This is a genomic window from Streptomyces sp. 142MFCol3.1 (assembly GCF_000424945.1).
Lineage (GTDB): Bacteria > Actinomycetota > Actinomycetes > Streptomycetales > Streptomycetaceae > Streptomyces > Streptomyces siamensis.
On record NZ_AUKV01000011.1, the window covers coordinates 111716 to 168573 of the forward strand.

Below are 56858 nucleotides of genomic sequence, written 5' to 3' on the forward strand. Positions count from 1 at the left end.
GCGTGGTGACGGCACGGCCGTCCGCGAACCCGGAGACGGCGTAGACCACGACGGGGGCGTCGGTCAGCACCGACACCGTCCAGGAGGCGCGCTGGGCGTTGCCGAAGTGGTCGGCGACGGTTCCCTCGCCGGCGTACGGGCGGGGCATCAGGTCGGTGCGGCGCTCCAGACCCTCCTTCTCGAAGCGGGCCTTGAGGGAGGTCATCGCCGCCGCGTCCGCCTTGGTGAACAGCAGGCCGACGGTGGTGACATGGCTGCGGGTGGCGTCCGTGTACGTGGCGCGCAGCAGCCGCAGGCAGCCGACCGGGGCGAGGGCCTTGCGCAGGAGCGGGTCGAAGGCGTCCTTGCAGCCGGTGTCCGGCGCGACGGCGATCCGGGTCCAGACGCGGTCGGCGCCTCCGGGGCCGGCTCCGTCCCCCCGCACGGTGGGCGGGAAGAGCCGGTCCACGGGCACGCTGTGCCACAGGTCGCCGGCCGACGCGAACGCGTCGCCCGAGCCCTCGCCGTCGGTGCCGCCGGTGAGCCAGCTGCCCGTCACCGCGCCGCCGATGAGCCCGAGTCCGAGGACGACGCAGGCCGCGGCGGCCACGATGCGGGGGCGGGTCCTGCCGCCGCGGGAGCTGTGCGGGCGCTCGCCGGTCCCGTCGTGGGTGTCCGGCTCGGCGAACGAGACGAAGGGGCGCTCCGCTCCCGGGGCGCGCGACGGGGGTACGGGGGCGCGGGGCGGGGCCTGCGGGGGCGCGACCGGCTCCTGGGCCGGGACGGGCCGCAGCCGCCTGGTCGTCTCCGTGCCGTTCTCCTCGGGCGGACCGGTGCGCGGCGGCACGCCGGGCCGGGCGGACCCGGGTGTGACCGGCGGAGCGTCCGGGAAGCGGGCGGAGGCCGGGGGCGGAGGCGGGGTGACGGTGCCCGGCCGGCGCGCGGCGGGCAGGCCGGACACCGTGCCGGTGGAGTCCTCCGCGTCCCGCCCGGGTGCGCCGGCGGGACGGGCGGGCCCGTCTCCCGGGCCGGAGGCCGGCGTCCCGGGACGGTTCGCCGACCGGTCACCGGCGGTGCCGGTCCGGTGCGCCGCCACGTCGGTGGGCGGGGCGAAGAAGTCGTACGAGCTCGGCGGCGACGGCACCCGCGAAGCGCTTCCGGCCCGCTTCGACGCACCGGCGCCCGTGGCAGGGGGTTCCACCGGACGGGGCGGGAACGTGGGTCCGTCGGCGGGGCGGGGCGGGGTGAGCCGCGGCGGGACCGCCGTGTCCGGCTGCGTGCCCGCACGCACGGACGGGAACGTCGGGGCGTCGTCGGGCAAGCGGTCCGCCGCGCGGGACGGCGCGGTGTCCTGTACGAACCGGTCCTGCCGGTGCGGTGCCGACGTGTGCCCGGAGGGGGCGCCGACGGGACGCGGCGGCACCTGGCGCGCCGGGTCGGACGCGGCCGGGTGGCCGGACGGCTCCTCACGGCACTCGGTCGCGGGGTCCGCCTGCCGGGCCTCTTCGCGGACCGGGGGCTGCGGCGGGGCCGTCCCCTCCGCGGTGGCCGGCGGGGTCTGCGCAGCCTGCTCCGGGAAGGCGTCGGTGGACGACTGCGACGCGGCCGGGGACGACTGCGGCGGGGCCGTCGGGCGCGGAGGGTTGGAGGCGCGGCGCGCTTCCGTGCTCATGCACCCCCCGTTTCCTCGTACCCGGGCAATCGGTCCGCCGCGGAGCTCGGCGGGGCCGTTTCGTGTCTGCGGAAGCCCGCCACGGGCACGCATACCCGCACCGGTGGACCGTCACCCCGGGCAGGGCCCGCCGGGGCAGGGTCGTTCCTCCCTGCGTGCGCGTCACTCTACGGGTTGACGCGCGTCCGGAGGGAACCAGTCCGGAGCCCCGGGGCATCTGCCCGGAACGTCCCCCTACCCTGCGGTAATCGAGTCTGGCAGGCTTCGGACATGACTGCCCGCGCCGCAGACCGGGCCCGGTACGACCGGGCCACCGCTCACCTCGACGCGCCTGTCGCGATCGTGGACCTGGAGGCCTTCGACGCGAACGCGGAGGATCTCGTCCGCAGGGCCGGGGGCAAGCCGATCCGTGTCGCGAGCAAGTCCGTCCGCTGCCGCGCCCTGCTGGAACGCGTCCTGGGCCGCGACGGCTTCGCGGGCGTCATGTCCTTCACCCTCGCCGAGTCGCTGTGGCTCGCGCGTTCCGGCTTCGACGACGTGCTCCTGGCCTACCCGTCGGCGGACCGCGTGGCCTTCGCCGAGCTGGCCGGCGACCCGAAGCTCGCCGCGGCGGTGACCGTCATGATCGACGACCCGGCGCAGCTGGCCCTGATCGACGAGGCCCGGCGGGGCGGGACCGAAGTCGTGCGTGTCTGCCTGGAGTTGGACACGTCCCTCAAGCTGCTCGGCGGGCGGGTCCGGGTGGGGGCCCTGCGCTCGCCGCTGCACTCCCCGGCCCAGGTGGCCGATCTGGCCCGCGCCGTCGCCCGGCGGCCCGGGTTCCGGCTCGTCGGGATCATGGCGTACGAGGGGCACATCGCGGGCGTGGGTGACGCCGTCGACGGGCGGCCGCTGCGGTCGCGCGCCATCCGGCTGATGCAGGCCACCGCCCGCAAGGAGCTGGCCCAGCGGCGCGCCGAGGTCGTCCGCGCCGTGCGGGCGGTGGCACCGGACCTCGAATTCGTCAACGGCGGCGGTACGGGCAGCGTCCAGCACACGGCCGCGGAGGACTCGGTCACCGAGATCGCGGCGGGGTCCGGACTGTACGTGCCGCGGCTGTTCGACAACTACACGTCCTTCAGCGGGCGTCCGGCCGCGCTCTTCGCGCAGCCCGTCGTCCGCAGGCCGGGCGTGGGGATCGTGACGGTCCTCGGCGGCGGTTACCCGGCCTCGGGGGCCCCGGGCGCCGACCGGCTTCCGGTCCCCCACCTGCCGGAGGGGCTGAGGTACGACCCGCAGGAGGGTCCCGGCGAGGTGCAGACGCCGCTGATCGGGGCGCCCGCGGACGACCTGCTGATCGGCGACAAGGTGTGGTTCCGGCACGCCAAGGCCGGCGAGCTGTGCGAGCGGTTCGACACACTGCACCTCGTGGAGGGCGACGCGGTGACGGCCGCGGTCCCGACGTACCGGGGCGAAGGGCACACCTTTCTCTAGGCCGGCTCTCCGCGGGGTCTCACGTCGACGGTCCGATGCTGCTGCCCACTCCCCCGCCGGTGCCCGAGTCGCCGACCGGGCGGATGCCCTTGGTGATCCTGTCCATGTCGGCCACGGGCGGTCCGTCGGGGCCCGCGTCGAAGGCGAAGCGGACGATGACGAGGGACTCGGAGCCGACGCTGGACGGAAAGGCCAGCGACTCGACGTACCCTCCCGGTCCCACACCGGTCCTGACGCGCCAGCGCACGAAGTAGCCGGCCCGCCCCGCGACGGCGACCTGACCCGACTTCACCACCTGGTGGGAGGTGATGCCGCGGTAGGGCCTGCTCTCGACCAGGTCGCGGTCGTACGAGGCGTCCGCCGCGTCCTCGATGTCCTGTTCGGCGAGGATCTTCGGGGACTTCTCGTCGTTGGCCGTGACGGTGCGCGACAGGACCCGGCCGTGGCGGCAGAGCCCGGGGTCCCCCGGGCAGTCGTAGGTGCCGGGCGTCGTCATCACCATGTCGTCCTCGGCGACGTATTTGGGCCGGACCCACCCGTCGAGCAACGGCAGGGTGATGCCGTTGAGTTCGTCCACGACCTTGGACGGGTCCTCCGACGGGCTCGCGGAGGCGGAGGCCGACGGCGACGGCGAGCCGGACCCGGTGGCGGGTGCCGGGGCGGTCGGCGTGGTCTTCGTGGCCGCCTCCCCCTTCCCGTCGTCCTTGCCGAGGAGCACGGCGCCGGTGGCGATCGACGCGACGAGGACCGCTCCGGCCGCGGTCAGGGCGACGGCCTTGGCCCGGCCCGAGCCCCCGTTCCCGGACGGTGCCGGGGGTGCCGGGGGCTGCGTGGGAGCCTCGGGCTGGCGCCGGTGGTCGGTCCACGCGGTTCCGTCCCACCAGCGCTCGACGAGCGGGTACGACGGGTCGCGGTACCAGCCGGGCGGAGGTGTCATGCTCATCCCGGCACTCTAGGACGTGGCCCCGAAGATCAGTACACGGTGTCCGTCCGGTCGGGCACGACGGAGCCGTCCGGTCTGCGTACGGGGCCCCGGCCGCCGTCCGGCGCGTTGTAGGCGGTCGTCGCGCACGGGTAGTCGTCCGGCCTGCGGGGCAGCGGCTCGATGAACATCGGGTTGACCACCCAGCGGCCGTCGGCGTCGTCGTACGCCCGGCACATCAGTTCGCTCTTGTTGCGGTTGAGGACTAGGTGGGCTCCGGTGGCGTCGCCGACGAAGGTGACGTCGGTGTCGGCGTCGCCGCCCGCGATGACGGGCCGGTGGCGGGCGTCCTGCCGCTGCCAGGCGGCGGCGCCGCGCACTCCGTAGATCTCCTGGTTGATCCAGCAGCGTTTGCCGTCGATGTACGGGATGGCATCGCCCCTGCTCGCGGGCACGCCGCCGCAACCCTCGTTCCGGGTGGTGATCCGGCCGTGGCGGTCGAGGACGGAGCGGATCGCGAGGGTGTGACGGGCGTCGACCCCGACTCCGCGGGACCAGACCTCGGTGACGGGTTCGGAGCCCGCCGAGACGATGTACACGTCGAATCCGGCCCGTTGCAGGGTGCGGATCAGGTCGCGCTGCTGGTCGTAGTAGCGGACGTACGCGGGAACGGTGCGGGTGCCGACCCGCTGCACCGAGCCCACGGGGGCCGCGAGGGCGCTCTCGCGTGCACGGCGGGCGTAGGAGGAGAGCTCCGCGGGGGTGCGGCCGGCGAAGAGCTGGGGCACCCATGCGTACTGGGGCACCGTGCGCCGGTGGTCCCAGGTGCCGGCGAAGGCCGGGACGCCGCTCACGGTGGTGCCGTTCTCGCGGATCTGGAGGATCTCGTCGGCGCAGCGGGGGTTCGCGGAGGTTCTCAGGGGGGTGCCCGCACCCGACCCGCACGCGGCGGTGAGGGCCTCGTCGGCGTCTGTGGTGAGCCAGGCGCTGGTGTCCTTCCAGCGGGCCGGGCGCAGGAGTCTGTCGTGGGTGAGGGCCCAGTCGAGGGTGGCGTCCGTGACGTCGTTCTTGGTGATCGTGTTGTCCCAGTCGAAGGCGGCGACGGGGCGGTTGTCCCGGGGACGGCCGGCGCAGGTGCCGTGGGCGTCGATCACCTGTTGCAGACGGGCGCGGTTGTCTCCGTACCAAGTGCCGGACAGTCGTGGGCAGTCGGCGCGGCCGGTCGCGGCCGGGGCGGGGACGGCGGCGGGGGCGGTGGGCGCGGCCACCAGGGCGGCGGCCGCTGCCAGGGTCCACACGAGGAGGTGTCGCATACGACGTGGACCGTACACCTTTGTCCGCTAAAGGGGCGTCACGTACGCGCCCGAGATCCCGCCGTCGACCAGGAAGTCGGTGGCGTTGACGAACGAGGAGTCGTCGCTGGCGAGGAACGCGACCGCCGCGGCGATCTCGTCGGCCTCCGCGAACCGTCCGACGGGGATGTGCACCAGCCGCCGCGCGGCCCGTTCCGGGTCTTTGGCGAACAGCTCCTGGAGCAGCGGGGTGTTGACCGGTCCGGGGCACAGGGCGTTGACCCGGATGCCCTCCCTGGCGAACTGCACGCCCAGTTCGCGCGACATGGCCAGCACACCGCCCTTGGAGGCGGTGTAGGAGATCTGCGAGGTCGCCGCGCCCATCCGGGCCACGAAGGACGCCGTGTTGATGATGGAGCCCCTGCCCTGGCGCCGCATGTAGGGGATGGCCGCCTTGCAGCACAGGTACACGGAGGTGAGGTTGACCTCCTGGACGCGCTTCCATGCCTCCAGTCCGGTCTCCAGGATGGAGTCGTCGTCGGGCGGCGAGATGCCGGCGTTGTTGAAGGCGACGTCGACGGAGCCGTACGTGTCGTACGCCGCCTCGAAGAGCGCGTCGACCTGTTCCGGGTCGGTGACGTCGACCTTGACGAAGGTGCCGCCGACCTCCTCGGCGGCGGCCTTGCCGCGCTGTTCGTCGACGTCGCCGCAGACGACGCGCGCGCCCTCGGAGGCCAGCCGGCGCGTGGTGGCGAGGCCGATCCCGCTGCCGGCGCCGGTGATGACGGCGGTACGGCCGACCAGCCGGCGGCAGATGTTTCCCTCGGTGGCTTCGGTCACTGTGCGGGGCCCTCCGTACTGATGAAGACATTCTTGGTTTCGGTGAAGGCGGTGAGCGCGTCCGGGCCCAGCTCGCGGCCGATCCCCGACTGTTTGAAGCCGCCGAAGGGGGTCCAGTAGCGGACGCTGGAGTGGGAGTTGACGGAGAGGTTCCCGGCGCGGACGGCGCCCGAGACCCGCAGCGCCCGGCCGATGTCCCGGCTCCAGACGGACCCGGCGAGACCGTACGGCGTGTCGTTGGCGAGCCGGACGGCGTCCGCCTCGTCCTCGAAGGGGATGACCACGGCGACCGGGCCGAAGACCTCCTCGACGGCGACGCGGGCGTCGGGCGCGACCTCGGTGAGCACGGTGGGCGGGAACCAGAAACCGGGTCCCTCCGGGGCCTTGCCGCGGATGCCGGGCGCGTCGGCGTCGACGTAGGAGCGCACGCTTTCCAGCTGTGCCCGGGAGATCAGCGGCCCCATCTGTGTCTGCTCGTCGGCGGGGTCGCCGACCCGGACGGACTCGATCGCGGGGGCGAGCAGGTCCAGGAAGCGGTCGTACACCGAGCGCTGGACGAGGATGCGGGTGCGGGCGCAGCAGTCCTGGCCCGAGTTGTCGAGGAAGGACATGGGCGCGGCGGCAGCGGCGGCCTCGACGTCCGCGTCGGCGAACACGATGTTGGGGCTCTTGCCCCCGAGCTCGAGGGTGATGCGCTTGAGGAGGGCGGAGCCCTTCGCCAGCACCTGCTTGCCCACGGCCGTCGACCCGGTGAAGACGATCTTGGCGACGTCCGGATGCTCGACGAGGGCGTTCCCCGCGACGGGTCCGGCGCCCGGCAGCACCTGGAAGAGGTGCTCGGGAAGCCCTGCCTCCAGGGCGAGTTCGGCCAGTCGCAGTGCGGTCAGCGGCGTCGTCTCGGCGGGCTTGAGGATCACCGCGTTGCCCGCGGCGAGGGCCGGTGCGGTGCCCCAGGCGGCGATCGGCATGGGGAAGTTCCAGGGCGCGATGACGCCGACGACGCCGAGCGGTTCGAGGAGGGTGATGTCGAGGCCGCCGGGGACCGGGATCTGACGGCCTGTCAGGCGTTCTGCTCCCCCGGCCGCGTAGTCGAGCAGGTCGCGCACGTTGCCCGCCTCCCAGCGGGCGTTGCCGACGGTGTGGCCGGCCTCGCGGACCTCCAGCCGGGCCAGTTCCTCGATGTGCCCGTCGACGGCGGACGCGAAGCGGCGCAGCAGCCGGGCGCGGTCGGCGGGCGCGCATGCCGCCCATGCCGTCTGGGCGTGTGCGGCCCGCTCGACGGCGGCGTCCACGTCGTCCGCGGTGGCGGCCGGGACGGTGGCGACGACCTCCTCGGTGGCCGGGTTGAGGACGCGGAGTTCGTGCTCGTTCGACAAGAGGGGCCTCACATGCGTTCGAAGGAGCGGCGCAGCTCCCAGTCGGTCACCGCGGCGTCGAAGGCGTCCAGCTCGACGCGCGCCATATTGCGGTAGTGCGCGACCACCTCGTCGCCGAAGGCGGCCTTGGCGATGGGGCTGTTCTCCCAGAGCTCGGCGGCCTCGCGCAGGGTGGTGGGCACGTGCTCGTACTCGGCGGCGTACGCGTTGCCCGCGCACGCCTCGGGGAGCTCCAGCCGCTGCTCGATTCCGTACAGGCCGGCCGCGACCAGACCGGCGACCGCCAGGTGCGGGTTGACGTCGCCGCCCGGCAGGCGGTTCTCGAAGCGCGTCGACCGGCCGTGGCCGACGACACGGAGCGCGCAGGTGCGGTTGTCGTGGCCCCAGGCGACGGCGGTCGGCGCGAAGGACCCCGGCTGGAACCGCTTGTAGGAGTTGATGTTGGGGGCGTAGAGGAGCGAGAAGTCGCGCAGGGCGGCGAGCTGCCCGGCGAGGAAGTGCCGCATGACCGGCGACATCCCGTCGGGGTCCCGGTCGGAGCCCGCCATGACGCTCCTGCCGTCGGCGTCCGCGAGCGAGAGGTGGATGTGGCAGGAGTTGCCCTCGCGCTCGTTGTACTTGGCCATGAACGTGAGTGAGACGCCCTCCTGGGCGGCGATCTCCTTGGCGCCGGTCTTGTAGATCGCGTGCTGGTCGCAGGTGACGAGGGCTTCGTCGTACTTGAAGGCGATCTCGTGCTGGCCGGGGTTGCATTCGCCCTTCGCGGACTCGACGGTGAGGCCGGCGCCCTGCATCTCGTTGCGGATGCGGCGGAGCAGGGGCTCGATGCGCCCGGTGCCCAGGACCGAGTAGTCGATGTTGTACTGGTTGGCCGGCGTCAGGCCGCGGTAGTGGGCGTCCCAGGCCTGCTCGTAGGTGTCCCTGAAGACGATGAACTCGAGCTCCGTGCCGACCTGGGCGGTGTAGCCGAGCTCCGCGAGGCGGTCGAGCTGGCGTCGCAGGATCTGGCGGGGCGCGGCGACGACCGGTGAGCCGTCGTTCCAGGCGAGGTCGGCGATGAGCAGGGCGGTGCCCTCGTTCCACGGGACGCGGCGCAGGGTGCCGAGGTCGGGGCGCATCGCGAAGTCGCCGTAGCCCCGGTCCCAGGAGGACATGTCGTATCCGTCGACCGTGTTCATCTCGGTGTCGACGGCGAGGAGGTAGTTGCAGCCCTCCGTGCCGTGCCGCAGGACCTCGTCGAGGAAGAAGCGCGCGGCGAACCGCTTGCCCTGCAGTCGCCCCTGCATGTCGGGGAAGGCCAGGACGACCGTGTCGATCTCGCCGCCCGCGACGAGGGTGTGCAGTTCCTCTACGCCGAGCGGGGGTGTGCGGTCTGCCACCGGAAAAGCCTCCTTGGGTCAGCCGAGAGCCATAAGGTATTGCCGAGAACCATTGCTTGGGAAGGGGGCACGACCGGATGACGCAGGCGAGTCCAGACAGCGGCCCGGGGCGCGGTCCGGGCCGCGCCGCGAGGGGTCCGGGCGACGGGCTGGCGACCGTGCTGCGGCCGGTGCGGGCGGGCAACGGCTTCGAGGAGGCGCTGGAGCAGATCCTCCAGGTCGTCCGGCTGGGCCTGGTGCCCGGCGGCGAACGGCTGCCCGCCGAACGGGACCTGGCGGAACGGCTCGGGATCAGCCGGGTCACCCTGCGCGAGGTCCTCAAGGTGCTCCAGGACCAGGGCCTCGTCGAGGCGCGGCGCGGCCGGTACGGCGGCACGTTCGTGCTGCCGCGCGCACAGGCCCCCGGCGAGCAGGAGCTGCGGCGCCGGGTCGCCGCCGTCGACATCGAGGACGTACTGTGCTTCCGCGAGGTCCTGGAGGTGGGCGCGGCCGGACTGTGCGCCGCGCACGGGCTCGACGGCGAGCGGGCGAAGCGGCTGCGCGAGGCGCTCGCCCGCACGAACGACGCTCCGCTGACCGAGTACCGGCGGCTGGACACGAGGTTCCATCTCACCCTCGCGCAGCTGTGCGGTTCGCCCTCGCTGGCGGCCCAGTACGCGGCCGTGCGCGCCTCCGTCAACGACCTCCTCGACTGCATACCCCTGCTGGTGCGCAACCTGGAGCACTCCCAGCACCAGCACACCGCGCTGGTCGAGGCCGTGCTCGACGGGGACGCGGACGGGGCGCGGGAGATGATGCGGGAGCACTGCGCGGGGACGGCGGCGCTGCTGCGGGGGTTCCTCGCGTGAGCCGGACACGACGGTCACCCGTCCGCGTTGTCGCCACACGCCCCGCAAAGGTATGCATGCGTTCCATTGGTCGGGGATCGATGCGAGGGAGAGCCGCGTGGACAGGCCGCTGATCGGCGTCAGCACGTATCTGGACGGGGCCCGCTGGGGTGTGTGGGAACTGGAGGCCGCGCTGCTGCCCGCCGGGTATCCGCGGCTCGTGCAGCGGGCCGGCGGGCTCGCCGCGATGCTGCCGCCGGACGATCCGGACCGGGCCGCCGCCACCGTGGCCCGCCTCGACGGGGTGGTCGTCGCCGGCGGGCCGGACGTCGACCCGGGGTGCTACGACGCCGAGCGGTCGCCGCGCACGGGGCCGCCGGCGCCCGCCCGCGACGCGTGGGAACTGGCCCTGATCCGGGCCGCGTTGGCGTCCGGCACCCCGCTGCTCGGCATCTGCCGCGGCATGCAGTTGCTGAACGTCGCCCTCGGGGGCACGCTCGTCCAGCACATCGACGGGCACACCCAGGCCGTCGGCGTCTTCGGGCGGCACGAGGTGACGCCCGTGCCGGGGACGTTGTACGCCGCTGTCGTGCCGGAGGCTTCGGCCGTGCCCACCTATCACCACCAGGCGGTGGAACGGCTCGGCGCAGGGCTGCTCGCCTCGGCGCACGCCGCGGACGGGACGGTGGAGGCCGTCGAGCTCCCCGGGCCCGGGTGGGTCCTCGGGGTGCAGTGGCATCCGGAGATGGATGAGGACGTGCGGGTGATGAGGGCACTGGTCCGGGCGGCGAGCCGACGCGCCCCCTGGGGGCTCCGCACCGAGACCCCCGGATCGGCCTGAACGGCCTCGTCCTCGAACCCCGGACGGGCTGAATTTCCAGCACCCGCACCGGGAATTCAGCCCCTCCGCGATTGAGGAGCGGGGTGCCGGGGCGGAGCCCCGGCGGCAGGACGCGTGGACCGGGACCCCAGGCGGCAGGACGCGTGGACCGGCACCGCGGGCGGCAGGACGGGCGGAACCCCGCGGACGGGACGGCAGGGGCGGCGGGGGCCGGTCGTCAGCGGGCGGCGCGGGTCAGGGACAGGAGGTCCCGGGCCGGTCCGGTGGGGCGGTGGCCGGTGGGCCAGACCGCGCGCAGGGCACGGTCGAGCCGGACGTCGGCGAGTTCCACGGTGACCAGCCGACGGGCCGACAGCTCCTCTCCGAGCGCGAGCTCGCTGAGGACGGCGGGCCCGGCCCCGCTGACCGCGGACGCCTTGACCGCGGTGGTGGAGGACAGCTCGATCAACGGCCGGGCGAGCCCTCCGAGCGCCGCGTCGAGCACCTGCCGCGTACCGGATCCCTCCTCCCGCAGGATGAGCGGCGTCGCCGCGAGCTCGCCCGCGGACAGCGGCGCCCGCCGCCGCGCCCACGGGTGCCCGGGCGCCGTGACGACGACCAGCCGGTCCCGCGCGACGACCACCGAGTCGAGGCCCACCGGAACGGACAGCCCTTCGACGAAGCCGAGGTCGGCCTCGCCCGCGAGGAGCCGCTCCGCGACGGCGGCGGAATTGCCGGCGAGGAGCGACACCGCGGTGTCGGGGCGCTGCGCGCGCAGCGCGATCAGCCAGCCGGGGAGCAGGTATTCGGCGATGGTCATGCTCGCGGCCACCCGGAGCCGGGAGTCCCGCCGGTCTCGCAGCGCCTGCGCGCCGGCGTCGAACGCCTCGGCCGCCTCCACCACCCGCCGGGCCCAGTCGGTGACGAGCGCGCCCTCGTCGGTGAGCCGTGAGCCGCTGGGTGAACGGTCGACGAGGGCCACCCCGAGCTGGCGTTCCATGGAGCGGATGCGGCTGCTGGCCGCGGGCTGGGTGATGCCCAGTTCGCGCGCCGCGCGCCCGAGGCTGCCGAGCCGCGCCACGGCGAGCAGCAGTTCCAGCGCGCCGAGTTCCGGCACCCGGTGCGCGATGCCGCTGCCGGACGCCTCTCCGCCTCTGCCCGCGGCCGCTTCGTGCTCGGTGTTCCCGGTCGCCGATCTGGTCCTGCCCATAAACCCAGCTTATGTCCTCATAGAAAGGTGCTCCCTGGTGGGGACGCTTTCGGCGCGGGACGGTGGAGCCATGGTCACCGCTGCCCAGCCCCTCGCCGTCCGCACATCAAGATCACCTCGCACGGCCGGAACCCACCGTGCCGCCACCGTGCGGCACCTGGGGCCGAACTGGTACGCCTCGGTGATGGGCACGGCCATCGTGGCCACGGCGGGCGCCGGACTACCCGGGCACGTGCCGGGTCTTCCAGCCGCGTGCGCCGCCGTGTGGGCGCTGTCTCTGGCGATGCTCGTGACACTGCTCGCCGCCCGCGCCGTGCACTGGACCCGTCACCGCGACCAGGCCCGCGCCCATCTCCTCGACCCGGCCATGGCGCCCTTCTACGGCTGTCTCGCCATGGCCCTGCTGGCCGTCGGCGGCGGGGCGCTGGTCGTCGGCGAGGACTGGATCGGACCGCGGGCCGCGCTCTCGCTGGACGTCGTCCTGTTCACCGTCGGCACGGTGGTGGGGCTGCTGGCCGCGGTGGCCGTCCCGTACCTGATGGTCGTGCGGCACCGCATCGAGCCCGGACAGGCCACACCGGTGTGGCTGCTGCCGCTCGTCGCCCCGATGGTCTCCGCCGCCCTCGGCCCGCTGCTCGTGCCGCATCTGCCGGCCGGGCAGGCCCGCCAGACCCTGCTGCTCGGCTGCCTCGCGATGTTCGGGCTGAGCCTGCTGGCCACGTTCCTGGTGCTTCCGCTGATCTTCGCGCGGCTCCTCACGGCGGGTCCGCTGCCCCTCGCGCTCACCCCGACCCTGTTCCTGGTGCTGGGGCCGCTGGGCCAGTCGACCACCGCGACGGGCAAGTTCGCCGACATCGCCCCGGGGGTCATGCCCGCTCCGTACGACGGGGGATTCGGCCTCCTCGCCGTCCTCTACGGGGTTCCCGTGACGGGCTTCGCACTGCTGTGGCTCGGGCTCGCCGGCGCGATGGTGCTGCGGGCCCGCCGCCGGGGCATGGGCTTCGCGATGACCTGGTGGGCGTTCACCTTCCCGGTGGGGACGTGCGTGACCGGCGCCGAGGGGCTGGCCCGGCACACCGGCCTGATCGCCTTCGAGGCCCTCGCGGTCGCCCTGTACGTGCTGCTCGTCGCCGCGTGGGCGGTGACGGCCGGGTGCACGGTCCGCGGGTTGTTCAGCGGCGAACTGCTCGCAGCGCCGCGCTGAGCGCGGCGGGCGCCTCGGCGAGCGAGGGGCCGTACCAGGTCAGCATGCGGCCGTCGACGAGCGCGCAGGGCAGTCCCTCGAAGGCCTCCGGCCCGTCGTCCGCGGTGAAGCGGTACGGCTCGTCGGGCAGGACGACGAGATCCGCCCCCGCGGCCCTGAGGTCGGGGAGCGGCACTCGGGGGTAGCGGTCCGCGTGGCCGGCGTACGCGTTGTCCACACCCAGGCGCGCCAGGACGTCACCGGCGAAGGTGTCCCGGCCGAGGACCATCCAGGGCCGCCGCCAGACCGGCACGATCGCGGACGTGCGGCGGGCCGGTTCCGGCACCTGCGTCCAGGCCGCCTCGGCCTCGTCGAGCCAGCGCGGACGTGTTCCGGGGCGGCAGGCGTCCAACACGCGGGCCAGTTCCCGGAAGGCTCCCGGCACGTCGCGTACCTCGGTGACCAGCACCTCGATGCCGGCCTCGCGCAAGGCGGTCAGATCAGGTTCCCGGTTCTCCTCCTCGTTGGCGACCACGAGGTCGGGGGCGAGCCGCACGATCGTGCCGACGTCCGGGTTCTTCGTGCCGCCGACGCGCACGACGTCGAGGTCCGCGGGACGGCTGCACCAGTCGGTCGCACCGACCAGGGCGCCGGGCACGGAGAGGGCCACGGCCTCGGTGAGCGAGGGCACAAGCGAGACGACACGCGGCGGGGTGCGGACGGGCGACGGAACGGCGGACCGTTCGTCGGCAGGCGTGGAGGCGGACGCGGGCGGGGGCGTGGGCGCCGGTGTGAAGGCGGACGCCGGTGTGGAGGCGCACGTGCGGACGGTGTCACCGGAGGTGCCGGACATGGCGTCAGTATCGCAGCGGGCCGCGGCACGTGCGGCCGCCGCCCGGCGGGGTCAGCGCTTGCCGGAGCTGCGCCGGTCCTCGACCGCGTCGATGTGGTCGGCGACCTCGACCACGACGACCCGGGTGTCCGGCACGGTCGCCCGCCAGCGATGGCGCACGCCGCCCGTCAGGTAGAGCGTGTCACCGCGTCCGAGGCGATGGGCGCGCCCTTCCGCCTCGACCTCCACGGCGCCGTCGGCGACGAACATCAACTTGTCGTTGCGGTGCTGGAGTTCGCGTCCCTCGTCGTGGTCGCCGGTGAACTCCGTGGCGTGCATCTGGTGGTGACCGCGTACCAGGGGGCGCACCTGGGCCTCGGGGGTGAACTCCGCGCCCACGTCGGCGCGCACGACATCGACGCTGCACGCCGGGTCGGCCGCGGCGAGCAACTCCACAGCGGTGGTGCCGAGTGCGTCGGCGACTCGCTCCAGGGAACTCCTGCTGGGCCGGGCCCGTTCGTTCTCGACCTGGCTGAGGAAGGGGACCGACAGACCGCTGCGCTCGGCCACGGCGGCGAGAGTGAGCCGCAGTGCCCGGCGTCGCCGCCGGACGGCCGCGCCCACCCGAAGGGGCTGATCTTTGTGGTCGCCCATCGCTCCGGCTCCCTCCCTTGCGTCGTCGGTCCGATACGGATGCCGCGGTCCGCCGGTTCGACGGGCCACTACTTCTGATGAGTTGTTTGCACCCTACGCATGTTCGGCAAACCGTTTCATGCACCCGTCACATCGCTGTCACATCGATGCAGGGCCAGGGCTACAGTTCGCGCCACCGGCCGGGTCGCCCGGACCCGTCCGGCACGCACCCGTCGCACGGGACGAAACGGCTGGCCGGCGGGGCCGGACGCCGCGGCGGGACGCGTGGCGGGTCTGCCACGGGTCCTGCGGGACCGGACCGGCGCCTCGTGAGCGACGGGGTTCTCCGGCAGGTCCACCCGGTCGCGGGGTCGTAGGCACGGGAGCGAGGGGTTCCGCGACGCTCGCCGCAAGGTTCGGGCCGTCGGGCGACGTCCGGAGCGCCGGGACCCCTCAGGGGCCGTGGGCCGGCCGGGAGGCCGAGCGGACACCCGTGCGTCGGCTCATGCGGTCCCCCTCGCACGCAGGCGAGTTGACGGCCGGTCGAGTGGGCCGGTGCGGCTGGGTCCCAGGTGGCCGCGCGGGCGATGCGGTTGTCCGGATCTTTCTCGTACGCCAGTACGTCGCCGGCGTCGGCGTCGGGCGCGAGTGCGGGCCCGCGTCCGAGCCGGCGTCGGAGGCGGAGCCGGAGCCGGACGTGGAGTCGGCCCGGTCGTCCGCCCCCCGCCTGCGTCCGTCGGCGGCGCGGGGCCGGGAACGAGGACGGGGTGGCCTTCGGCACGGGACCCGTGCGACGAAGACCACCCCTGGGTGGATCACATCCGGTGGACGACCGGTGGAACTACCGCGGCGTCATCCGCCCCACCATGTCCGGGTGCTCCTTGAGCCAGGCGGCGACGGCGTCCTCCTCGTGCCCCTGTCCGCGCCGCTTGATCTCGCCCTCCAGGCTGCCGAGTTCGTCCTCGGTCATCCGGAAGTTCTTGATCCACTCGGTGAGCTGCGGGTACTGGTCCGGGAACTTCTCGCTGGAGATCGTCCGGATCGTGTTGCCCTCTCCGAACAGTTTCTTGTCGTCCGCGAGCTTGGTGAGCCCGTACTCGCTGTAGGCCCAGTGCGGCGACCACAGGACGACGGCGACGGGCTCCTTCTTGGCGTACGCGCGCTTCAGTTCGGCCAGCATCGCGGGCGTGGAGCCGTCGACGACCTCGTACTCCTTGTCGAGGCCGTACCCCGGAAGCACCTTGTTCTTGAGGAGGTTCATCTCGCCGGTGCCCGGCTCGATGCCGATGATCTTCCCGCCGAAGGTGCCGGACTTCCCCTTGAGGTCGGCGAGGGACTTGACGTCCTTCACGTACGACGGCACCGCGATCTCCAGCGAGGTCGGCCGGTACCAGGTGCCGAGATCCTTGAGGTCGTCCTTGTGCTGGTCCCAGTAGTTGGCCTGGGCGTACGGCAGCCACGCGTCGAAGTTGAGATCGATGTCGCCGGAGGCCAGGCCCGTATAGACGGGACCGACGTCCATCTGCTTGAGGTTCAGCGTGTAGCCGCGACGGGCCAGCACGTTCTTCCACAGGTAGGTGACGGCGACGTCCTCGTCCCAGGGGAACCACGCGACGTCCAGCGGGCGCTTCGCCTCGGCCGGGGCGGCCGCGCTCTTGACCGGCGCCAGCTTGTCGACGACACCCGGGTTCTTCTTCAGCCAGGCGCGCACGGCGTCCTGCTGTTTGCCCTTGCCCGCCTCGTTGATCTCCGCCTCCAGACTCGTGAGCTGCTGCTCGGTCATCCTGAAGTTCTTGAGCCACTGGCCGGCGACCAGGTTGTCCTGGGCGAAGCCCTTGCGGGAGAGGGTGTGCACCCCGTCGCCCTTGCCCCAGGCGCCCTTCGGGTCCTTGAGCTTCTTCAGCTTGTAGTCGCTGTAGGCCCAGTGCGGCGACCAGAGGGTGACCACGACGGGCTCCTGCTTGGCGTACGCGCGCTTCAGTTCGGCCAGCATCGCGGGCGTCGAGCTGTCGACGACCTGGTACTCCTTGTCGAGGCCGTACTCCTTGAGCACCTTGCTCTTGAGCAGGCTCATCATCCCGGCGCTGGACTCGATGCCGGTGATCTTGCCGCCGAACCGGCCGGACTTGCCCTTGAGGTCCGCCAGGGAGTCGACGTCCTTCATGTAGGCGGGCACGGTGAGCTCCAGGGAGGTCGGGCCGTACCAGGAGCCCAGGTCGTCGAGCTGCTTGCCGTACTTCTTCCAGTACTGCTCGTGCGTGGTCGGCAGCCAGGAGTCCGTCTCGAAGTCGATGTCACCCTGGGCGAGGGAGGTGTAGAGCGGGCCCGCGTCGAACTGCTTGGCGTCGACCTGGAATCCGCGCTGTTCGAGGATCTCCTTCCACAGGAAGGTGGAGGCGACGCCCTCGTCCCACGGAATGTAGCCGATGGTGACCTTCTTGCCCTGTCCGACGTTCTTGCCGTCGGCCGCGGTGGACTCGCTCGCCCCGCCGCCGAGGACGCCCGTGCCGCCCGCGACGAGCGCGAGCACGACGACGCCGACCACGGCCACCGCGGGCCGGGGACGGTAGGACCAGATCTTCAGGCCCTGCGCGGCACGCAGCTTGGCGGCGGCACGGCGGCCCAGCGGCGAGACCTGGCTGCCGAGCGAGCTGGTCATGCGGTCGAGGTAGATCGCCAGGATCACGATGGCGACGCCGGCCTCGGAGCCGAGGCCGACGTTCAGCTGGCCGATGGCCTCGTTCACGTCGCCGCCGAGGCCGCCCGTGCCGACCATGCCCGCGATGGCGGCCATGGACAGGCCGAGCATGATGACCTGGTTGACGCCCGCCATGACGGTGGGCAGCGCGAGCGGCAGCTGGATGCGCAGCAGCGTGCTGCGCGGCGTGGTGCCGAACGCGTCGGCGGCCTCGACGAGTTCCTTGTCGACCTGGCGGATGCCCAGCTCGGTCATGCGGACGCCGGGGGCCAGCGCGAAGATCAGCGTGGCCACGATGCCGGCGGGGCCGCCGGTGCCGAAGAAGAGGATCGCCGGGATGAGGTAGATCATCGCGGGCAGCGTCTGCATGAAGTCGAGCACCGGCCGGACCAGGCCGCTGACCCGGTCGGAGCGCGCCGCCCAGATGCCCACCGGCACGGAGATCACGAGTGCGATGAGCGTCGACACGAGGACCAGCGACAGGGTCACCATCGCGTCCTCCCACAGGCCGAGGGAGTCGATGAAGGCGAATCCCGCGAAGGCGAGCACACCGGCGAGGGCACCGCGCAGCCAGAAGGCGACGACCGCGAAGATGCCGGCGAGGAGGAGCGGCTGAGGAGCCTGGAGGACGGCGTTGATGCCGTCGTAGGCGCCCTCGAAGACGACCTTGAAGAAGTCGAAGAGCCACGCCATGTGGTGCAGCAGCCAGTCGACCGCGTCGTTGACCCAGTCGCCGAAGGGAATCCTAGGCATCGGCCTGCACCGCCTTGCTCAGCTCGCCGTCTCCGTCGCGCGGGGTGACGCAGGGCCGGGCCGTCCCCTGCTCGTCGCCGAGGAAGCCGACCAGTCGTCGCCGGGGCACGACGCCGACGAGGTCGCGCTTCTCGTCGACCACGGCGACGGGGTGCGACAGCCGGGCGCTGATGGCGCACAGGTCCACGAAGGGGGTGTCGGGCGTGGCGGTCTCGCAGGAGCAGTCCGCCTCGTCGCCGCGTACGTCGGTGTCCATGACGGCTCCCGCGGTCAGGACGCGCGAGCGGTCGACGTCCTGGATGAAGGAGGCGACGTAGTCGTTGGCCGGGCGGACCAGGATGTCCTCTGCGGTGCCGATCTGGACGATGCGGCCGTCACGCATGACGGCGATCCGGTCGCCCAGCCGCATCGCCTCGTTGAGGTCGTGCGTGATGAACACGATGGTCTTCTTGAGCTTGCGCTGGAGCTCGATCAGCTGGTCCTGCATGTCACGGCGGATCAGCGGGTCGAGCGCGCTGAAGGACTCGTCCATCAGCAGCAGGTCGGCGTCGGTGGCGAGCGCGCGGGCGAGGCCCACACGCTGCTGCATGCCGCCGGAAAGTTCGTCGGGCCAGGACTTCTCCCAGCCCGCGAGTCCAGCGAGTTCGAGTGCCTCGGTGGCCCGCTTCCGGCGTTCGGCGGCCGGTACGCCCTGGACCTCCAGGCCGTAGGCGGCGTTCTCCAGGACACTGCGGTGCGGGAAGAGAGCGAAGTGCTGGAAGACCATGCTGATCTTCTTGGAACGGACCTCGCGCAGCTCACGGGCGCTGAGCTCGGTGAGGTCCTGGCCGTCGAAGCGTACGTGTCCCGCGGTGGGCTCCAGCAGTCCGTTCAGCATGCGCAGGAGCGTGGACTTGCCGGATCCGGACAGGCCCATGACGACGAAGATCTGGCCGGGCTCCACCGTGAAGGATGCGTCGATGACCGCGGCGGTGGTGCCGTCGGCCCGCAGCTCCTCGCGGTCGGTCCCCTCGCGGAGCCGCTCCACGGCCTCTTTCGGTCGTCTGCCGAACACCTTGTGCAGATGTTCGGCTTCTAGCCTGGATGACACGTGTACCTCTCGTTCGCACGGTTGGAACGGTCCGCACAGCGGCCTGTGCAGCCTGTGCGGTTGAAAGCGCAACCGACTTCGCTCAGAGGCGGCGCCTGCCCCCGCTTACGCGGAGCAAACACGACAGTGGCCCACGTCACCGTCGGTGCCACGGCACTGTCGGTGGCGTACGGCATGATGCGGAGCGTGACAGAGCAGACGCGACGACTCATGCTTCTCGACAGCGCCTCGCTGTATTTCCGCGCCTATTTCGGTGTCCCGGAATCCGTGAAGGCTCCGGACGGCACACCGGTCAACGCCGTGCGCGGGCTGCTGGAATTCATCGACCGCCTCGTCAAGGACCACCGTCCCGACGCCCTGGTGGCGTGCATGGACGCGGACTGGCGCCCGCAGTGGAGGGTCGACCTCATCCCGTCCTACAAGGCCCACCGGGTGGCCGAGGAGCACGAGGGAGGTCCGGACGAGGAGGAGGTCCCGGACACGCTGTCGCCGCAGGTCCCGGTCATCGAGGCCGTCCTGGACGCGCTCGGCATCGCCCGCGTGGGCGTCGAGGGGTACGAGGCGGACGACGTGATCGGCACGTTCACCGGCCGCGCCACCGGCCCGGTCGACATCGTCACCGGCGACCGCGACCTGTACCAACTCGTGGACGACAAGAGGGGCGTTCGCGTCCTGTATCCCCTGAAGGGCGTCGGCACGCTCCAGCTCACGGACGAGGCGTGGCTGCGCGAGAAGTACGGGGTGGACGGCGCCGGGTATGCGGATCTGGCGCTGCTGCGCGGCGACCCGAGCGACGGTCTGCCGGGCGTGCCGGGCATCGGCGAGAAGACGGCCGCCAAGTTGCTCGCCGAGTTCGGCGACCTCGCCGGGATCATGGCCGCCGTCGACGACCCGACGTCCCGGCTGACGCCGTCGCAGCGCAAGCGCCTCGACGAGTCGCGGCCGTACGTCGCGGTGGCGCCCAAGGTGGTCCGGGTCGCGGGCGACGTGCCCCTGCCGGAGGTGGACACGACGCTGCCCCGCGCGCCGCGGGATCCGGCCGCCCTGGACGCGCTGGCCACGCGCTGGGGTCTGGGCGGCTCGCTCCAGCGACTGCTCTCCACCCTGCACGCATAGCCGAACTCTTCCGGTACAAGTGCTACCGCCGCACGCATAGGTGACGCAGAGAGGAGAATGCTAACTTAGGTAAACCTAAGCATGTGATCCAGGAGGCCGTCATGGCAGAACGCCCCGCACGCAAGCCCCGGAAGCCTCACTCCGCGCAGGTGGTGCGGACGGAGCGGCTGACCCCGCACATGCAGCGCGTCGTGCTGGGGGGCGACGGTCTGGCCGACTTCACCGCGGGTTCCTGCACCGATCACTATGTGAAGCTGCTGTTCGGCCCCGAGGGCGTCACGTATCCCGAACCGTTCGACATGGAGCGCGTCCGGGCGGAGTTCCCGCGCGAGCAGTGGCCCGTGACCCGGACGTACACGGTGCGGGCGTGGGATCCCGAACACCGCGAGCTGGCCCTGGACTTCGTGGTGCACGGCGACGAGGGGCTGGCGGGTCCCTGGGCGCTGCGTGCCCGGCCCGGCGAGGTCGTCCGGTTCATGGGTCCCGGCGGCGCCTACGCTCCCGACGCGGAAGCCGACTGGCATCTTCTGGCCGGTGACGAGAGCGCGCTGCCCGCGATCGCGACCGCCCTGGAGGCGCTGCCCGACGGCGCCGTGGCCCACGCCTTCGTCGAGGTCGCGGGACCGGAGGAGGAACAGAAGATCGACTCCGACGTGGAGGTCGTCTGGCTGCACCGAAAAAACCGGCCGATCGGCGAGGCGCTGGTGGAGGCGGTTCGCGCGCTGGAGTTCCCGGCAGGCCGCATGCAGGCGTTCGTGCACGGCGAGGCGGGCTTCGTGAAGGAGCTGCGCCGTTTGCTGCGCGTCGAGCGGGAGGTCCCGCGCGAGGACCTGTCGATCTCCGGCTACTGGCGCCTCGGCCACAACGAGGACGGCTGGCAGGCGTCGAAGCGCGAGTGGAACGCGCAGGTGGAGGCGGAGCAGGAGGCGTCCGCGTGACCCGCGCGGGGCGGCCACGCACACGTGACCGCCCCGGTGAGTACCGGCGGGCGCCGGCAGGACCGTTTCGGCCTCCGCCCGGCCGGCCCGGTGAACTCTGCTGCACCGCCCGCCGCCGCATACCCCCCGGCCCGTCCTACACCGACCGCTGGTACGAGCGGAACGTGCGGATCGACAGCCACACCGACACCACCGCCAGCGCGAGCAGACCGGCTCCCCTGCCGGACACGTCGCCCCAGTCGGGGTGTTCGGACGTCGCCGAGCGGCCCGCGACCATCGCCCAGTCGAGCGGGTTGAAGTCGGCGATGTGCCGCATCCAGCCGGGCATCTGGGACGGCGCCATGAAGGCGCTGGACAGGAACGTCAGCGGCAGCAGCAGGAAGGTGTTGATGCCGATGATCGACTCCCGCTCCCGGACCAGCATGCCCAGCGCGTTGGACAGTGCCCCGAAGACCGTGCCGAGCAGCACCGAGGCGACGACGAGGACCGCGACGCCACCGAGGCCACCCGGGTAGTCGGCGCCGCCGAGCAGTCCGAGCAACACGATGACGACCGACTGGAGGGCGGTCACCACGCCGTTGTTGACGACATTGCCGTTCATCAGGGCCGCCCGGCTCACGGGCGTCGTGAGGAAACGGTCGAGGGTGCCGCGCTGGATCTCGTCGAGCGTGGTCATGCCCGCCCACATGTTGGAGCCGAGCGCGCTCATCACGACGACCCCGGGCACGAGGTAGTCGAGGTACGAGGTGGTGCCGAAGCCGCCCAGTTCGACGACCTTCTTGAAGAGGCTGCCGAACAGGAACAGCCAGACCACCGGCTGGATCAGGGTGATCAGCAGGTACGCGGGCTGCCGTACGAACACCATGAGCTGACGCTGGGTCATGTACCACGTCTGGGAGACGGCGGTGCTCATCGCACACCTCCGGCGACGGCGAGGTCCTGGGCGGACCCGGCGTCCACCTCGGAGTAGCGGCGGCCCGCGTAGCGCAGGTAGACGTCGTCGAGCGAGGGCCGGGCGACGGTGGCGGAGGCGACACCGGCCCCGGCACGCTCCAGGGCGCCCAGCAGGGCCGGCACCGCGCCGGCCCCGTCGTCGGCGCGGACACTGACACGCCGGCCGTCGAACAGCGCCTCGTGCACGCCCGGCAGCGCGGTGAGGGCGCCGCTCAGCAGCGTACGGCCGGCTTCACCGACGGCTTCCCGCAGCTCCACGTGGACGGCGTCACCGCGCAGTTCGCCCTTCAACCCGTCGGGGGTGCCCTCGACGACGACCCGGCCGCGGTCGACGATCGCGATGCGTTCGGCGAGCCGGTCGGCCTCTTCGAGGTGGTGCGTGGTGAGCAGGACGGTCAGTCCCTCGTCACCGGCGAGCCGGGCGATCTCGTCCCACATCGCGGTGCGCGCCTGCGGGTCGAGGCCGGTGGTCGGCTCGTCGAGGAAGAGCACCTCGGGGCGGTGGACGAGCCCCAGGGCCACGTCCAGACGGCGGCGCATGCCTCCCGAGTAGGTCTTGACCTGGCGGTTCGCCGCGTCGGCGAGGGTGAAGCGGTCGAGCAGTTCGTCCACACGACGGCTCAGCGCCGCCCCCTTGAGGCCGTACAGCCTGCCCTGGAGCCGAAGGTTCTCCCGGCCGGTGGCCACCGGGTCGGCGCCGGAGTACTGGGCGACCACGCCGATCGCACGGCGCACCCGGTCCGGGTGGCGCCGCACGTCGTGGCCCGCGACGGTGGCGGAACCCGAGTCGGGGCGGGCCAGGGTGGTGAGGATCTTGACCGTGGTGGACTTGCCGGCGCCGTTGGGGCCGAGGAGCCCGAGCACGGTGCCGGCCGCGACGGTGACGTCCATGCCGCTGAGCGCGGTGACGTCGCCGGGGTAGGTCTTGGTCAGTCGGCGCGCCTCGATGGCGGGCGCGCGGGTGGTACTCATGTCGACGGCTCTCCTGAGTGAGCGGTGTTCTCGGGCAGGGCCGAGCCGATCCGCGTGAAGAGCGCCGGGCTATCCTGGGTGTGCCGCACCTCGATGGCCCGGTCTGCCCCACGGCGGAGCCGGTTCGGGGTTCGAGACCCTGGCGGGGCTGCTGCAACAGCTCTGCCGGGGTCTGTCTTCTCGGTTACTTTCCTTCGAGGCCGCCGCCCTCCGGATCCTGGAACTCGGGCGGAGCCTCACCCGTTTCGAGGAAGGTCCGCCATTCCTTGACGCCGGGGAACGTGCCGTTCTTGATCTCGGTGAGAAAGCCCCGGACCCAGACGGCCTGCGCCTCGATCATGTGCAGTTGGTACTCGGACTCGACGAGGAAAAGCCGGGGCAGCGTCTCGGACAGCTTCGCCACGCCGCCGCGCAGGCTCGCGGCCTGCACCTCCAGCATGGTGAGCCGCTCCGCGAGCAGCCGCGCCACCTCGTCGGGGTGCAACACGCACATCAGGGAGAGCGCGGCCTCGAAGATCGGATACTCCCGCGCCGGGACGGCGAGCAGGTCCGACAGCCACTCCGTGGCCTCTTCGCGTCCGGCGTCCGTGATGCCGTACAGCGTGCGCTCGGGGCGGTTGCCCTCCCGCTGCACCTCGGCGACCTCGACGAACCCGTGCTTCTCCAGGTTCTGGACGACGGTGTAGAGCGAGCCGTAGTTGATCTTCAGGCTGGCGTCCTTGCCGCGTCGGCGCAGGGTCTGGGCGATCTCGTACGGATGCATCGGCCGCTCGGTGAGCAGCACCATGACCGCGAGAGCCAGCGGGTTGCCGAGCTTCCGGCGCTTGACCGCCACGGCATCCACCCCCTTCGCCGGCGTGATCGCCACCGAGCAGTGGCAACTCGTCACCGAATATCCGTGGCCGAACATATCGCGACCGGCGAGAGTCGTCAATACACACGATGTATCGCGTTCTACGGCTCCCCGCAAGGGCGTGAGGAGTTAGGTGCGCCCCGGACACGGACGCGTGACGCCGGCGAAACAGCCCCTCCCTAATTTCTGTCGCTCGACAGGAATCCTCGCGCCGCTGTGCGAAAGCAGGTTGCCGCCATGACGAGCACCGCCCCCGCCGACGTCCGCCCCGACCCGCCGCGGCCCGACGGGGCCACGGGCCTCGCCGAGTTCGGCTACCCCCAGGAGCTGCACCGCAGCCTCGGCCGATACGCCTCGTTCGCCGCCGGCTTCTCCTTCATCTCGGTCCTCACGACCGTCTTCCAGTTCTTCGCCTTCGGGTACGCGTTCGGCGGCCCGGTCTTCTTCTGGACGTGGCCGGCCGTGCTCGTGGGCCAGTTGGCGGTCGCCGCCTGCTTCGCGGAACTGGCCGCGCGCTACCCCCTCTCGGGCGCGATCTACCAGTGGTCGTCCCGGCTGTCGAACCTGTCCTTCGGCTGGTTCGCCGGCTGGATCATGGTGATCGGGCAGATCGTGGTGGTGGCCGCGGCGGCACTCGCGCTCCAGATGGTGCTGCCCGCGATCTGGCCGGGCTTCCAACTGGTGGGCGACGACCCGGCACCCACCAGCGCCGACGGCGCCGCCAACGCGGCCGTCCTCGGCGTGATCCTGCTGACCCTCACCACCCTGGTCAACATCGCCGACAACCGCGTGATGTCGGCCGTCAACCGGATCGGGGTGACCGCCGAGATCATCGGCGCGGTCCTGATCATCGTGCTGCTGTTCACCCACTCCGAGCGCTCCCCCGGCATCACGTTCCGCACCGGCGAGGGCGGCACCGGCCTCTTCGGCGCCCTGATGGTGGGCTCGTTCATGGCCGCGTACGTGATGATCGGCTTCGACAGCGCGGGCGAGATGAGCGAGGAGACCCACAACCCCCGCCGTACCGCGCCCCGTACGATCCTCACCGCACTCGGCGCGGCCGGCCTGCTCGGCGGTCTCATCGTCCTCGGCGGGCTGCTGGCCGCGCCCAGTCTCACCGACGGCCGCCTCGGCGTGGACGGTCTGAGCTACGTGCTGACCAGCAGCCTCGGCGACGGGGTCGGGCGCGCGCTGCTCGCCGACGTGGCGGTGGCCGTCGCGGTGGCCACCCTGGCCATCCAGACGGCCGCCTGCCGCATGCTCTTCTCCATGGCGCGCGACGGACAGCTGCCCTTCTCCGGCCGGCTCTCCAGGGTCGCCCCGCGCACCGGCATGCCCGGCGCGCCCGCCGTCGTCGTCGGTGTCCTCGCGGCCGCGCTGCTGCTGCTGAACTTCGCCTCCCCGGACGCGTTCCTGGCGATCGGCACCACCTGCATCGTGATGCTGTACCTGGCGTACGCGATGGTGACCGGGCCGCTGCTGGTGCGCCGACTGCGCGGCGGGTTCGGCGCGGGCGGCACCGACGAGACCGGCGCCCCGCTCTTCTCCCTCGGCCGCTGGGGGGTCCCCGTGAACGTCCTCGCCCTGCTCTACGGCCTCTTCATGACCGTCAACCTCGCCTGGCCGCGGGCCGCCGTGTACGACCCGGCGGGCGGACACTGGTACTTCCGGTGGTTCACCCTGCTGTTCCTCGGAGTCACAGGGCTCGCGGGTGCGGTGTACCGCGCGTACCGGGTGCGGACGACGGTCACCGAGGCTCCTGATGTCGTACCGGCCTCGTACGCTTGACCAGGTGAGACGCAAGCCCCGGATTCCGCCCTCCCCCCTCCCGCAGCGCAACGGGGTCGACCCCGTGCGGGTCAGGCTGCCGTGGGACGGGGGCTGGGCCACCGTCCGGGACCATCTGGTCGAGCGGCTCGCGGCGGGGACCGGCGTGATCGACGCGATGATCGGCGCGGGGCTGATCGTCGGGGAGGACGGACGGCCCGTGGCGGCCGACGCCGCGTATGCGCCGGGGATGTTCGTGTGGTTCCACCGGGAGCTGCCCGACGAGGAGCCGGTGCCCTTCGCGCTCGACGTGGTGTATCGCGACGAGCACATCGTGGTGGCGGACAAGCCGCACTTCCTGGCCACCACCCCGCGCGGCAGTCATGTGGCTCAGACCGCGCTCGCCCGGCTGCGGCGCGAGCTGCAGCTGCCCGCGCTCGGTGCCGCGCACCGACTGGACCGGCTCACGGCCGGGCTCGTGCTGTTCACCGTGCGCCCCGGGGAACGCGGCGCGTACCAGACGCTGTTCCGCGACAAGCTGGTCCGCAAGGAGTACGAGGCCGTGGCGCCGTACTCCCCCGGTCTCGCGCTGCCGCGGACGGTCCGCAGCCGGATCGTGAAGGAACGCGGGGTGCTGGCCGCCCGTGAGGTGCCCGGCGAGCCGAACGCCGTCAGCGGGGTCGAACTGCTTGTACGACGCGGCCCGCTGGGGCGCTACCGGCTGACGCCCAGCACGGGGCAGACCCATCAGCTCCGTGTGCACATGAACGCGCTGGGCGTGCCGATCCTCGGCGACCCGCTCTACCCGGTGGTGACCGGCCCCGTGCCGGCCGGCGACTTCCGCCGCCCGCTCCAACTGCTGGCGCGGACACTGGAGTTCACCGACCCGGTCACGGGGCACGAGCACCGGTTCACCAGTGCGCGGGAGCTGGAGGCCTGGACGTCGTACGAGGCGTGGGCCGGGGCGGAGGGGGCCGCTTCGCACCCTTCCTGGCCCTGATCCCGAGCCGGTCCCCCCGGCCGGCGGAGCCGCCCACCACCGCCCGCGCCGGGCCTGGCGCGGGCGACGGCCGGCCACCACCGTCCGGTGCCCTTCTGTCAGTAGCCCCGCCACCAGCGCAGGAAGCGCTGCCAGGCGCCTGGGCGGGCGGCGGGTTCGGGCGTCGGCGGTGCCTGCGGGGCCACCGGCTGCGGCGCGGGCCTCGGCTGCGACGCCTCGGTCGTGACCTGCCAGTTCGGCCGCTGGCGGGGCAGCGCGTTGACGGAGGGGCGCTGCATGACGTCCTGCGGCGGCCGCGGTGCGAACGTCACCGGCAGCTCGACGAGATGACGCGACGACATCGACGCCCGCCAGCGCAACTCGTCCTCCTTGCAGTCCAGTTCGGTGTCCGGCAGCCGCAGCAGCAGCGCGTCGACCCCGACGTCGGCGATGGCACGGCCGATGTCCTGTCCCGGGCACTCGTGGGGACCGCCGCCGAAGGCGAGGTGGGAGCGGTTGCCCTGCATGTTGGCGGTGAGGTCGGGGCGGACCCGCGGGTCGACGTTGCCCGGGGCGATGCCGAAGAGCAGTCCGTCGCCCTTGCGGATGCGCCGGCCGCCCAGCTCCGTCTCCTGCTTGGCGAAGTAGCCGAGGACCGCGCTGAACGGCGGCTCGTCCCACAGGGACTGCTCGACCGCCTCCGGTACCGTCATCTGCCCGCCGTTGAGCTGGGCGCGGAAGCGCGGGTCGGTGAGGACCATGCGCAGCACGTTGGCGATGAGGTTGGCGGTCGCCTCGTAGGCGGCGAGCAGAACGAGGCGCAGGTGCTGGGCGACCTCGTCGTCGGTGAGCCCCGCCGGGTGGTTGATGAGGTGGCTGGTGAAGTCCTCCTCGGGGTTGGCGCGGCGCCGCAGGGTGTGCTGCGTCAGCACGCTCATGACGTACTCGTTGCTGGCGATCGCGGTCTCGGTGCCCTTGAGGAGGTCACGGGCGGCGTGCACCATGCGGTCGTTGTAGTCCTCGGGCATGCCGAGGATCTCGCACAGCACGGACATCGGCAGGTGCTCGGCGAACTGCCCGACCAGGTCGGCCTTCCCGAGCTCGCAGAACTCGTTGACCAGGCGCTGCGTCGCCCGGTTGATGTAGCGCCGCAGACTGCGGAAGTCGATGGTCGACATGGCGCCGGTGACGGCTCCACGCAGCCGCAGGTGCTCGTCACCCTCGGCGTGGGAGCAGATGGGCTGCCAGGCGATGTGCGGCGCGAGCGGATGGTCGGCGCCCGCGGTACCGTCCTGGACGGCGGTCCACAGCCTGCTGTCGCGCGCGTAGTGCTGGGGCGTGCTCACCATGTGCAGGTTCTCGCCGTGGCCGAGCACCACCCAGATCGGTACGTCGTTGTGGAGCAGCACGGGGGCCACCGCGCCGTGTTCCGCGCGGAGTTTCTCGTAGAGGGCTCCCAGGTCCTCCGCTTCGGGTCCGTACAGGCGGTGCAGCCCGCCGGGGCCGTGGGCGGGGCAGCCGGGCGGCGGTCCGGGCGTGGGGTCGTCCGTACCGGTCGGGGAGTGGGATTCAGACGTCACGGTGATCGCTCCGAAACTGAGGGGGATCCGGGTCTTGAGGGGGGTGGCCGAAGGGGTGGGCGGCGCCGTCGTTGACGTCGCGTCAGACGCGTGCCGAGGTCACCGACAGGGAGTGCAGGAAGCGCATCAGCGTCATCAGGGTGTCCCGGCTGGAGGCCCTGCGGCGCGCGTCGCACTTCACGATCGGGATCTCCTCGGGCAGGTCGAGCGCCGTCCGCAGGTCCTCGATCGGGTAGCCGGGGGCGTCGGGGAAGTCGTTTATCGCCACGACGAACGGCACGCCGCGCTCCTCCAGGCGGCCGATCACGTCGAAGCTGACCTCCAGACGGCGGGTGTCGATGAGCACCACGGCGCCGAGGGCTCCTTCGAAGAGGCCGTTCCACAGGAACCAGAACCGCTCCTGTCCGGGCGTGCCGAACAGGTAGAGCACCAGCTGGTCCGTGATGGAGATGCGGCCGAAGTCCATGGCGACGGTGGTGGCCGTCTTGCTCTCGGAGCCGTAGTTGTCGTCGACGCCGATGCCGGCCTGCGTCATGGTCTCCTCGGTGGTCAGCGGTCTGATCTCGCTGACGGAACCCACCATGGTCGTCTTGCCGACCCCGAAGCCGCCCACGATCACGATCTTCACCGCGGCCTGTGCCGTGTGCGGCAGATGGTCCTCGGCGCGAGGGCCCGTGATGGTGTCAGAGCTTTTGAAGTCCATGCATCACCGCTTCGAGGAGGGAACGGTCGGGCAGCGCCGAGCGGACGATCGGGGCGCGCGCGTGTACCAGTTCGGCCGCCAGCATCTCGGTGAGCAGGACGGTCACCACGCTGAACGGCAGGTTGAGATAGGCCGAGAGCTCGGCCACGGACAGAGGGGCCTGGCAGAGGCGCAGCAGCGCGGACTGCTCCGGCTGGGCGACGGGGGGCGACGCGTCGGCGCGCGCCACGACCAGGGTGACCAGGTCGAGTTCGGCCCGGTCACCGCCCTCACCGCCGCCCGTGAGCACGTACAGGCGCTCCGGGTTCTTCGACTTTCCCTCGCCCTCCTCGTCCGCGCCCTCCGCGCCTTCCTGGACATGGAGGGACTGCGGTGTCGGGGGATCCGGGGCTTCTTCCTTGGGATGGCGCCGTCGGCGCTGCGGAGGAGTCATACGGTCTGCCCGTTGCGCCGCGGCGGGCTGGTGAGATGGGCGCCGATCCGGACGACGAGGTCACGCATGCGGTTGCTCATCAGTCCGGGCTCCGCGGTCTGGTTGGCGAGGACCGCCAGGTAGGCGTTGGGTCCGGCGGACATCAGGTAGAAGTAGCCCCCGTTGATCTCGATGATGACCATGCGCATCCGGCCGTCGCTGTTGGGGATCTCGCCCGCGACGGCTCCGGCCAGGCTCTGCAGGCCCGCGCAGGCCGCGGCCACGCGGTCCGCGGCGTCCGGTTCGCCGCCGTAGCGGGCGATGCGCAGTCCGTCGGCCGAGAGCACCACGATCTGCCGGATGCCCGGTACGCCGTCGGCGAGCTCCTTGAGCATCCAGTCGAAGTTGGCTCGCTGCTGGATCACTTGAGGTCCCCCTCGTCGTCGGCCTCGGCAGGGGCCGCCTGGTTGTTCATCGTGAATGCGGTCGGGTCCGGGTCACCCTTGAGGCCGTTCATGAACGCTTCGACCCACAGGCCGGGTTCGGGCTCCTTCTCCTGCGGTTCGGGCTCGTGCACCCAGGCGGGAGCCGCCGCCGCGGCGGCCTCGGCGGCCTCGGCCTCGGCCCGGGCCTCGGCGATCCGCTGGCTGAGCGGGACCTTGACGCGGCTGCGGCGCTGCGGCAGCCCGTTGGGGGTCCACTCGGTGACCACGGGCACGTCGTCGTCGTGGGATCCGCCGTTCGAGGAGGGGATGCGCGGTCCGGTGGTCGGCTTGCGCTTCTTCGGCTTGCGCGCCGGTCCCTCCACACCGCCGGTGTCGAGGCCCGCGGTGGAGTTCACCCCGATGCCGTGGGCGAGACCGGGGGCGAAGTCGTTGGTGAGCATGTCGCGCGGGGCGACGAGGACGGCGCGGACGCCGCCGTACGCGGACTGCCGCAGCGAGACCTGCATGTTGTACATCTGGGCGAGTCGTCCGACGACCGCCATGCCGAGCCGGGGGGCCTGGCCCATCACGTTCGGGTCGACGCCGGCCGCGGCCAGCCGGAGCAGTTCCTCGATCTTGCCGCGGGCCTCGTCGCTGAGGCTGACGCCGCCGTCCTCGATCTCGACGGCGATGCCGGTCTGCACCTCGATGGCGGTGACATGCACCTTGGTGTGCGGGGGCGAGTAGCGCGTGGCGTTGTCGAGCAGCTCGGCGAGCGCGTGGATGATCGGTTCGACGTGTTCGCCCTTGACGGCGATGTCGACGATGTTGTGCAGCTCGATGCGGCGGTATTCGAGGATCCGGGACATCGCGCCGCGCAGCACGCTGAACAGCGGTACGGCGTTGGGCCACTGGCGGCTGGGACGGCCGCCGCCGAGCACGGCGATGGAGTCGGCGAGGCGGCCGATCAGCGCGGTGCCGTGGTCGATGCGCAGCAGGTCGTCGAAGACCTCGGGGTTGCGCCCGTGGTCCTCCTCCATCTCGCGCAGTTCGTTGTTCTGCTGGTGGACGATGGCCTGGACGCGCCGGGCGATGTTGACGAAGGAGCGCTGCGCGGCGTCGCGCATCGACTCCTCGACGTCGATGGCCTTGAGCACCTTCTTCAGGAGCGCGCGCTGCGAGGCGGGGATGTCGGCGTACTCCGGGTTGTCACGGTCCAGGGTGCGGACCACCTCCGCGGGTGAGTCACCGCCGTGCAACCGGTCGAGCGCGGTCGGCAGGACGTCCTCGGAGAGGCGCACGATCTCCTGGTCGTGGGCGGCGATGCGCTGTTCCAGGGAGGCGGAGCGCTGCGCGAACTCGGCGCGCAGGTCACGGGCGACGCGGCCGCGGCGTACGGCCTCGGCGCCGATCGCGATGACCAGCAGTGTGGCGATGCCGCCGCACACACCGACGGCTGGTCGCGCCGACTCCGTCACCAAGGCGACGGCGGCGCCGGTCACCGCGGCCATCAGTATGGCCGGCAGCAACAGGACGCGCGCGTAGGGAAGTTCACGGCCACCGGGAGGCGATTGAACACTCACCATGTATGCCCTCTGAGACAGGTCGACTGGGGGTGGGGAGGTTTGTGGGGGAAATGCACGGATCAAACTGAATCTTCGGAAATTTTGGGAACAAGCGCCCGAATACACCTCAACTCGGTGCGCTGCGGGCGAGCTTAGTCCGACCGGATCATCGCTGTGTCATATTCAGCAAGCACCTGAATTCGCCCTCGCGACAGGAGTACCCTCGGCCCCATTTGCACGCTGTGGCTTCGTTCGCACACGGTGTGTAACGGGGTACGGGCATGCGGAATCCACACCTCGGCCAGGTGAAATCGCCGCCGGAGGCGGAACTCCGGAGAGGATCCGGAAGGTGCGGAAGGTACGGAAGGAAGACAGCGGCGGGCCTGCTCAGGCTCCGGCCGACACCTGGGCGACGGCACACGGCACAGACCCCGCCCGACACCCGGGCGACGGCACAGGCACCGCTCAGACTCCGGCGACCCCGGGCCCGACCTCGGCGACACGCACCGCTCAGGCTCCGGCCGGCACCCCGGCGATGCGCAGCGCCGCGTCCGCGGTCGCCTCCGCGAAGGCCGACACCGGCCGGTCCGGATCGGAGCGGTGGACGAGGATGACCCCCTCGATCAGGCCGAACAGCAGATCCGTCCGCAGATCGAGCTCGGCCTTCGCGAGCACTCCCCCGGCCGCCGTCGCGGCGATCAACTGCCGGTAGGCGTCCTTGAGTTCGGCCCGCACCGCATGGAAGCCGGCGAACCGCTCGGCCCGCACCTCGGGCAGCAGGTAGAGGCCGCCCAGGTTGTACGGGCCGCCGCACAGGAGCGCCACGTCGGTGCGGCAGAGCTCCCACAGCCGTCCCCCGGCGGGCGCGGCGTCGTCCGCGAGGAGTTGCCGGGCGAGGGTCAGCGAGGGCGTGACCGTGGACTCCAGGAGCTCGGCGAGCAGCTCCTCCTTGCCCGACACGTAGTGGTACATGGACGCCTGGCGCATACCGGCGCGCTCGGCCACGGCCCGGGTGGTCGTGGCCGCGTATCCGCGCGTGGTGAACAACTCGGCCGCGGCAGCGAGCAGTTCGTCGCGCGGCGACAGCCCGCTGTCCGGCCGCTGCGCGGCGCGCGGCCTGCCGACCCGCCGCCCTCCCGGTGCGCCTGCTGTTCCCATGCGTTCGATCCTCGCACAGGGCGCCGCCCGGCGATCTCCGGCCGATCCCGGTGAGGGATCGGTAACCGGGCGGCAACAGCCGGGCAATGCCCGCGACCTCGCCCGCGCCTAATTTCTGTCGCGCGACAGAAATGACAACCGGAGCCGGAGGTCCCGCGATGGCGACAGCGACCACTTACGGAGCCCGCGCCCATGCGCGCGCCCAGGAGGGCACGCGCACCGAGGCCATGCCCGTCGTGCCGGCGAGCGCCTGGCCCGCCCCGCCCTGCGAGGCGGGCCACCTGGTGTGGGCCGAGACGGTGGCGGGCGGCAACTACACGCACAAGGTGCTGGCGCGCGGCACCGAGATGCGGCTGACCGACCTGGCCGGCGACGCCTGCGCGCACCTCCTGCTCCATGTCGCCGGCCGTCCCTGGGAACGGCTGAACGTGGCGGACACCGTCAAGGTCCAGTGGAACGCCTACCTCGGCGAGGGGCAGCTGCTGCTGTCCGACCAGGGCCGGGTGCTGGCCTCGGTGGTCACCGACACCTCGGGGCGTCACGACGCCCTGTGCGGCACCTCCACCCTGCTGCGCAACACCGAGCGGTACGGGGACGGGACGCCTCGGTCCGCTTCCCCGGCCGGCCGTGAGCTGTTCAAGCTGGCCGCCGCGAAGAACGGACTCACCCCGCGTGATCTGCCGCCCTCACTGTCGTTCTTCCAGGGGGTGGAGGTGGGCGACGACGGTTCGCTGCACTTCACCGGCTCGTCCGGACCCGGCGGGAGCGTGACGCTGCGCACCGAGCAGGACGTGACCGTACTGATCGCGAACGTTCCGCACCCGGCCGACCCCCGACCGCGCTATGTGAGCGGCCCGCTCGAGGTGCTCGCCTGGCGGGCGGCGCCGACCGAGCCGGGCGACCCGCTGTGGGAGGCCACGCCCGAGGGCCGCCGCGCCTTCCTGAACACCGCCGAATTCCTCGCCGCGAGGGGGCTCGCATGAGCACGACCGTCGTTCCCGCCCGGGCCGCCTGGTCGGCCGTCGTCCGCTCCGGCGAGACGCTCACCATCACCGATCTGCACGGCAACCAGGCCGTCGACTTCCTGCTGTACGACGCCGCGGACACCGCCGTGCGCTACAGCGCGCCCGACACGATCCAAGCGCAGGGCAACATCTTCCTGACCACCGGAAGCGTCCTGATGTCGAACGAGCACACCCCGCTGATGACCGTCGTCGACGACGAAGTGGGGCGGCACGACACGGTCGGCGGCGCCTGCTCCAAGGAGTCGAACACCCTCAGGTACGGGCACCACACCTGGTCCCAGCACGCGTGCGTGGACAACTTCCTGGCGGAGGGTGCCCGTTACGGCCTCGGCAAGCGGGACCTCGTCTCGAACGTCAACTGGTACATGAACGTTCCGGTCGAGCAGGACGGCACGCTCGGCATCGTCGACGGCATCTCGGCCCCCGGACTCAGGGTGACCCTGCTCGCGGAGCGCGACGTGATCGTCCTGGTCTCCAACTGCCCGCAGATCAACAACCCCTGCAACGGCTTCGAGCCGACCGACGTGGAGATGACCGTCGGAGCGGCGCGATGACCTTCGACACGCTGCTCGTCGCCAACCGCGGGGAGATCGCGGTGCGCGTCGTCCGCACGGCGCGCGAACTCGGCCTGCGCACCGTCGCGGTGTACTCCGACCCCGACCGCGGCGCGCCCCACGTCCGGCTCGCCGACGAGGCGGTACGACTGGGGCCCGCGCCCGCCAAGGAGTCGTACCTCGACGCCGACCTCGTCCTGAAGGCGGCCAAGGACACCGGCGCCGGCGCCGTCCACCCCGGGTACGGCTTCCTCTCCGAGGACGCCGCCTTCGCCCGCCGCTGCGAGGACGCCGGGATCGTCTTCGTGGGCCCGACGCCGGAGCAGCTGGAACTGTTCGGGGCGAAGCACACGGCCCGCGCGGCGGCCCGGGCCGCGGGGGTGCCGCTGGCACCCGGCACCGGCCTGCTGGACTCCGTCGGGGAGGCGCTCGACGCGGCCTCCCGGATCGGCTACCCCGTGATGCTCAAGGCCACCGGCGGTGGCGGCGGAATCGGCATGTCGGCATGTCGCTCCGCCGTCGAACTGACCGAGGCCTGGGAGCGGGTGCGGCGCGTCGTCTCGGCGTCCTTCTCCTCCGCCGGTGTCTTCCTGGAACGCCTCGTCGAGGACGCCCGCCACGTCGAGGTGCAGGTCTTCGGCGACGGCGCGGGCCACGTCGTCACCCTCGGCGACCGGGACTGCTCGCTCCAGCGGCGCAACCAGAAGGTCCTGGAGGAGGCGCCGGCCCCGGGACTCCCGCGGCAGGTGCGCGACCGGCTCGCCGCCGGCGCACGTGACCTGTGCGCGAGCGTCGGCTACCGCTCGGCCGGCACGGTCGAGTTCGTGTACGACGCCGCCCGCGAGGAGGCGTACTTCCTGGAGGTGAACACCCGCCTCCAGGTGGAGCACCCGGTGACCGAGGAGATCCTGGGCATCGACCTCGTGGCCTGGATGCTGCGGCTGGCACGCGGCGAGTCGGACGTCGTGCGGGACCCGGGGCCGCCCCGCGGTCACGCCGTCGAGGCGCGGGTGTACGCCGAGGACCCCTCCCGCGGTCACCGGCCGAGCGCGGGCCTGCTGACCCGGGTCGAGTTCCCCGGCGGTGTCCGGGTGGACGGCTGGGTCGAGACGGGCACCGAGGTGACCACGTCGTACGACCCGCTGCTCGCGAAGGTGATCGCCCGCGGTCCGGACCGGGCGCAGGCCCTGCGACGGCTCGACGACGCCCTGGCCCGCACCCGGATCGACGGCATCGAGACGAACCTCGGCCTGGTGCGGGCAGCGCTCGCGGAGCCGTCCTTCCGGGCGGCGGCGCACTCGACGGCGACGCTGGCGGCCGTCACCGACCCGACGCCGCGCATCGAGGTGGTGTCCGGCGGAACACTCACCACCGTGCAGGACTGGCCGGGCCGCACCGGTCACTGGCAGGTGGGCGTACCGCCGTGCGGTCCCATGGACGACCTGTCGTTCCGGCTGGGCAACCGGGCACTCGGCAACCACGAGGGCGCGCCGGGCCTCGAATGCACCCTGCGGGGACCGTCACTGAGGTTCACCCACGCCACCACGGTGTGCGTCACGGGCGCCCCCGCCGCGGTCACCGTGGACGGCACGGCGGTCGCCCAGTGGGATCCGGTGACGGTGCCGGCCGGGGCCGTGCTGGACGTCGGGGCCCCCGACGAGCACGGGCTGCGGACCTATGTGCTGTTCGCGGGCGGCGGTCTGGACGTGCCCCTCTTCCTCGGCAGCGCGGCCACCTTCACGCTCGGCCGGTTCGGCGGCCACGGCGGACGGGCGCTGCGCACCGGCGACGTGCTGCACGGCGGCTCGGTGGTCTGCGGAACACCGGTTCCGGCCGCCGACCGGCCGGTCCTCGGCTCGCGATGGCAGGTCGGCGCGCTCGAAGGTCCGCACGCCGCACCCGAGTTCTTCACCGAGGACGACATCCACGACTTCTACGCCGCCGACTGGAAGGTCCACTTCAACTCGGCGCGGACGGGGGTGCGACTGGTCGGTCCGAAACCCCGCTGGGCGCGCCAGGACGGCGGCGAGGCGGGCCTGCACCCGTCGAACATCCACGACACGCCGTACTCGGTGGGCGCCGTCGACTACACGGGCGACATGCCGGTGCTGCTCGGCCCCGACGGCCCCTCGCTCGGTGGCTTCGTCTGCCCGGCGACCGTCGTCAGCGGCGAACGCTGGAAGCTCGGGCAGCTCCGCCCGGGAGACACGGTGCGCTTCACCCCGCTCGCCGAGGACGGCTCGGTGCGCCCGGCGATCGTGGACGGCGGCGTGCTCGCGCGCGACGGCGACGTGACCTTCCGCCGCAGCGGCGACGACAACCTGCTGGTCGAGTTCGGTCCGGCGCAGCTGGACCTGGCCCTGCGGATGCGGGCGCACGCGCTGATGGAGGCGGTCGCCGCGGCCGGGATCGACGGTGTCACGGATCTGACACCGGGTATCCGCTCGCTGCAGATCCAGGCGGACCCGGGCAGGCTGCCGCAGCGTGAACTCCTCGCCTCGGTGCGGGAGATCGCGCGGACGCTGCCGGCCGGGGACCAGCTGGCCGTGCCGTCCCGGACGGTCCACCTCCCGTTGTCCTGGGACGACCCGGCGACCCGTGAGGCGATCGCCCGCTACATGGCGGGGGTCCGCGACGACGCGCCCTGGTGCCCGTGGAACATCGAGTTCATCCGCCGGGTGAACGGCCTGGACTCGGTCGCCGACGTCTACCGCACGGTCTTCGACGCGGAGTACCTCGTCCTGGGCCTCGGGGACGTGTACCTGGGCGCGCCGGTCGCGACGCCGCTCGACCCGCGCCACCGTCTGGTCACCACCAAGTACAACCCGGCACGTACCTGGACCGCCGAGAACTCGGTCGGCATCGGCGGGGCCTACCTCTGCGTCTACGGCATGGAGGGGCCCGGCGGCTATCAGTTCGTCGGGCGCACCACCCAGGTGTGGTCGGCCTGGCAGCAGCGCGGCGCGTTCGAGCCGGGCTCACCGTGGCTGCTGCGCTTCTTCGACCGCATCAAGTGGTACCCCGTCGAGGCGGACGAACTGCTCGAACTCCGGGCGGACATCGTCTCGGGCCGGTTCGTCCCCCGTGTCGAGGAGGGCGAGTTCTCGCTCGCCGGCCACCGGGCCTTCCTCGCCGAGCACGCCGGGTCCATCGCGGAGTTCCGGGCCCGGCAGGGCGCGGCGTTCGCGGCGGAGCGGGACGCGTGGGAGGCGGCGGGCGAGTTCGCGCGTGCCGAGGCGGCGTCCGCCCCGGCGGCCCCCGCGGCCCGAGTGGCCGTGCCGGAGGGCGGCCGTCTGGTCGAGGCCGAGTTCGCCGCGTCCGTCTGGCAGCTGAACGTCCGCCCGGGCGACACGGTGACCGCCGGTCAGCCGCTGCTGGCCCTGGAGGCCATGAAGATGGAGTCGCGGGTACCCGCGCCGATGGACGGCCTGGTCCATGAGGTACTCGCCAGGCCGGGCGACCAGGTGGAGGCGGGCACCGCGCTGCTGATCCTGGCCCCGCACGAGTCGTAGCACCACCGTCCGCCCCGCCGTACCTCCAGTGCAAGGAGTACCGATGTCCGCCGTGACCAGGGTCCGCATGGCCTACGCCCGCATCGAGGCGACGGACCGCCCCGAGGTGTGGATCGACCTCCGACCCCGCGCGGAGGCCGAGGAGGAGGCCCGGGGGATCGACGAACGCGTGGCCGCGGGCGAGCGGCTGCCGCTCGCGGGCCGCCTGTTCGCGGTCAAGGGGAACATCGACGTCGGGGGCCTGCCGACCACCGCGGGGTGCCCGGCCTACGCGTACACGCCCGAGGTGGACGCCCCGGTCGTCGCCCGGCTGCGCGCTGCCGGTGCGATCGTGCTCGGCACCACGAACCTGGACCAGTTCGCCACCGGACTGGTCGGCACCCGCTCCCCGTACGGTGCCGTCCGGGGTGCGCTGGACCCGGACCGCGTCAGCGGCGGCTCCAGTTCGGGTTCGGCAGTCGCGGTGGCCCTGGGCGTCGTCGACTTCGCCCTCGGCACGGACACCGCCGGCTCGGGCCGCGTCCCCGCCGCGTTCAACGGCATCGTCGGACTCAAGCCGACCCGGGGTCTGGTCCCCACAGCCGGGATCGTCCCGGCCTGCGCCTCGCTGGACTGCGTGACCGTGTTCGCCCGGACCCTGCCGGAGGCCGAGCGGGTGCTCGCCCATATGGCGTCACCGCCGGGCCGCGACCTGCCGCCACTCCCCCAGCGGCTCCCCGGCCCGTGGCGGGTCGGCGTGCCGCCGACGGCGCAGCTGGGCGACCTCGACGAGGGGTGGGCACAGGCGTACGAGGCGGCCGTCGAGCGGCTCGTCGCGGCGGGCGCGGAGGTGTCCACGCTCGATCTCACCGCCTTCACGGAGGCCGCCGAGATGCTCTACGGCGGTGCGTTCGTCGCCGAGCGCTACGCCGCCGTCGGGGGCTTTGTCGACAAGTTGCTGAGCGAGGGCGGCGCGGGGCTCGACCCGACCGTCGCCGGGATCATCACCCGCTCCCGGGACATCCCGGCCCACCAGGTGTACGCGGACCAGGAGCGGCTGGACGGGCTGCGCGCCCGGGCGCTCGCCGAGCTCGGCGACGCGGACGCCCTGCTGCTGCCGACCGCGCCCGGGCACCCCACCCTCGCCGAGGTCGCCGCCGACCCGCTCGGCGCCAACGCCCGGCTGGGCCGCTTCACCAACTCGACGAACCTCTTCGACCTGGCGGCCGTCGCCGTACCGGCCGGTCCCACACCGTCCGGTGCGCCGTTCGGCGTGATGCTGATCGGCCGCGCGTTCACCGACGAGCGCCTCGCGCACATCGCCCGGCTGCTCCAGCCACCGCTGAGGATCGCCGTGGTCGGCGCGCATCTGTCCGGTCAGCCGCTGAACCCGCAGCTGCTGTCCCTGGGCGCCGAACTGGAGCGGACGACGACCACGGCACCCGTCTACCGCCTGTACGCGCTGTCCACGACCCCGCCCAAGCCGGGGCTGGTCCATGTCGGCCCCGCGGAGGGCGGAGCCGTCGAGACCGAGGTGTGGCGGCTCCCCGCGGAGGGGCTCGGCCGGCTGCTCGACGCGCTGCCCCGGCCGATGGCGCTGGGCCGGGTGGAACTGGCCGACGGCAGCGACGTGCCGGGCTTTCTCTGCGAACCGCCCGCGCTCGAAGGCGCCCAGGACATCACGGACCTGGGGGGCTGGCGCGCCCACCTGCGCGCCGAGGACTGATCCCCGGGCCTGCTGCCCGGGGCCGGTCGCCCGGGAGCCTGTGCCCGAGGACGCGTCGCGCCGCCTTGTCCGGGGCAGACCTGCCTCGAGCCGATGCCCGGGAAGTGCGCCGCCTGCCGGTCCGGGAGGCGGCGCGCCCTGCGGGGACGTCACGGCGGGCGGCCGTCGACGTGTCCCGGCGGCCGACTGTCCCCCGGTGCCGCCGGGCGCGCCCCGTCGGGGAGCGCCCGGCCCGGTCTCAGCCCACCGAGGAATAGGCCACGACCCCGCGCAGCAGGGCGTCGACCGCCTTGCGCGCGTTCTTCGTGACCGTCGAGCCTTCGGCTCCGGAGGGTGCCGCGGCGGCGATCTGCCCCAGGACGTCGATGACCTGCTTGCACCAGCGCACGAAGTCGCCCGCGGGCATCTCCGCCTCGCGCAGCACCTCGTCGAGCCCCTTGCCGCAGGCCCATTCGTACGCGGCCCAGGCGAAGCCCAGGTCCGGCTCGCGCTGGCCCACGCCCTCCGTCTGGGTGATCCGGAACTCCTCCTCCAGGGCGTCGAGCCGGCCCCAGATGCGCACCATCTCGCCGAGTGCGGCCTTCGCCTTGCCGGACGGCACCTTGGGCGCCATCGCGTCGTCGCCGACCCGCGACTCGTACACCAACGCCGAGACGCAGGCGGCGAGTTCGGCGGGGCCGAGTCCCTCCCAGACCCCGGCGCGCAGGCATTCGCTGGCGAGCAGGTCCAGTTCGCCGTAGAGCCGGGCGAGCCGCTTGCCGTGTTCGGTGACGTCGTCGCCGCGCAGATAGTCCAGCTCGGTCAGCAGGGCCACGATCCGGTCGAAGGTGCGGGCGATGGTGTTCGTCCGGCCCTCGATACGGCGCTCCAGCTGCGAGGTGTCGCGCAGCAGCCGGTGGTAGCGCTCGGACCAACGCGCGTGGTCCTCACGGTCGTTGCACCCGTGGCAGGGGTGGGCGCGGATCTCCGTGCGCAGCCGGGAGATCTCGCGGTCGTCGGCCGCCTGCGAGCGCTTCTTGCGGTGCCGGTCGGGGACGATGTGCCCCGCCTTCGTGCGCAGTGCCGACGCCAGGTCACGACGGGACTGCGGCGAGCGCGGGTTGAAGGACTTCGGGATGCGCATCCGCTCCAGCGCCTCGACGGGCACCGGGAAGTCCATGGCGGCCAGCCGCTTGACCTGGCGTTCGGACGTGAGGACCAGGGGGCGCGGGCCGTCGTGCTGCTCGAAGCCGCGGTGGCCGTTCGACCGGCCCGCGGGCAGGCCGGGGTCCAGGACCAGCGCCAGGCCCGCGTACTTCCCCGTGGGCACGTGGATCACATCGCCGGGCTTGAGCTTCTCCAGCGCGACGGCCGCCTCGGCGCGACGCTGCACCGCGCCCTGCCGGGCCAGGTCGGTCTCACGGTCCTTGAGCTCGCGGCGCAGCCGCATGTACGAGTCGAAGTCCCCGAGGTGGCAGGTCATGGACTCCTTGTAGCCCTCGAGTCCCTCCTCGTTGCGCTGGACCTGCCGGGAGATCCCGACGACCGACTTGTCGGCCTGGAACTGCGCGAAGGACGTCTCCAGGAGCTCTCGCGAGCGGTGCCGCCCGAACTGCTCGACCAGGTTCACCGCCATGTTGTACGAGGGCTTGAAGCTGGAGCGCAGCGGATAGGTGCGGGTGCCGGCGAGGCCCGCCAGGTGCTCGGGGCTGAAGCCGCGCTGCCACAGCACGACCGCGTGGCCCTCGACGTCGATGCCGCGGCGCCCTGCGCGACCGGTGAGCTGGGTGTACTCGCCGGGAGTGATGTCGGCGTGCTGCTCGCCGTTCCACTTGACGAGCTTTTCCAACACCACCGAGCGGGCGGGCATGTTGATGCCGAGCGCGAGGGTCTCCGTCGCGAAGACGGCCTTGACCAGGCCCTGTACGAAGAGTTCCTCGACGACCTCCTTGAACGTGGGCAGCATGCCCGCGTGGTGGGCCGCGATGCCGCGCTCCAGGCCCTCCAGCCATTCGTAGTAGCCGAGGACGTGCAGGTCTTCCCTCGGGATGGAGGAGGTGCGCTCCTCCACGATGGCGCGGACCTTGGCGCGTGCCTCGTCGTCGTTCAGCCGCAGGCCTGCGTACAGGCACTGCTGGACGGCGGCCTCGCAGGCCGCGCGGCTGAAGATGAAGGTGATGGCGGGCAGCAGGCCCTCGGAGTCGAGCCGCTCGATGACCTCGGGGCGGCCCGGCGTCCAGATGCGGGAGCGCTGTCTGCGCTCCCGCTCCCGGTCGGCCTCGCGCATCGCCCGGCCCCGCCTGCGGTCCTGGTACGACGGCCGGCTGGCCTCCATGCGCGCCATCCGCGTGAGGTCGGGATTGACGGCCTTCTTCTGGCCCTCGCCCTCCTCGAAGAGGTCGTACATCCGGCGCCCGGCCAGCACGTGCTGGAAGAGGGGCACGGGGCGGTGCTCGGAGACGATCACCTGGGTGTCGCCACGGACGGTGTCCAGCCAGTCTCCGAACTCCTCCGCGTTCGACACGGTCGCGGAGAGCGACACCAGCGTCACGGACTCCGGGAGGTGGATGATCACTTCCTCCCAGACGGCGCCGCGGAAGCGGTCGGAGAGGTAGTGCACCTCGTCCATGACGACATAGCCGAGTCCGAGGAGGGTCTGCGAGCCCGCGTACAGCATGTTGCGCAGCACCTCGGTGGTCATGACGACCACCGGCGCCCCGGAATTGACGCTGTTGTCACCGGTGAGCAGGCCGACCTTGTCCGTGCCGTAACGGCGGCACAGGTCGGCGTACTTCTGGTTCGAGAGCGCCTTGATCGGCGTCGTGTAGAAGCACTTCTTGCCCTGCTGGAGGGCGAGATGGACGGCGAACTCGCCGACGATCGTCTTGCCCGAGCCGGTGGGCGCGGCCACGAGCACGCCCTTGCCCGCTTCGAGCCCCTGGCAGGCCTCGATCTGGAAGGGGTCGAGGCCGAAGTCGTACATCTCGCGGAAGGAGGCGAGCGCGGTGGCCTGCTCGGCAGCGCGCCTGCGTGCTGCCGCGTACCGCTCGGCCGGTGAGAGGTCCTCTGTCATCGTGCTTTCGAGACTACCGGGCGGCACTGACAACACGACGATCAATATCCGGATCAGATGCTGTGCGACACGAGGTCCCCGCAGCTCAGGCGAGCACCACCCGCACCGCCGCCGGTATGCACTCCGCGGTCAGCGGCAGCGGCCCGAGCGGCTCCCCGTCCGCGTACCCGGTGATGTCCTCGGCGAGCAGTTCGACCTTCGCGGCCCGGTGCACGCTCACCGCCGGATGATCGAGGTGCGTGCCCTTGTAGACCTTCGGGAACACCTTGAGCAGCGTCGTCCGGCTGCAGTCGCCGACGACGGTGACGTCGAACAGCCCGTCCTCCAGGTCCGCGTCCGCGCAGATCCTCATGCCGCCGCCGTACGACGATCCGTTGCCGACCGCCACGAGCGTCGCCTCGATCTCCCGGGCCTCGCCGTCGTCGAGCGTGATCCGGAACGGGAAGGGCTTGAAGGCGGCGAGCTCGGCGAGGATCGCGAGGTCGTACTTGAAGCGGCCGGCAGGCAGGCGCATGCGGTTGCCGCGGTCGTTGACGCGGGAGTCGAAGCCCGAGGCGAGGACCGTGCCGAACCAGGTGCCGTTCACCCGGCCCAGGTCGATGTCGCGCAGCCGGGACGCCTTCAGGGACTCGGCGATCCGCCGGCCCGCCGCGGCGGGGTCCTGGACGGGCAGGTCCAGGGCGCGGGCGAAGTCGTTGCCGGTGCCGACGGCGATCAGGCCGAGCGGGGTGCGGGTTCCGGCGACCGCCTGGAGGGCGAGGCTCACCATGCCGTCGCCGCCGACCGCTATGAGCGCGTCGGTGCCGCTCTCCACGGCGGCACGCGCCTGCGCGAGGGCGTCGCGCGGATTCTCGCCGAGGACCGTGCGGACGTTGAATCCCGCGGCCCGGAGAGCCGAAGCGGCCGGCTGCGCCGCTCGGGCGCCCCGGCCGCGTCCCGCGGTGGGATTGACGAAGAGGGTGATCTCGCTGGCCACAGGGTGACCCTACGAGGTCGACGGGCTTCGTCAGGTCACGTCGTCATAACCGTTCACCCGGTCCGCACCCGCCTGCTCGGGCAGGGCCCGGTTGGCCGACACGGATTCGACCGCGCCGATGTCCTCGGGCGTCAGGTCGAGGTCGGAGGCCTCGTCGTCGCCCGGCCCCTCGGCCTCGCGCCGCTTCTTGCGCCGGTCGTTGAGGAGCGAGAAGACGACCGCGCCGAAGTACAGGATCCAGATCGGCCCGGCGAGCGCCAGCATCGTCAGCGGGTCGGTGCTGGGGGTGGCGAGCGCCGCGAAGACGGTGATGCCCATGATCATGCCGCGCCACCAGCCGAGCATCCGCTTGCCGGTGAGGACGCCCGTGAGGTTGAGCATGACCAGCAGCAGGGGCAGCTCGAAGGACAGACCGAAGACGACCACCATGCGCGTCACGAGGTCGAGCAGGTCGTCGAGCGGCAGCAGGTTGCTGACGCCGTTCGGCGTGAAGTCGATCAGCACCTTCGCCGTGGTGGGCAGCACCTTGTACGCGAAGAAGGCGCCGCCGAAGAACAGCGGGACGCCGGTCCCGACGAAGGCGTACGCGTACTTCCTCTCGTTCTTGTGCAGACCGGGCGCGACGAACGCCCAGAGCTGGTAGAGCCAGACCGGCGAGGCGAGCACGACACCCGCCATCAGGGAGACCTTCAGCGCCAGGGTGAACGGGGCCAGCAGACCGTTGATGGTGATCTGCGCGCACTGGTCGCCCTTGGGCATCTTCGCCAGCTCGGCGAAAGTCTTCGGACACCCGACCGAGTCCAGGACCGGCTTGGTGAAGAAGTTGATGATGTCGTTGTAGTAGAAGGCAGCGACGACCGTGACCAGGACGATGGCCAGCATCGCCTTCGCGAGCCGGTTCCTCAGCTCACGAAGGTGCTCCGCGAGGGGCATCCGCCCCTCGGGATCCTTCTCCGTGTTGCGGGCAGACTTGAGCAACCCACGTTCCCATCTCGTGCAGCGGGCCGGACGTCACCGGCCCTGCGTCAGCGCTTGGTCGTGTCCGTGGGCTCGCTGACCGGACGGGAGCTGGTCACGTCGCCGGGCGCGGCCTGGATCGTGCGCTGAGCCGGGGGCTGCTCGTCGGTGTTCGGCGGGCCCGCCGGAGCAGGGTTGCTGCCCTCGTCCTTCATCGCCTTGGCCTCGCTCTTGAGGATCCGGGCGGACTTGCCGAGGGAGCGCGCCATGTCCGGAAGCTTCTTCGCGCCGAACAGCAGGATGATGACGACGAGGATGAGAATGATCTCGGGAGCTCCGAGCCTTCCGAACATAAGTCTTTACCTTCTCACCGAGGCTGCATGGTCGGGGTGCTGTCCGATCGGCCGGACATGTGTCCGATCGTCGTGTTGACAGCGATCGTAACGCTCAGGGGTGAACGCGCGGCAATCCCTGTGCGTACTCCCAGTTCGCGACCCGCGCCTCGTTCTTCGGGCCACGACCAGCAGCGTACCTGTCGTTGCCCGGAAGGTGACAGGGCGAAAGCCCCTCGAAACACATCACACCCACGTCTTACAGTGCATCGACCGAGCCTGCGGCGCGCGCGGCGGCGGTCTCCAGTTCCTCCGCAGCCACGCCGATCCGGCGCGCGGACTCGGAAACCTGGCGGCCCAGACGCTCCGCCTCCATGAAGACACGCACGGCGAGGACACCGAGCACGGCGATTCCCAGGAACCCCGCAGCGATCGCACACATCGGCCAGAACATGACGTCGACCCTAGAGGTTCTAGACGGTGGAGTGCAGACGCAGGGTGCGCACCCCGCCCCCGGTGAGCAGCTCGACGATGCGTTCCCCCGCCGGCTTGCGGACGGCCGAGCCGCACTCGGGGCAGGTGAAGGAGTAGAAGGTCGTGCGGCTGCTCGCGCCGATGGCCAGGCGCAGGGCGCTGGCTCCGAGCTCGAAGCCCGCCCGGCAGTCGGGGCAGGCGGCCCTGAACATCACCTCGACCACCCTTCGCATCCCCGCGAAGGCCGTCACGGCCGACATCTCGGGTGCGCCGGCCACGCCCACGCGGACCGGCGCGCCGGTCCGCTGCGCCACGGACGCCTTGTCCTGCCCGCCAGACTTCGACGACGTGCTCAAAGCTCCTGCTCCTGCCTGTCGTACGGCCCGTCCTGAACCCCTCGCGGCGCGCCGAGCCCGTCGTAGGCCGCGAGCGCGTCGCGGGCCGCCTGACGGGCGCTGTCCGCGAGGCCCTGCGGCGACACGATCCGGCCGTCGCGGCCCAGACGCAGTGCCAGCCGCCGCAGCGACGCCGGATCGGGGGTCCGCAGGGTGATACGCAGCCCGCCGTCCGGAAGCTCATCCGCACTGTCGTGGGGGTAGTACTCGGCGACCCAGCGCCCGCCCGGACCGACCTCGACGACCACCTCGGGGTCCTCCGCGGCGGGCTGCACGAGGCCCTCGGAGAGGTCCCTGAGCTCGATCTCGGGCGGCGCCGACGGCTCGTCCAGGATGCGGATCTCGGCGACCCGGTCGAGCCGGAAGGTGCGGCGCGCCTCGGAGCGGCGGCACCAGGCCTCCACGTAGGTGTGACCGACGCTGACCAGCCGGATCGGGTCGATCTCGCGCTCGGAGAGCTCGTCACGCGACGGCGAGTAGTAGCGGATCCACAGCCTGCGCCGCTCGGAGATCGCCCGGTCGACGTCCGCGAAGACCCCGCCCTCGGACTCGAAGGTCACCGACAGGCGGGAGCTCGCGCCCGCCGCCTCGCCCGAGGCGGCCTCCACCTTGGCGGTTGCCCGCAGCAGCGCCTGCCGGTCGCCCTCGCGCAGGCCGGGCAGCGTGGCCACCGCGCGGGCCGCCACGAGCAGCGCGGTCGCCTCGTCGGCGGCGATACGCAGCGGCTCCGCCACGTCGTCCGGGTTGTGCCACCAGATGCGGTCGCCGTCGGTGTCGATGTCCAGCAGGTCGCCGCCGCGGAAGCTGGTCCCGCACAGGGGCAGCACGTCGAGGTCGGAGATCAGCTCGTCCTCGGTGATCCCGAAGGCGCGCGCGACGTCGCCGACGCGCGCGCCGGGGCGCTCGCGCAGATAGGTCACCAGGGAGAGCATCCGCCGGGTCTGGTCGATGGCGTTCGCGGGCCTGGCCGGTTTTCCTGCCACTTTCTTACGTTCCCCCTCAGCCCTTGGCCACGGCGCGCAGCCGGTCCACGACGTCGGCCCGCAGCTCCGCGGGCTCCAGGACCACGACGTCGGGACCGAACTCGACGAGCCAGGCGTCCAGGCCGTGCCCGTACGGAATCTCCAACTCGTCCCAGCCGTCGCCCAGTTCCCGTACGGAGACGGCCTTGGCGCGCAGCGGGTAGCCGGCGCCGGTGCGCAGCCGGATCAGCGCGGAGCGGTCGGCGATCTCCCCCGCCCAGCCCGCGACGGTCTCACGCACGGTGACGACGTCGGGCACCTCGGCCGTGAAGCGTCCGGCGCGGGTGCGGACCCGGCCGGTGATCCGGGAGAGCCGGAAGACGCGCTCGGCGCCGCGGTCGCGGTCCCAGCCGGCCAGGTACCAGTGGCCGCGCCAGCATTCGAGTGCCCACGGCTCGACCTGCCGGGACTCCGGGCGCGCCGCGGTGGCCTTGCGGTAGTCGAAGACGACCGGGCGGCGGTCGCGGCACGCGAGCATCAGTGGCTCGAAGGCCGCCTCGTGGACGGGGATGTGCGGCTCCAGAGCGCCATGGGCCTCGTAGGGGTCCACGTCCTCGGGCAGTCCGGCGGCGCGCAGCTTCTGCAGGGCCCCGCTCGCCGCGCCGGCCAGCCGGGCCTGCTGCCAGACCTTGGCGGCGAGGCCGAGGGCGGCGGCCTCCTCGGCGTCGAGCGTGATGGGCGGCAGCCGGTTGCTGTCCCGGCGGGCGAGGTAGCCGACCTCACCTTCGAGGTTCTCCACCGTCTCGATGACCAGGCCGAGTTCGCGCAGATCGTCCTTGTCGCGCTCGAACATCCTGTTGAAGGAGTCGTCCGAGCTCGCTTCGAGGTAGGCCTCGATGGACTCGCGCAGCTCGCGCTTGCTCAGCGGCCGGCGTGTCCCGAGCAGACACAGCGCCAGGTTCATCAGCCGCTCGGCCTTGGCAATGGCCATCGACGCCCTTCCCTATGGTGCTTCCGATCGTCGACCGTACCGCCCCGGGGTGTCGTGGCAAAAGCCGAGGGCCCATGCCTGTCCAGGCATGGGCCCCAGGTGATCGGGTCCGGTCGCAGGACGATCAGACCGCGACCAGGTCCACGACGAAGATCAGCGTCTCGCCGGGCTTGATCGCCGGCGTCGGGCTCTGGTTGCCGTAGGCGAGGTGGGCCGGAATGGTCAGCTGGCGACGGCCGCCGACCTTCATGCCCTGCACGCCCTGGTCCCAGCCCTTGATGACGCGGCCGCCGCCGAGCGGGAAGCGGAACGGCGTCCCGCGGTTCCAGCTGGCGTCGAACTCCTCGCCGGTGCTGAAGGCGACACCCACGTAGTGAACGGTGACGTTCTGGCCCGCCTGGGCCACCTCTCCGTCACCCTCCCAGATGTCCTTGATCTCGAGGTCCGCCGGGGGCTCGCCGCCCGGGAAGTCGATCTCGGGCTTCTCGATGCTCACGTCTTTGGCTCCTGCTTGTTCGCTTGGTTGCCTTACGGCAACACCGACAGTCTCACATGCCCGGGAGGGTTACATCTTCGCCAGGATGTCGACGGAGAAGACCAGGGTGGAGTCCTTCTTGATGCCGCTGCCGCTCGGCGGGTTGTCGCCGTAGCCCAGGCTCGGCGGGACGACGATGAGGACGCGACTGCCGACCTTCTTGCCCGTCAGGCCCTGGGCCCAGCCCTTGACGACCTGCTGGAGGGAGAACGAGGTCAGCTGACCCCTGCCGTAGGTCGAGTCGAACTCCTTGCCGCCGTCCCACAGCACGCCCTTGTACTGCACGAGCACGCTGCTGTCGGCCTGGACCTGCTCGCCGTCGCCCTCGATGACGTAGTTCGCCACGAGCTTGGTGGGCGCGTCGGCCTTGGGCACCTCGATGGAGGGCGCCTTGCCGTCGGTGTTGGTGCCGACCTTCGGGAGGTTCGCGTCCGTCTGGGGGACGTCCTTGCCCTTGGCGGAGCTCTTCGCGTTGAAGGTCTGCTGGATGTCGACCACGAACACCAGCGTGTCGGTGCCCTTGATGCCCGCCTGGGTGTTGCCCTGCTTGCCGTACCCCCAGGTCGGCGGGACGGCCATCTCGACGCGGCTGCCCGCCTTCTTGCCGACCAGGCCGTACCGCCAGCCGTCGATGATGCCGCCCTGCGCGAGCTGGATGACCAGCGGCGTCTTGCGGTCGTAGGAGTTGTCGAAGACCTTCGCCGTGTCCCAGATCTGGCCGAGGTAATTGGCCTGGATGTAGTCGTTCTCGGCGACGGTCTGGCCGTTGCCCGCGATCACCGTGCGGACAGCGAGGTCCTTCGACGGCTCGCCGGTGCCCTTGGCGACGGTCGGCTTCTCGTCGAACTTCGTGCCGGCGGTGATGCCGGGCAGCGGCCCGTCGACGATCTTCGGCGGCGGCGCTGCGGAGGCGGAGCCCGAAGGAGAGGGGCTGGCACTGGACTTCGCCGTGTCTGACTTGCCGTCGTCACCGCATCCGGCGAGTGTGACCAATCCAGCGGGTACGGCAAGAAGGAGTGAGCGTCGGCGCACGGTGGGGGCCTCGTATCGGTCGATCTTGGTTGATGGCGTGCGCGCAACTCTACGACGTGAGAAGGGCGCCGTACGGAAAACGTACGGCGCCCCGCGTTGCGTTCCGGAATCACTTTCGGAACATGCGGCTCACATTCCCGCGATCAGCTTCTCCACCCGGTCGTCGACGGAGCGGAACGGGTCCTTGCACAACACCGTGCGCTGCGCCTGGTCGTTCAGCTTCAGGTGGACCCAGTCGACCGTGAAATCGCGGCGCTGTTCCTGGGCGCGCCGGATGAAGTCGCCGCGCAGTCGCGCCCGAGTGGTCTGCGGCGGCACGGACTTGCCCTCGAAGATCTTCAAGTCGTTGCAGATCCGGGCGGCTTGACCCTTCTTCTCCAGCAGGTAGTACAGGCCTCGGCGACGGTGGATGTCGTGGTAGGCGAGGTCTATCTGGGCGACCCTCGGGTGAGACATCGTCATGTTGTGCTTGGCGCGGTACCGCTCGATGAGCTTGTACTTCATCACCCAGTCGATCTCGGTGCCGATCCGGTCGAGGTCCTCGGCCTCGATCGCGTCCAGCGTGCGGCCCCACAGCTCCAGGACCTGCTCGACGGTGCCGGTGCGGATGCCGCGGCGCTCGCAGAAGTCCACGGCCTTCTCGTAGTACTCGCGCTGCACTTCGAGGGCGGATGCCTCGCGCCCGCTCGCGAGACGCACCTTGCGGCGGCCGGTGATGTCGTGGCTGACCTCGCGGATCGCCCTGATCGGGTTCTCCAGGGTGAGGTCGCGCATCACGGTGCCCGCCTCGATCATGCGCAGCACGAGGTCCGTGGCCCCCACCTTCAGGAGCATCGTCGTCTCGGACATGTTCGAGTCGCCGACGATGACGTGCAGGCGGCGGTAGCGCTCGGCGTCCGCGTGCGGCTCGTCCCGGGTGTTGATGATGGGACGCGAGCGGGTCGTCGCGGAGCTGACGCCCTCCCAGATGTGCTCGGCCCGCTGGCTGACGCAGTACACCGCGCCGCGCGGCGTCTGGAGCACCTTGCCCGCACCACACAGCAGCTGCCTCGTGACCAGGAACGGGATGAGGATGTCCGCGAGCCGGGAGAACTCCCCGTGCCGGGCCACCAGGTAGTTCTCGTGGCAGCCGTAGGAGTTGCCCGCCGAGTCGGTGTTGTTCTTGAACAGATAGACGTCGCCCGCGATTCCTTCCTCGTGCAGGCGTCGTTCGGCGTCGACCAGGAGTCCTTCGAGAATGCGCTCGCCGGCCTTGTCGTGGGTGACGAGTTCCGTCACGTTGTCACATTCGGGTGTCGCGTATTCCGGATGTGATCCCACGTCGAGATAGAGGCGGGCACCGTTCCGCAGAAAGACATTGCTGCTGCGGCCCCATGACACGACACGGCGGAAGAGGTACCGCGCCACCTCGTCGGGAGACAGGCGGCGCTGTCCCCTGAACGTACACGTGACGCCGTACTCGTTCTCCAGCCCGAAAATGCGGCGGTCCATGACTGAACATTACGCCCGATCCTTCGAGCTGAAACGGGGTTCGACGGCACGGTTTGGATCATTTTCCGATGAGACCGCAGCGACCGCACCTCGTCCGGCAGCCGCGAGGACCCGCCCCGTGGCCAGCAGAACCACCAGTGCGGCGGCCCCGGCGGCACTCGGCACGGCGAAGCCCCACACGGCCCCGCCCCGCTCGACCACGGGGCCCGTCAGGCCCGTTCCGACCGACGCGCCCACGGTGAACGTGGTCACGAGCCAGGAGAACGCCTCGGTGACCGTCCCCTTCGGCGCGTGCCGGTCGACCAGGACGAAGGCGCAGGCGATGCAGGGTGCCAGGAACACACCGGCGAGGGTGGTGAGCGCGGTCATGGCCACGGGGCCGGGCACCAGCGTGAGGGGCAGGTAACACACCGCCAGAAGGGCCACGAGCCCGCGCAGTCGCCGCTCCGGCGCGCCGCCCCACTGCCGCATGCCGTACACGGTGCCGCCGACGAGCGCGCCGAGGCCGATGCCGGCCATCAGCCAGCCGTACACCGCGGCCCCGCCGTGGTCGTCGGCGTACGACACGGCGGCCACGGTGATGGAGCCGAGGGCCACCCCGACGCACAGGAAGGCGGCGAGCAGGGCCAGCAGGCCCGCGGAGCGCAGCGCGCCGAGCCAGTGCGCCTCGCGCGGGGCCGAGCGCCACGCGCGCGAGGGCGGCGAGACGACCACGGAGAGCGCGCCGAGCACCCCGATGACGTTCAGGACGAGCAGCGCGGCCTGGGCGGACCAGAGCGCCACGCACAGCGTCACGAGCAGCGGTCCGACGGTGAACATGACCTCCTGCGCCACCGCGTCCATGGCGTACGCGGTGTGCACCTGCTCCTCCCTGCGCAGCACGGAGGGCCACAGCGCCCGCAGACCGCCCTCCAGGGGCGGTGTGAACAGTCCGGCGACGGCCATGGAGACGTAGGCGAGCGGCAGCGGCTCCGTGCCCGCGAAGGCGAAGACGCCCATCCCGAGGGCCGACACGAGCGCGGCGGGCAGCTGGACGCGGGGCTGGCCGTGCAGGTCCACCAGACGTCCGAGCAGGGGCTGCCCCACGGCGTTGGCCACCCCGTACACGGCGGCCAGCGCGCCGGCCAGGCTGTAGGTGCCGCCCTCGGCGCGCACGAAGAGCACCACGGCGATGGCGGCGGTGGCGTTCGGCAGCCGCCCGACCAGGGTGCCGACGAGAAGCCGTGCGGCATGCCTCGCCCTGAGGATCTCCAGGTATCCGGCGGCCATGGCCTGCCCTTCCGTCGTGCGTGACGTATGAGTTTTACGTATAACGTCGTCTTCCATACGTACCATGTGCGCTGACCGGGAGTCCAGACGAGGGAGCAGGTCGACGGTGGCACGAGGTAGCACGCGCCCCACGAGCCGGGACGTCGCCCAGGCCGCCGGTGTGTCCCAGGCCGCGGTCTCCCTGGTGCTCGGCGAGAAGTGGCGCGGCCGGGTCTCCGAGGCGACGGCGGAACGCGTCCGGGAAGCGGCCCTGGAGCTCGGCTACCGCCCGAACCTCGCGGCCCGCAATCTGCGCCTGGGCCGCACCCGCACCGTCCTCCTGGTCGTCCCGGCGCTCACCACGGAGTTCTTCGCGGGCGTCTACACCGGTGCGGCCCGGGTGGCGGCCGCGCACGGCTTCGGCGTGGTCCTGTACCCCTCCCCCGAGGGCATCGGCCCCGCCCGGGACCCCTTCGGCTCGGCGGCGGCCGCGCTGGACGGGGTGATCGCCTCGTCCATGGCCGCCGACGCCCTCACCGCGATCCGCGGCGACCAGCTCCCGCTCGTGATGCTCGACAGCGATCCGGCAGGCAGCCTCGGAGCGGCCACGGTGAATCTCGACATCGCGGACGGGGTACGGCAGGTCGCCGATCACCTGCTCGCCCTGGGTCACCGCCGTTTCCTGCACCTCGCGGCCGACATCGCCTCGTGGACCTTCGAGGTACGCGCACGGGAGCTGGCCGCGCGCCTCGCCGCGGTCCCCGGCACCGAGCTGCGCACGACGCGGGCCCCGATCTCCATCGAGGGCGCCCTGACCGCCGCCGCGGCCGCGCTCGCCACCGACCCCCGGCCCACCGCGCTGGTCTGCGACGACGACAACCTGGCGGCCGGTGCCTACAAGGCGGCACGGCGTCTTGGGCTGCGCGTCCCCGACGACCTCTCCATCACGGGCCTGGACGATCTGGCCCTGGCCCGCGCCATCGATCCCGAGCTGACGACCGTACGGCTGGACGCCGAGCTCTTCGGGGAACGGGGCATGGAGGCCCTCCTGGCGGTCCTGGAGGGCCGGACACCCCCTCAGGACGACATCCCGGTCACCCTCGTCGTACGGGGCTCCACGGCCCCGCCAGGCGCCCCAGCCGCCTGACCTGACCCGCACAGGCGGCCCCGAGCCCGTCCGGAACAGCGGCGCGCCCCGGCCGAACGGGCGACCGGGGCGCGCGGAGCATTGCGGAAGAAGCCGAGGTCACTCCTCGTCTTCGGCCGACTCCTCGGCCTCCGTGGCGGTGGTGGCGCCGCCCGCCTCCAGCAGGCGGGCGAGCTGACGCCCGACGATCCGCTTGAACTTGCGCTGCTGCGGGCGCGTGCGGTCCAGCACCGCGACCTCCAGGCGCTCCGCGGGGATCTCCCGCTCACCGCCGTTCGGTTCGCGGGACAGCGACTGCACGGCCAGCTTCAGGGCCTCCGCCAGCGACATGCCGTCCTGGTGGCGCTGGTCCAGATAGCTGCTGATCTGTTCGGCATTGCCGCCGACGGCGACGGAGCCGTGCTCGTCGACGATGGATCCGTCGTGGGGCAGCCGGTAGATCTGGTCGCCCTCGGGCGTCTCGCCCACCTCGGCGACGACCAGCTCCACCTCGTACGGCTTCTCGGCCGCGCTGGAGAAGATCGTGCCCAGGGTCTGGGCGTACACGTTGGCGAGACCGCGGGCGGTCACGTCGTCACGGTCGTAGGTGTAACCGCGCAGGTCGGCGTAGCGCACGCCGCCGATCCTCAGGTTCTCGTACTCGTTGTACTTGCCGGCGGCGGCGAAGCCGATCCGGTCGTAGATCTCGCTGAACTTGTGCAGCGCGCGGGACGGGTTCTCACCGACGAACACGATGCCGTCGGCGTACTGCAGTACGACCAGGCTGCGGCCGCGGGCGATGCCCTTGCGGGCGTATTCCGCCCGGTCGGCCATGGCCTGTTGGGGTGAGACGTAGAACGGCGTCGACACCGGTTATCCATCCCTTTCTGTCGAAGTCACTGGATCACCTTGATAAGGAGGCCGGGTTCAGAGCAGTGCGGCCCGCGGGCCGTCGGGCTGCTCCAGACGCCGCTCCAGGATCGAGCGGGCGATCTCGGAGGACTCCTCGTCGGTGAGCCGGCGGAAGCCGTCCTCGGTGATCACGGTGACGATGGGGTAGATCCGGCGGGCGACATCGGGACCACCGGTCGCCGAGTCGTCGTCTGCCGCGTCGTACAGGGCCTGGACGACCAGGGTCGTGGCCTGCTCCTCGGTCAGGTCCTTGCCGTAGAGCTTCTTCATGGCACCGCGCGCGAAGATCGAGCCGGAGCCGGTGGCGGCGTACCCGAGCTCCTCGGAGCGGCCGCCGGTGACGTCGTAGGAGAAGATGCGCCCCTTGCCGCGGTCCACGTCGAACCCGGCGAAGAGCGGCACCACGGCGAGGCCCTGCATGGCCATGCCGAGGTTGGAACGAATCATCGTGGAGAGGCGGTTCGCCTTGCCCTCCAGGGAGAGCTGGGCGCCTTCCACCTTCTCGAAGTGCTCCAGCTCCAACTGGAACAGCTTCACCATCTCGACGGCCAGACCGGCCGTGCCGGCGATGCCCACCGCCGAGTACTCGTCGGCCGGGAAGACCTTCTCGATGTCGCGCTGTGCGATGACATTGCCCATGGTCGCGCGCCGGTCACCGGCGAGGACCACACCGCCGGGGAACGTGGCGGCGACGATGGTCGTGCCGTGCGGGGCCTCGATCACGCCCTGGGTGGGCGGCAGCCGCCGCATGCCAGGGAGCATGTCCGGCTGGTGCTCGGCCAGGAAGTCCATGAACGAGGACGAGCCGGGCGTCAGGAAGGCAGCCGGCAGACGCCCGGTGCTGCGAGGGTTGGCTTCCACGCGATTCCTTCCACGTAGGCTGCGGCCCGACGTGGACGGCCGAGCCGATCATCAAATCTGTGCACGGACCATACCCGCGCGTACGCCGGTCATCCGTCCCGGCGCCGACCTGATGGATCAGACCGGCCCCGGGGCGGACAACTGGCGCTACTCCCCGCCCTTTTGGACGAAGGAACGCACGAAGTCCTCGGCGTTCTCCTCGAGGACGTCGTCGATCTCGTCCAGTACGGAGTCGACGTCGTCCGACAGCTTCTCCTGGCGCTCCTTGAGGTCGTCGGAGGCCTGCGCGTCCTGCGCCTGCTCCTCGACCTCCTCGGTGGAGCGCGTCGCCTTCTGCTGTCCGCCGCCGGTGTCCTTGGTCGCCATAACCCTCACCCCGCTCGGTTCGACGTTCTTGATCAGACCCTACAAGCAGGGTCCGACATCGGCCCCGCAGTTGCTACAACGTACGGGGGCCACCTCGATGATTCCCGTGCGCCGGGTTTTCCACCCTGTCCGGCCCCTCCCCGCACGGGCCGCCGGTCAGCCTCCGGAGAGCACCCTGACCAGGTCCTCGGCCGTGCGACAGCGGTCCAGGAGCGCCTTGACGTGATTACGCGTTCCGCGAAGCGGCTCCAGGGTTGGGACGCGCTGGAGCGAGTCCCGGCCCGGCAGATCGAAGATCACCGAGTCCCAGGACGCGGCCGCCACGTCGTCCGCGTACTGCTCCAGGCAGCGCCCTCGGAAGTACGCGCGGGTGTCCTCCGGCGGCTTCGTACGGGCCCGGTCGACCTCGGCCTCGTCCAGCAGGCGCTTCATGCGTCCACGGGCCGCCAGGCGGTTGTACAGGCCCTTCTCGGCGCGCACGTCCGCGTACTGCAGGTCGAGGAGGTGGAGCTTCGCGGCGTCCCAGTCCAGGCCGTCACGGCGCCGGTAGCCCTCCATGAGCTCCCGCTTGGCGACCCAGTCGAGCTCTCCGGAGAGGCTCATCGGATCGTTCTCCAGGCGGTTCAGGGTGTCCTCCCAGCGCAGCAGGACGTCCTTGGTCTGCTCGTCGGCGTCCGCCCCGAACCGCTCCTCCACGTACTTGCGGGACAGCTCGAAGTACTCCATCTGCAACTGGACGGCGGTGAGGGTCCGGCCGCTGCGGAGCGTGACGAGCCGCTTGAGCGTCGGGTCGTGGGAGACCTGGTGGAGGGTGCGTACCGGCTGGTCGACGGCGAGGTCCACGGCGATGAAGCCGTCCTCGATCATGGACAGGACCAGGGCGGTGGTGCCCAGCTTGAGGTAGGTCGAGATCTCGGAGAGGTTCGCGTCGCCGATGATCACGTGGAGCCGGCGGTACTTCTCCGCGTCCGCGTGCGGCTCGTCGCGGGTGTTGATGATCGGGCGCTTCAGGGTCGTCTCCAGACCCACCTCGACCTCGAAGTAGTCGGCGCGCTGACTGAGCTGGAAGCCGTGCTCGTGTCCGTCCTGGCCGATGCCGACGCGGCCCGCTCCGGTGACGACCTGGCGCGAGACGAAGAAGGGCGTCAGGTGGCGCACGATGTCCGAGAAGGGGGTCTCCCGCTTCATCAGATAGTTCTCGTGCGTGCCGTAGGAGGCGCCCTTGTTGTCGGTGTTGTTCTTGTAGAGGTGGATCGGCTGGGCGCCCGGGAGCTGGGCGGCCCGCTCGGCGGCCTCGGCCATGATGCGCTCGCCGGCCTTGTCCCAGAGAACGGCGTCGCGCGGGTTCGTGACCTCGGGAGCGCTGTACTCGGGGTGCGCGTGGTCCACGTAGAGCCGCGCGCCGTTGGTGAGGATGACATTGGCCAGGCCGATGTCCTCGTCGGTGAGCTGGCTGGCGTCGGCGGCCTCCCTGGCGAGGTCGAAGCCTCGCGCGTCCCGCAGCGGATTCTCCTCCTCGAAGTCCCAGCGGGCGCGGCGCGCCCGGTGCATCGCCGCCGCGTAAGCGTTGACGATCTGGGACGAGGTGAGCATGGCATTGGCGTTGGGGTGGCCGGGGACGGAGATCCCGTACTCCGTCTCGATGCCCATTACTCGCCGTACGGTCATGCGGCCCTCCTTGCCCGGCGGCGCCCTCGGTCGGGGGCGCTGCTCAAGTACCGCTGGCGCTCCGGTGCGTGTGCGGTGCCCGTCCCCGCACTGCGCGACTCGGCGGTACGAAAGAGCCTAGAACGCCTCTGCGCTGGTGGGGAGATCATTTGCGTCATTGCTGTGCTCCAGCCGTGACCCGCAAAACAGTCGGCTGCGGGTACCCATGAAGGGCACCCGCAGCCGCCCTGTCTTTTACAGGTACTGACCGGTGTTGGCCACCGTGTCGATGGAGCGTCCGGTG

The 56858-nt window shown here is 71.8% G+C and carries 50 protein-coding genes (2 of these 50 running past the window's edge); 13 read left to right on the forward strand and 37 right to left on the reverse strand.

What is annotated here, in order from left to right; all coding sequences use genetic code 11:
- Positions 1 to 1651, reverse strand: the 5' portion of a protein-coding gene (locus H305_RS54860) for a hypothetical protein (protein WP_234020942.1). Its footprint begins 146 nt before the window's first position; 1651 of the gene's 1797 nt are visible here — the first part of the coding sequence; it begins with the start codon at positions 1649 to 1651; its stop codon lies beyond the left edge, outside the window.
- Positions 1652 to 1921: 270 nt separating this feature from the next.
- Here H305_RS54860 and H305_RS0117910 point away from each other — a divergent pair, with 270 nt between their 5' ends.
- Positions 1922 to 3124, forward strand: a complete 1203-nt coding sequence (locus H305_RS0117910) for an amino acid deaminase/aldolase (RefSeq protein WP_028801574.1) — start codon at positions 1922 to 1924, stop codon at positions 3122 to 3124.
- Positions 3125 to 3143: 19 nt separating this feature from the next.
- Here the strand turns inward: H305_RS0117910 and H305_RS0117915 are convergent, their stop codons facing one another.
- The 5 genes from H305_RS0117915 to H305_RS0117935 are packed head-to-tail and all read right to left on the reverse strand — an operon-like array spanning position 3144 to position 8933.
- Positions 3144 to 4061, reverse strand: a complete 918-nt coding sequence (locus H305_RS0117915) for a DUF2510 domain-containing protein (protein WP_028801575.1) — start codon at positions 4059 to 4061, stop codon at positions 3144 to 3146.
- Positions 4062 to 4096: 35 nt separating this feature from the next.
- Positions 4097 to 5359, reverse strand: a complete 1263-nt coding sequence (locus H305_RS0117920; protein ID WP_037764442.1) for a lipoprotein — start codon at positions 5357 to 5359, stop codon at positions 4097 to 4099.
- A 27-nt stretch (positions 5360 to 5386) separates the two neighbouring features.
- Complete coding sequence (locus tag H305_RS0117925) at positions 5387 to 6178, reverse strand: 3-oxoacyl-ACP reductase (RefSeq protein WP_028801577.1); 792 nt, start codon at positions 6176 to 6178, stop codon at positions 5387 to 5389.
- Complete coding sequence (locus H305_RS0117930; RefSeq protein WP_199791421.1) at positions 6175 to 7554, reverse strand: aldehyde dehydrogenase family protein; 1380 nt, start codon at positions 7552 to 7554, stop codon at positions 6175 to 6177. Before H305_RS0117930 ends, H305_RS0117925 begins: the two co-directional genes overlap by 4 nt.
- 8 nt (positions 7555 to 7562) lie before the next feature.
- Positions 7563 to 8933, reverse strand: coding sequence for a glutamine synthetase family protein (locus H305_RS0117935; protein ID WP_028801579.1), 1371 nt, complete (start codon positions 8931 to 8933; stop codon positions 7563 to 7565).
- Positions 8934 to 9010: 77 nt separating this feature from the next.
- Between H305_RS0117935 and H305_RS0117940 the strand changes: the two genes are divergently transcribed.
- Both H305_RS0117940 and H305_RS46350 read left to right on the forward strand, forming a co-directional pair.
- Complete coding sequence (locus H305_RS0117940) at positions 9011 to 9781, forward strand: FadR/GntR family transcriptional regulator (RefSeq protein WP_078629112.1); 771 nt, start codon at positions 9011 to 9013, stop codon at positions 9779 to 9781.
- Positions 9782 to 9878: 97 nt separating this feature from the next.
- Positions 9879 to 10601 (forward strand): gamma-glutamyl-gamma-aminobutyrate hydrolase family protein, encoded by a 723-nt coding sequence (locus H305_RS46350; protein WP_051370710.1) that lies wholly within the window; start codon positions 9879 to 9881, stop codon positions 10599 to 10601.
- A 217-nt stretch (positions 10602 to 10818) separates the two neighbouring features.
- Here the strand turns inward: H305_RS46350 and H305_RS46355 are convergent, their stop codons facing one another.
- Positions 10819 to 11790, reverse strand: coding sequence for a LysR family transcriptional regulator (locus H305_RS46355; protein WP_234020944.1), 972 nt, complete (start codon positions 11788 to 11790; stop codon positions 10819 to 10821).
- A 70-nt stretch (positions 11791 to 11860) separates the two neighbouring features.
- Here H305_RS46355 and H305_RS0117955 point away from each other — a divergent pair, with 70 nt between their 5' ends.
- Positions 11861 to 12994, forward strand: coding sequence for a TDT family transporter (locus tag H305_RS0117955; RefSeq protein WP_028801581.1), 1134 nt, complete (start codon positions 11861 to 11863; stop codon positions 12992 to 12994).
- Here H305_RS0117955 and H305_RS0117960 read toward each other — a convergent pair.
- From H305_RS0117960 to H305_RS0117975, 4 genes are all read right to left on the reverse strand, one after another.
- Entirely contained in the window at positions 12963 to 13826 is an 864-nt protein-coding gene (locus H305_RS0117960; protein WP_199791422.1) for a helical backbone metal receptor, read from the reverse strand. The two genes, H305_RS0117955 and H305_RS0117960, sit on opposite strands and share 32 nt — an antisense overlap.
- A gap of 51 nt (positions 13827 to 13877) precedes the next feature.
- Positions 13878 to 14459 carry a helix-turn-helix domain-containing protein gene (locus H305_RS0117965; protein WP_028801583.1) on the reverse strand — a complete coding sequence of 194 codons (582 nt, stop codon included), beginning with the start codon at positions 14457 to 14459 and terminating at the stop codon, positions 13878 to 13880.
- Positions 14460 to 15279: 820 nt separating this feature from the next.
- Positions 15280 to 17889, reverse strand: coding sequence for an ABC transporter permease/substrate binding protein (locus H305_RS0117970; RefSeq protein WP_028801584.1), 2610 nt, complete (start codon positions 17887 to 17889; stop codon positions 15280 to 15282).
- Positions 17882 to 18979, reverse strand: coding sequence for a quaternary amine ABC transporter ATP-binding protein (locus tag H305_RS0117975; RefSeq protein WP_028801585.1), 1098 nt, complete (start codon positions 18977 to 18979; stop codon positions 17882 to 17884). The genes H305_RS0117970 and H305_RS0117975 overlap by 8 nt, the downstream gene beginning before the upstream one ends.
- 177 nt (positions 18980 to 19156) lie before the next feature.
- On the opposite strand from H305_RS0117975, the gene H305_RS0117980 reads away from it, so the two are divergent.
- The gene (locus tag H305_RS0117980; protein WP_037764496.1) at positions 19157 to 20095 is read left to right on the forward strand and encodes a 5'-3' exonuclease; all 939 of its coding nucleotides are present in this window, start codon (positions 19157 to 19159) and stop codon (positions 20093 to 20095) included.
- Positions 20096 to 20196: 101 nt separating this feature from the next.
- Positions 20197 to 21033 carry a siderophore-interacting protein gene (locus tag H305_RS0117985; RefSeq protein ID WP_028801587.1) on the forward strand — a complete coding sequence of 279 codons (837 nt, stop codon included), beginning with the start codon at positions 20197 to 20199 and terminating at the stop codon, positions 21031 to 21033.
- Between the two features lie 136 nt (positions 21034 to 21169).
- On the opposite strand, the gene H305_RS0117990 is transcribed toward H305_RS0117985, so the two are convergent.
- The 3 genes from H305_RS0117990 to H305_RS0118000 all read right to left on the reverse strand — a co-directional run bounded on the left by H305_RS0117990 (position 21170) and on the right by H305_RS0118000 (position 23794).
- The gene (locus H305_RS0117990; RefSeq protein ID WP_028801588.1) at positions 21170 to 21946 is read right to left on the reverse strand and encodes an ABC transporter permease; all 777 of its coding nucleotides are present in this window, start codon (positions 21944 to 21946) and stop codon (positions 21170 to 21172) included.
- Complete coding sequence (locus tag H305_RS0117995) at positions 21943 to 22959, reverse strand: daunorubicin resistance protein DrrA family ABC transporter ATP-binding protein (RefSeq protein WP_028801589.1); 1017 nt, start codon at positions 22957 to 22959, stop codon at positions 21943 to 21945. The genes H305_RS0117990 and H305_RS0117995 overlap by 4 nt, the downstream gene beginning before the upstream one ends.
- Positions 22960 to 23143: 184 nt before the next feature.
- Entirely contained in the window at positions 23144 to 23794 is a 651-nt protein-coding gene (locus H305_RS0118000) for a PadR family transcriptional regulator (RefSeq protein WP_028801590.1), read from the reverse strand.
- Between the two features lie 255 nt (positions 23795 to 24049).
- Here H305_RS0118000 and H305_RS46360 point away from each other — a divergent pair, with 255 nt between their 5' ends.
- Both H305_RS46360 and H305_RS46365 read left to right on the forward strand, forming a co-directional pair.
- Positions 24050 to 25600: an amino acid permease gene (locus tag H305_RS46360; RefSeq protein WP_037764445.1), complete on the forward strand. Its 1551-nt coding sequence runs from the start codon at positions 24050 to 24052 to the stop codon at positions 25598 to 25600.
- Complete coding sequence (locus tag H305_RS46365; protein WP_199791423.1) at positions 25575 to 26579, forward strand: RluA family pseudouridine synthase; 1005 nt, start codon at positions 25575 to 25577, stop codon at positions 26577 to 26579. Before H305_RS46360 ends, H305_RS46365 begins: the two co-directional genes overlap by 26 nt.
- 98 nt (positions 26580 to 26677) lie before the next feature.
- Here the strand turns inward: H305_RS46365 and H305_RS0118015 are convergent, their stop codons facing one another.
- The 6 genes from H305_RS0118015 to H305_RS0118040 form a co-directional block, all read right to left on the reverse strand.
- On the reverse strand, positions 26678 to 28138 hold the full coding sequence (locus H305_RS0118015; RefSeq protein WP_028801591.1) for a cytochrome P450: 1461 nt from the start codon (positions 28136 to 28138) through the stop codon (positions 26678 to 26680).
- An 82-nt stretch (positions 28139 to 28220) separates the two neighbouring features.
- Positions 28221 to 28841: a GTP-binding protein gene (locus H305_RS0118020; protein ID WP_028801592.1), complete on the reverse strand. Its 621-nt coding sequence runs from the start codon at positions 28839 to 28841 to the stop codon at positions 28221 to 28223.
- A complete protein-coding gene (locus H305_RS0118025; RefSeq protein WP_028801593.1) occupies positions 28822 to 29274 on the reverse strand; it encodes a DUF742 domain-containing protein in 453 nt (150 codons plus the stop codon). Before H305_RS0118025 ends, H305_RS0118020 begins: the two co-directional genes overlap by 20 nt.
- Positions 29271 to 29678 carry a roadblock/LC7 domain-containing protein gene (locus tag H305_RS0118030; protein ID WP_028801594.1) on the reverse strand — a complete coding sequence of 136 codons (408 nt, stop codon included), beginning with the start codon at positions 29676 to 29678 and terminating at the stop codon, positions 29271 to 29273. Before H305_RS0118030 ends, H305_RS0118025 begins: the two co-directional genes overlap by 4 nt.
- Positions 29675 to 31264 carry an ATP-binding protein gene (locus H305_RS0118035; RefSeq protein WP_028801595.1) on the reverse strand — a complete coding sequence of 530 codons (1590 nt, stop codon included), beginning with the start codon at positions 31262 to 31264 and terminating at the stop codon, positions 29675 to 29677. The genes H305_RS0118030 and H305_RS0118035 overlap by 4 nt, the downstream gene beginning before the upstream one ends.
- Positions 31265 to 31753: 489 nt before the next feature.
- Positions 31754 to 32401, reverse strand: coding sequence for a TetR/AcrR family transcriptional regulator (locus H305_RS0118040; RefSeq protein WP_028801596.1), 648 nt, complete (start codon positions 32399 to 32401; stop codon positions 31754 to 31756).
- Between the two features lie 158 nt (positions 32402 to 32559).
- Between H305_RS0118040 and H305_RS0118045 the strand changes: the two genes are divergently transcribed.
- Genes H305_RS0118045 through atzF form a run of 4 tightly spaced genes read left to right on the forward strand, consistent with a single transcriptional unit; the run spans position 32560 to position 39197 of the window.
- Positions 32560 to 33384 carry an urea amidolyase associated protein UAAP1 gene (locus H305_RS0118045; RefSeq protein WP_028801597.1) on the forward strand — a complete coding sequence of 275 codons (825 nt, stop codon included), beginning with the start codon at positions 32560 to 32562 and terminating at the stop codon, positions 33382 to 33384.
- A complete protein-coding gene (locus H305_RS0118050) occupies positions 33381 to 33980 on the forward strand; it encodes an urea amidolyase associated protein UAAP2 (RefSeq protein WP_028801598.1) in 600 nt (199 codons plus the stop codon). The genes H305_RS0118045 and H305_RS0118050 overlap by 4 nt, the downstream gene beginning before the upstream one ends.
- Positions 33977 to 37492: a 5-oxoprolinase/urea amidolyase family protein gene (locus H305_RS0118055; protein WP_028801599.1), complete on the forward strand. Its 3516-nt coding sequence runs from the start codon at positions 33977 to 33979 to the stop codon at positions 37490 to 37492. The genes H305_RS0118050 and H305_RS0118055 overlap by 4 nt, the downstream gene beginning before the upstream one ends.
- Before the next feature lie 43 nt (positions 37493 to 37535).
- The gene (atzF, locus tag H305_RS0118060; protein ID WP_028801600.1) at positions 37536 to 39197 is read left to right on the forward strand and encodes an allophanate hydrolase; all 1662 of its coding nucleotides are present in this window, start codon (positions 37536 to 37538) and stop codon (positions 39195 to 39197) included.
- Positions 39198 to 39435: 238 nt separating this feature from the next.
- Here atzF and H305_RS0118065 read toward each other — a convergent pair whose 3' ends face one another.
- From H305_RS0118065 to H305_RS0118120, 12 genes are all read right to left on the reverse strand, one after another.
- Positions 39436 to 42294 carry a DEAD/DEAH box helicase gene (locus H305_RS0118065; protein WP_028801601.1) on the reverse strand — a complete coding sequence of 953 codons (2859 nt, stop codon included), beginning with the start codon at positions 42292 to 42294 and terminating at the stop codon, positions 39436 to 39438.
- Positions 42295 to 42334: 40 nt separating this feature from the next.
- The gene (locus H305_RS0118070; protein ID WP_028801602.1) at positions 42335 to 43225 is read right to left on the reverse strand and encodes a diacylglycerol kinase; all 891 of its coding nucleotides are present in this window, start codon (positions 43223 to 43225) and stop codon (positions 42335 to 42337) included.
- A 30-nt stretch (positions 43226 to 43255) separates the two neighbouring features.
- Entirely contained in the window at positions 43256 to 44203 is a 948-nt protein-coding gene (gene tatC, locus H305_RS0118075; RefSeq protein ID WP_028801603.1) for a twin-arginine translocase subunit TatC, read from the reverse strand.
- Between the two features lie 47 nt (positions 44204 to 44250).
- Positions 44251 to 44535: a Sec-independent protein translocase subunit TatA gene (gene tatA / locus H305_RS0118080; protein WP_028801604.1), complete on the reverse strand. Its 285-nt coding sequence runs from the start codon at positions 44533 to 44535 to the stop codon at positions 44251 to 44253.
- 238 nt (positions 44536 to 44773) lie between these two features.
- A complete protein-coding gene (locus tag H305_RS0118085) occupies positions 44774 to 44968 on the reverse strand; it encodes a hypothetical protein (protein ID WP_028801605.1) in 195 nt (64 codons plus the stop codon).
- Between the two features lie 19 nt (positions 44969 to 44987).
- Positions 44988 to 45248 (reverse strand): hypothetical protein, encoded by a 261-nt coding sequence (locus H305_RS0118090; RefSeq protein ID WP_037764498.1) that lies wholly within the window; start codon positions 45246 to 45248, stop codon positions 44988 to 44990.
- A gap of 92 nt (positions 45249 to 45340) precedes the next feature.
- Positions 45341 to 46366, reverse strand: a complete 1026-nt coding sequence (locus H305_RS0118095) for a helix-turn-helix transcriptional regulator (RefSeq protein ID WP_028801607.1) — start codon at positions 46364 to 46366, stop codon at positions 45341 to 45343.
- A gap of 16 nt (positions 46367 to 46382) precedes the next feature.
- Positions 46383 to 47336, reverse strand: coding sequence for a helix-turn-helix transcriptional regulator (locus tag H305_RS0118100; protein ID WP_028801608.1), 954 nt, complete (start codon positions 47334 to 47336; stop codon positions 46383 to 46385).
- 124 nt (positions 47337 to 47460) lie between these two features.
- Complete coding sequence (locus H305_RS0118105) at positions 47461 to 47832, reverse strand: FKBP-type peptidyl-prolyl cis-trans isomerase (RefSeq protein ID WP_028801609.1); 372 nt, start codon at positions 47830 to 47832, stop codon at positions 47461 to 47463.
- A 69-nt stretch (positions 47833 to 47901) separates the two neighbouring features.
- On the reverse strand, positions 47902 to 48903 hold the full coding sequence (locus tag H305_RS0118110; RefSeq protein WP_028801610.1) for an FKBP-type peptidyl-prolyl cis-trans isomerase: 1002 nt from the start codon (positions 48901 to 48903) through the stop codon (positions 47902 to 47904).
- Positions 48904 to 49032: 129 nt separating this feature from the next.
- Positions 49033 to 50394, reverse strand: a complete 1362-nt coding sequence (pafA, locus tag H305_RS0118115; RefSeq protein ID WP_028801611.1) for a Pup--protein ligase — start codon at positions 50392 to 50394, stop codon at positions 49033 to 49035.
- A 9-nt stretch (positions 50395 to 50403) separates the two neighbouring features.
- On the reverse strand, positions 50404 to 51663 hold the full coding sequence (locus H305_RS0118120) for an MFS transporter (protein WP_028801612.1): 1260 nt from the start codon (positions 51661 to 51663) through the stop codon (positions 50404 to 50406).
- Between the two features lie 106 nt (positions 51664 to 51769).
- Here H305_RS0118120 and H305_RS0118125 point away from each other — a divergent pair, with 106 nt between their 5' ends.
- A complete protein-coding gene (locus tag H305_RS0118125; RefSeq protein ID WP_028801613.1) occupies positions 51770 to 52789 on the forward strand; it encodes a LacI family DNA-binding transcriptional regulator in 1020 nt (339 codons plus the stop codon).
- A gap of 99 nt (positions 52790 to 52888) precedes the next feature.
- Here the strand turns inward: H305_RS0118125 and prcA are convergent, their stop codons facing one another.
- The 5 genes from prcA to arc form a co-directional block, all read right to left on the reverse strand.
- Positions 52889 to 53638 carry a proteasome subunit alpha gene (prcA, locus tag H305_RS0118130; RefSeq protein WP_028801614.1) on the reverse strand — a complete coding sequence of 250 codons (750 nt, stop codon included), beginning with the start codon at positions 53636 to 53638 and terminating at the stop codon, positions 52889 to 52891.
- A gap of 57 nt (positions 53639 to 53695) precedes the next feature.
- On the reverse strand, positions 53696 to 54541 hold the full coding sequence (gene prcB / locus H305_RS0118135) for a proteasome subunit beta (protein ID WP_028801615.1): 846 nt from the start codon (positions 54539 to 54541) through the stop codon (positions 53696 to 53698).
- A gap of 147 nt (positions 54542 to 54688) precedes the next feature.
- On the reverse strand, positions 54689 to 54907 hold the full coding sequence (locus H305_RS0118140) for a ubiquitin-like protein Pup (protein WP_028801616.1): 219 nt from the start codon (positions 54905 to 54907) through the stop codon (positions 54689 to 54691).
- 156 nt (positions 54908 to 55063) lie between these two features.
- Complete coding sequence (dop, locus tag H305_RS0118145; RefSeq protein ID WP_420708093.1) at positions 55064 to 56575, reverse strand: depupylase/deamidase Dop; 1512 nt, start codon at positions 56573 to 56575, stop codon at positions 55064 to 55066.
- Between the two features lie 234 nt (positions 56576 to 56809).
- On the reverse strand, positions 56810 to 56858 hold the final stretch of the coding sequence (arc, locus tag H305_RS0118150; RefSeq protein ID WP_028801618.1) for a proteasome ATPase. It continues 1718 nt past the right edge of the window; 49 of the gene's 1767 nt are visible here — the last part of the coding sequence; its start codon lies beyond the right edge, outside the window; it ends in the stop codon at positions 56810 to 56812.

Excerpts from the sequence above, each read along its gene's own strand:
- H305_RS0117910 (WP_028801574.1), top strand. The coding sequence starts at position 1,922 with ATGACTGCCCGCGCCGCAGACCGGGCCCGGTACGACCGGGCCACCGCT.
- H305_RS0117915 (WP_028801575.1), bottom strand. The coding sequence starts at position 4,061 with ATGACACCTCCGCCCGGCTGGTACCGCGACCCGTCGTACCCGCTCGTC.
- H305_RS0117920 (WP_037764442.1), bottom strand. The coding sequence starts at position 5,359 with ATGCGACACCTCCTCGTGTGGACCCTGGCAGCGGCCGCCGCCCTGGTG.
- H305_RS0117940 (WP_078629112.1), top strand. The coding sequence starts at position 9,011 with ATGACGCAGGCGAGTCCAGACAGCGGCCCGGGGCGCGGTCCGGGCCGC.
- H305_RS46355 (WP_234020944.1), bottom strand. The coding sequence starts at position 11,790 with ATGGGCAGGACCAGATCGGCGACCGGGAACACCGAGCACGAAGCGGCC.
- H305_RS0117955 (WP_028801581.1), top strand. The coding sequence starts at position 11,861 with ATGGTCACCGCTGCCCAGCCCCTCGCCGTCCGCACATCAAGATCACCT.
- H305_RS0117960 (WP_199791422.1), bottom strand. The coding sequence starts at position 13,826 with ATGTCCGGCACCTCCGGTGACACCGTCCGCACGTGCGCCTCCACACCG.
- H305_RS0117965 (WP_028801583.1), bottom strand. The coding sequence starts at position 14,459 with ATGGGCGACCACAAAGATCAGCCCCTTCGGGTGGGCGCGGCCGTCCGG.
- H305_RS0117970 (WP_028801584.1), bottom strand. The coding sequence starts at position 17,889 with ATGCCTAGGATTCCCTTCGGCGACTGGGTCAACGACGCGGTCGACTGG.
- H305_RS0117980 (WP_037764496.1), top strand. The coding sequence starts at position 19,157 with ATGCGGAGCGTGACAGAGCAGACGCGACGACTCATGCTTCTCGACAGC.
- H305_RS0117985 (WP_028801587.1), top strand. The coding sequence starts at position 20,197 with ATGGCAGAACGCCCCGCACGCAAGCCCCGGAAGCCTCACTCCGCGCAG.
- H305_RS0117990 (WP_028801588.1), bottom strand. The coding sequence starts at position 21,946 with ATGAGCACCGCCGTCTCCCAGACGTGGTACATGACCCAGCGTCAGCTC.
- H305_RS0117995 (WP_028801589.1), bottom strand. The coding sequence starts at position 22,959 with ATGAGTACCACCCGCGCGCCCGCCATCGAGGCGCGCCGACTGACCAAG.
- H305_RS46360 (WP_037764445.1), top strand. The coding sequence starts at position 24,050 with ATGACGAGCACCGCCCCCGCCGACGTCCGCCCCGACCCGCCGCGGCCC.
- H305_RS46365 (WP_199791423.1), top strand. The coding sequence starts at position 25,575 with ATGTCGTACCGGCCTCGTACGCTTGACCAGGTGAGACGCAAGCCCCGG.
- H305_RS0118020 (WP_028801592.1), bottom strand. The coding sequence starts at position 28,841 with ATGGACTTCAAAAGCTCTGACACCATCACGGGCCCTCGCGCCGAGGAC.
- H305_RS0118025 (WP_028801593.1), bottom strand. The coding sequence starts at position 29,274 with ATGACTCCTCCGCAGCGCCGACGGCGCCATCCCAAGGAAGAAGCCCCG.
- H305_RS0118035 (WP_028801595.1), bottom strand. The coding sequence starts at position 31,264 with ATGGTGAGTGTTCAATCGCCTCCCGGTGGCCGTGAACTTCCCTACGCG.
- H305_RS0118040 (WP_028801596.1), bottom strand. The coding sequence starts at position 32,401 with ATGGGAACAGCAGGCGCACCGGGAGGGCGGCGGGTCGGCAGGCCGCGC.
- H305_RS0118045 (WP_028801597.1), top strand. The coding sequence starts at position 32,560 with ATGGCGACAGCGACCACTTACGGAGCCCGCGCCCATGCGCGCGCCCAG.
- H305_RS0118050 (WP_028801598.1), top strand. The coding sequence starts at position 33,381 with ATGAGCACGACCGTCGTTCCCGCCCGGGCCGCCTGGTCGGCCGTCGTC.
- H305_RS0118055 (WP_028801599.1), top strand. The coding sequence starts at position 33,977 with ATGACCTTCGACACGCTGCTCGTCGCCAACCGCGGGGAGATCGCGGTG.
- atzF (WP_028801600.1), top strand. The coding sequence starts at position 37,536 with ATGTCCGCCGTGACCAGGGTCCGCATGGCCTACGCCCGCATCGAGGCG.
- tatA (WP_028801604.1), bottom strand. The coding sequence starts at position 44,535 with ATGTTCGGAAGGCTCGGAGCTCCCGAGATCATTCTCATCCTCGTCGTC.
- H305_RS0118085 (WP_028801605.1), bottom strand. The coding sequence starts at position 44,968 with ATGTTCTGGCCGATGTGTGCGATCGCTGCGGGGTTCCTGGGAATCGCC.
- H305_RS0118090 (WP_037764498.1), bottom strand. The coding sequence starts at position 45,248 with ATGTCGGCCGTGACGGCCTTCGCGGGGATGCGAAGGGTGGTCGAGGTG.
- H305_RS0118100 (WP_028801608.1), bottom strand. The coding sequence starts at position 47,336 with ATGGCCATTGCCAAGGCCGAGCGGCTGATGAACCTGGCGCTGTGTCTG.
- pafA (WP_028801611.1), bottom strand. The coding sequence starts at position 50,394 with ATGGACCGCCGCATTTTCGGGCTGGAGAACGAGTACGGCGTCACGTGT.
- H305_RS0118120 (WP_028801612.1), bottom strand. The coding sequence starts at position 51,663 with ATGGCCGCCGGATACCTGGAGATCCTCAGGGCGAGGCATGCCGCACGG.
- H305_RS0118140 (WP_028801616.1), bottom strand. The coding sequence starts at position 54,907 with ATGGCGACCAAGGACACCGGCGGCGGACAGCAGAAGGCGACGCGCTCC.
- dop (WP_420708093.1), bottom strand. The coding sequence starts at position 56,575 with ATGACCGTACGGCGAGTAATGGGCATCGAGACGGAGTACGGGATCTCC.